General features: G+C 70.8%; 53 protein-coding genes, 2 tRNA genes, 1 other RNA gene and 1 riboswitch (1 of these 57 cut by a window edge). Of the genes, 27 read left to right on the forward strand and 29 right to left on the reverse strand.

The features are described from left to right. Nucleotides 1-448: 448 nt before the first annotated feature. The 3 genes from purD to ffs form a co-directional block, all read right to left on the reverse strand. On the reverse strand, nt 449-1702 hold the full coding sequence (gene purD, locus ACZ32T_RS13905) for a phosphoribosylamine--glycine ligase (RefSeq protein WP_467273094.1): 1254 nt from the start codon (nt 1700-1702) through the stop codon (nt 449-451). 125 nt (nt 1703-1827) lie between these two features. Beyond that, nucleotides 1828-4086, reverse strand: a complete 2259-nt coding sequence (locus ACZ32T_RS13910) for a DNA polymerase III subunit gamma and tau (RefSeq protein WP_467367008.1) — start codon at nt 4084-4086, stop codon at nt 1828-1830. Between the two features lie 79 nt (nt 4087-4165). Beyond that, nucleotides 4166-4260: signal recognition particle sRNA small type (gene ffs, locus ACZ32T_RS13915), an RNA gene on the reverse strand. 144 nt (nt 4261-4404) lie between these two features. Here ffs and ACZ32T_RS13920 point away from each other — a divergent pair. After that, nucleotides 4405-4492: transfer RNA gene (locus ACZ32T_RS13920), tRNA-Ser, on the forward strand. Between the two features lie 64 nt (nt 4493-4556). On the opposite strand, the gene ACZ32T_RS13925 is transcribed toward ACZ32T_RS13920, so the two are convergent. The 12 genes from ACZ32T_RS13925 to ACZ32T_RS13980 all read right to left on the reverse strand — a co-directional run bounded on the left by ACZ32T_RS13925 (nt 4557) and on the right by ACZ32T_RS13980 (nt 14581). Next, nucleotides 4557-5834: a tyrosine-type recombinase/integrase gene (locus tag ACZ32T_RS13925; RefSeq protein ID WP_467367010.1), complete on the reverse strand. Its 1278-nt coding sequence runs from the start codon at nt 5832-5834 to the stop codon at nt 4557-4559. 75 nt (nt 5835-5909) lie between these two features. Then, nucleotides 5910-6137, reverse strand: coding sequence for an excisionase family DNA-binding protein (locus ACZ32T_RS13930; RefSeq protein ID WP_467367012.1), 228 nt, complete (start codon nt 6135-6137; stop codon nt 5910-5912). A gap of 462 nt (nt 6138-6599) precedes the next feature. Beyond that, the gene (locus tag ACZ32T_RS13935; RefSeq protein WP_467367014.1) at nt 6600-8072 is read right to left on the reverse strand and encodes an ATP-binding protein; all 1473 of its coding nucleotides are present in this window, start codon (nt 8070-8072) and stop codon (nt 6600-6602) included. A 3-nt stretch (nt 8073-8075) separates the two neighbouring features. Next, nucleotides 8076-8936, reverse strand: coding sequence for a bifunctional DNA primase/polymerase (locus ACZ32T_RS13940; protein ID WP_467367016.1), 861 nt, complete (start codon nt 8934-8936; stop codon nt 8076-8078). Nucleotides 8937-9021: 85 nt separating this feature from the next. Further along, on the reverse strand, nt 9022-9480 hold the full coding sequence (locus ACZ32T_RS13945) for a hypothetical protein (RefSeq protein WP_467367018.1): 459 nt from the start codon (nt 9478-9480) through the stop codon (nt 9022-9024). A 206-nt stretch (nt 9481-9686) separates the two neighbouring features. Continuing rightward, nucleotides 9687-11804: an ATP-binding protein gene (locus tag ACZ32T_RS13950; protein ID WP_467367020.1), complete on the reverse strand. Its 2118-nt coding sequence runs from the start codon at nt 11802-11804 to the stop codon at nt 9687-9689. Nucleotides 11805-11871: 67 nt separating this feature from the next. After that, the gene (locus ACZ32T_RS13955; protein WP_467367021.1) at nt 11872-12426 is read right to left on the reverse strand and encodes a hypothetical protein; all 555 of its coding nucleotides are present in this window, start codon (nt 12424-12426) and stop codon (nt 11872-11874) included. A 24-nt stretch (nt 12427-12450) separates the two neighbouring features. Beyond that, nucleotides 12451-12783: an RRQRL motif-containing zinc-binding protein gene (locus ACZ32T_RS13960; RefSeq protein WP_424914783.1), complete on the reverse strand. Its 333-nt coding sequence runs from the start codon at nt 12781-12783 to the stop codon at nt 12451-12453. Beyond that, nucleotides 12783-13643, reverse strand: a complete 861-nt coding sequence (locus ACZ32T_RS13965; protein WP_467367023.1) for a protein spdB — start codon at nt 13641-13643, stop codon at nt 12783-12785. Before ACZ32T_RS13965 ends, ACZ32T_RS13960 begins: the two co-directional genes overlap by 1 nt. Beyond that, entirely contained in the window at nt 13640-13966 is a 327-nt protein-coding gene (locus ACZ32T_RS13970) for a DUF6303 family protein (RefSeq protein ID WP_467367025.1), read from the reverse strand. The genes ACZ32T_RS13965 and ACZ32T_RS13970 overlap by 4 nt, the downstream gene beginning before the upstream one ends. Further along, nucleotides 13963-14232 (reverse strand): DUF6284 family protein, encoded by a 270-nt coding sequence (locus ACZ32T_RS13975; RefSeq protein ID WP_467367027.1) that lies wholly within the window; start codon nt 14230-14232, stop codon nt 13963-13965. Before ACZ32T_RS13975 ends, ACZ32T_RS13970 begins: the two co-directional genes overlap by 4 nt. A gap of 172 nt (nt 14233-14404) precedes the next feature. Further along, on the reverse strand, nt 14405-14581 hold the full coding sequence (locus ACZ32T_RS13980) for a hypothetical protein (protein WP_467367029.1): 177 nt from the start codon (nt 14579-14581) through the stop codon (nt 14405-14407). Between the two features lie 628 nt (nt 14582-15209). Here ACZ32T_RS13980 and ACZ32T_RS13985 point away from each other — a divergent pair. Next, entirely contained in the window at nt 15210-15968 is a 759-nt protein-coding gene (locus tag ACZ32T_RS13985; RefSeq protein ID WP_432795494.1) for a helix-turn-helix domain-containing protein, read from the forward strand. 2 nt (nt 15969-15970) lie between these two features. Beyond that, nucleotides 15971-16444, forward strand: a complete 474-nt coding sequence (locus tag ACZ32T_RS13990; RefSeq protein ID WP_467367033.1) for an NUDIX domain-containing protein — start codon at nt 15971-15973, stop codon at nt 16442-16444. On the opposite strand, the gene ACZ32T_RS13995 is transcribed toward ACZ32T_RS13990, so the two are convergent. Then, nucleotides 16432-17004 carry an HD domain-containing protein gene (locus ACZ32T_RS13995; protein ID WP_467367035.1) on the reverse strand — a complete coding sequence of 191 codons (573 nt, stop codon included), beginning with the start codon at nt 17002-17004 and terminating at the stop codon, nt 16432-16434. The two genes, ACZ32T_RS13990 and ACZ32T_RS13995, sit on opposite strands and share 13 nt — an antisense overlap. Continuing rightward, nucleotides 17001-17468, reverse strand: coding sequence for a GntR family transcriptional regulator (locus ACZ32T_RS14000; protein ID WP_467367037.1), 468 nt, complete (start codon nt 17466-17468; stop codon nt 17001-17003). Before ACZ32T_RS14000 ends, ACZ32T_RS13995 begins: the two co-directional genes overlap by 4 nt. Before the next feature lie 284 nt (nt 17469-17752). Between ACZ32T_RS14000 and ACZ32T_RS14005 the strand changes: the two genes are divergently transcribed. The 4 genes from ACZ32T_RS14005 to ACZ32T_RS14020 all read left to right on the forward strand — a co-directional run bounded on the left by ACZ32T_RS14005 (nt 17753) and on the right by ACZ32T_RS14020 (nt 23918). Continuing rightward, nucleotides 17753-19234, forward strand: a complete 1482-nt coding sequence (locus ACZ32T_RS14005; protein WP_467367039.1) for a reverse transcriptase domain-containing protein — start codon at nt 17753-17755, stop codon at nt 19232-19234. Further along, on the forward strand, nt 19231-19806 hold the full coding sequence (locus ACZ32T_RS14010; protein WP_467367041.1) for a hypothetical protein: 576 nt from the start codon (nt 19231-19233) through the stop codon (nt 19804-19806). Before ACZ32T_RS14005 ends, ACZ32T_RS14010 begins: the two co-directional genes overlap by 4 nt. A 679-nt stretch (nt 19807-20485) precedes the next feature. Then, a complete protein-coding gene (locus ACZ32T_RS14015; RefSeq protein ID WP_467367576.1) occupies nt 20486-22918 on the forward strand; it encodes a helicase-associated domain-containing protein in 2433 nt (810 codons plus the stop codon). 94 nt (nt 22919-23012) lie between these two features. After that, on the forward strand, nt 23013-23918 hold the full coding sequence (locus ACZ32T_RS14020; RefSeq protein WP_467367043.1) for a phosphorothioated DNA-binding restriction endonuclease: 906 nt from the start codon (nt 23013-23015) through the stop codon (nt 23916-23918). 113 nt (nt 23919-24031) lie between these two features. On the opposite strand, the gene ACZ32T_RS14025 is transcribed toward ACZ32T_RS14020, so the two are convergent. Further along, nucleotides 24032-24238, reverse strand: a complete 207-nt coding sequence (locus ACZ32T_RS14025; RefSeq protein WP_467273097.1) for a DUF4287 domain-containing protein — start codon at nt 24236-24238, stop codon at nt 24032-24034. Nucleotides 24239-24486: 248 nt separating this feature from the next. On the opposite strand from ACZ32T_RS14025, the gene ACZ32T_RS14030 reads away from it, so the two are divergent. Continuing rightward, nucleotides 24487-28404 carry a hypothetical protein gene (locus ACZ32T_RS14030; protein WP_467367044.1) on the forward strand — a complete coding sequence of 1306 codons (3918 nt, stop codon included), beginning with the start codon at nt 24487-24489 and terminating at the stop codon, nt 28402-28404. 106 nt (nt 28405-28510) lie between these two features. On the opposite strand, the gene ACZ32T_RS14035 is transcribed toward ACZ32T_RS14030, so the two are convergent. Both ACZ32T_RS14035 and uppS read right to left on the reverse strand, forming a co-directional pair. Then, nucleotides 28511-29929: an oxygenase MpaB family protein gene (locus ACZ32T_RS14035; RefSeq protein ID WP_467367578.1), complete on the reverse strand. Its 1419-nt coding sequence runs from the start codon at nt 29927-29929 to the stop codon at nt 28511-28513. A 92-nt stretch (nt 29930-30021) separates the two neighbouring features. Continuing rightward, entirely contained in the window at nt 30022-30711 is a 690-nt protein-coding gene (gene uppS / locus ACZ32T_RS14040; protein WP_467367580.1) for a polyprenyl diphosphate synthase, read from the reverse strand. A gap of 509 nt (nt 30712-31220) precedes the next feature. Between uppS and ACZ32T_RS14045 the strand changes: the two genes are divergently transcribed. After that, the gene (locus ACZ32T_RS14045; RefSeq protein WP_467273099.1) at nt 31221-31865 is read left to right on the forward strand and encodes a dihydrofolate reductase family protein; all 645 of its coding nucleotides are present in this window, start codon (nt 31221-31223) and stop codon (nt 31863-31865) included. A gap of 33 nt (nt 31866-31898) precedes the next feature. Here ACZ32T_RS14045 and ACZ32T_RS14050 read toward each other — a convergent pair whose 3' ends face one another. The 3 genes from ACZ32T_RS14050 to ACZ32T_RS14060 all read right to left on the reverse strand — a co-directional run bounded on the left by ACZ32T_RS14050 (nt 31899) and on the right by ACZ32T_RS14060 (nt 33473). Continuing rightward, nucleotides 31899-32309, reverse strand: a complete 411-nt coding sequence (locus ACZ32T_RS14050; protein WP_467273100.1) for a VOC family protein — start codon at nt 32307-32309, stop codon at nt 31899-31901. A 10-nt stretch (nt 32310-32319) separates the two neighbouring features. Continuing rightward, on the reverse strand, nt 32320-32775 hold the full coding sequence (locus tag ACZ32T_RS14055; protein ID WP_467367045.1) for a helix-turn-helix transcriptional regulator: 456 nt from the start codon (nt 32773-32775) through the stop codon (nt 32320-32322). An 83-nt stretch (nt 32776-32858) separates the two neighbouring features. Continuing rightward, a complete protein-coding gene (locus ACZ32T_RS14060) occupies nt 32859-33473 on the reverse strand; it encodes a glyoxalase (RefSeq protein ID WP_467367047.1) in 615 nt (204 codons plus the stop codon). A gap of 256 nt (nt 33474-33729) precedes the next feature. Here ACZ32T_RS14060 and ACZ32T_RS14065 point away from each other — a divergent pair, with 256 nt between their 5' ends. Continuing rightward, entirely contained in the window at nt 33730-34770 is a 1041-nt protein-coding gene (locus ACZ32T_RS14065; protein ID WP_467367049.1) for an LAETG motif-containing sortase-dependent surface protein, read from the forward strand. Nucleotides 34771-34911: 141 nt separating this feature from the next. Beyond that, entirely contained in the window at nt 34912-35484 is a 573-nt protein-coding gene (locus ACZ32T_RS14070) for a TetR/AcrR family transcriptional regulator (RefSeq protein WP_467367051.1), read from the forward strand. A gap of 18 nt (nt 35485-35502) precedes the next feature. Here ACZ32T_RS14070 and ACZ32T_RS14075 read toward each other — a convergent pair whose 3' ends face one another. Both ACZ32T_RS14075 and cobN read right to left on the reverse strand, forming a co-directional pair. Further along, nucleotides 35503-36252, reverse strand: a complete 750-nt coding sequence (locus ACZ32T_RS14075) for an IclR family transcriptional regulator (protein ID WP_467273105.1) — start codon at nt 36250-36252, stop codon at nt 35503-35505. A 110-nt stretch (nt 36253-36362) separates the two neighbouring features. Next, a complete protein-coding gene (cobN, locus tag ACZ32T_RS14080; protein WP_467367053.1) occupies nt 36363-39962 on the reverse strand; it encodes a cobaltochelatase subunit CobN in 3600 nt (1199 codons plus the stop codon). A gap of 54 nt (nt 39963-40016) precedes the next feature. Further along, nucleotides 40017-40089, reverse strand: a riboswitch (cobalamin riboswitch). A gap of 160 nt (nt 40090-40249) precedes the next feature. Here cobN and cobG point away from each other — a divergent pair. From cobG to cobJ, 3 genes are read left to right on the forward strand one after another with little or no spacing between them, the layout of a single operon-like run. After that, nucleotides 40250-41527: a precorrin-3B synthase gene (gene cobG / locus ACZ32T_RS14085; protein ID WP_467367055.1), complete on the forward strand. Its 1278-nt coding sequence runs from the start codon at nt 40250-40252 to the stop codon at nt 41525-41527. A 58-nt stretch (nt 41528-41585) separates the two neighbouring features. Further along, nucleotides 41586-42212, forward strand: a complete 627-nt coding sequence (locus ACZ32T_RS14090; RefSeq protein WP_467367058.1) for a precorrin-8X methylmutase — start codon at nt 41586-41588, stop codon at nt 42210-42212. Next, the gene (gene cobJ, locus ACZ32T_RS14095) at nt 42209-43738 is read left to right on the forward strand and encodes a precorrin-3B C(17)-methyltransferase (protein ID WP_467273109.1); all 1530 of its coding nucleotides are present in this window, start codon (nt 42209-42211) and stop codon (nt 43736-43738) included. Before ACZ32T_RS14090 ends, cobJ begins: the two co-directional genes overlap by 4 nt. Here the strand turns inward: cobJ and ACZ32T_RS14100 are convergent. Further along, nucleotides 43650-44507, reverse strand: a complete 858-nt coding sequence (locus ACZ32T_RS14100) for a cobalt-precorrin-6A reductase (RefSeq protein WP_467367060.1) — start codon at nt 44505-44507, stop codon at nt 43650-43652. The genes cobJ and ACZ32T_RS14100 overlap by 89 nt on opposite strands. 40 nt (nt 44508-44547) lie before the next feature. On the opposite strand from ACZ32T_RS14100, the gene ACZ32T_RS14105 reads away from it, so the two are divergent. Next, on the forward strand, nt 44548-45666 hold the full coding sequence (locus ACZ32T_RS14105; protein ID WP_467273111.1) for a cobalt-precorrin-5B (C(1))-methyltransferase: 1119 nt from the start codon (nt 44548-44550) through the stop codon (nt 45664-45666). A gap of 37 nt (nt 45667-45703) precedes the next feature. Here ACZ32T_RS14105 and cobM read toward each other — a convergent pair whose 3' ends face one another. Both cobM and cbiE read right to left on the reverse strand, forming a co-directional pair. Further along, entirely contained in the window at nt 45704-46453 is a 750-nt protein-coding gene (gene cobM / locus ACZ32T_RS14110; protein ID WP_365931109.1) for a precorrin-4 C(11)-methyltransferase, read from the reverse strand. Continuing rightward, on the reverse strand, nt 46450-47721 hold the full coding sequence (gene cbiE, locus ACZ32T_RS14115; RefSeq protein WP_467367062.1) for a precorrin-6y C5,15-methyltransferase (decarboxylating) subunit CbiE: 1272 nt from the start codon (nt 47719-47721) through the stop codon (nt 46450-46452). Before cbiE ends, cobM begins: the two co-directional genes overlap by 4 nt. Before the next feature lie 184 nt (nt 47722-47905). Here cbiE and ACZ32T_RS14120 point away from each other — a divergent pair, with 184 nt between their 5' ends. From ACZ32T_RS14120 to ACZ32T_RS14145, 6 genes are all read left to right on the forward strand, one after another. Beyond that, a complete protein-coding gene (locus tag ACZ32T_RS14120) occupies nt 47906-48328 on the forward strand; it encodes a YciI family protein (protein ID WP_467273113.1) in 423 nt (140 codons plus the stop codon). Between the two features lie 27 nt (nt 48329-48355). Further along, entirely contained in the window at nt 48356-49612 is a 1257-nt protein-coding gene (locus tag ACZ32T_RS14125; RefSeq protein ID WP_467367064.1) for an RNA polymerase sigma factor, read from the forward strand. Between the two features lie 52 nt (nt 49613-49664). Next, nucleotides 49665-50273 carry an HhH-GPD-type base excision DNA repair protein gene (locus tag ACZ32T_RS14130; protein ID WP_467273115.1) on the forward strand — a complete coding sequence of 203 codons (609 nt, stop codon included), beginning with the start codon at nt 49665-49667 and terminating at the stop codon, nt 50271-50273. Nucleotides 50274-50341: 68 nt separating this feature from the next. Next, a complete protein-coding gene (locus ACZ32T_RS14135; protein WP_467367582.1) occupies nt 50342-51886 on the forward strand; it encodes a M20/M25/M40 family metallo-hydrolase in 1545 nt (514 codons plus the stop codon). 193 nt (nt 51887-52079) lie between these two features. Continuing rightward, a complete protein-coding gene (locus ACZ32T_RS14140) occupies nt 52080-52376 on the forward strand; it encodes a type II toxin-antitoxin system VapB family antitoxin (protein ID WP_365924426.1) in 297 nt (98 codons plus the stop codon). 117 nt (nt 52377-52493) lie between these two features. Then, a complete protein-coding gene (locus ACZ32T_RS14145) occupies nt 52494-53114 on the forward strand; it encodes a LytR C-terminal domain-containing protein (RefSeq protein WP_467367066.1) in 621 nt (206 codons plus the stop codon). Nucleotides 53115-53147: 33 nt separating this feature from the next. Here ACZ32T_RS14145 and upp read toward each other — a convergent pair whose 3' ends face one another. Further along, the gene (upp, locus tag ACZ32T_RS14150; protein ID WP_325748007.1) at nt 53148-53783 is read right to left on the reverse strand and encodes a uracil phosphoribosyltransferase; all 636 of its coding nucleotides are present in this window, start codon (nt 53781-53783) and stop codon (nt 53148-53150) included. A 115-nt stretch (nt 53784-53898) separates the two neighbouring features. On the opposite strand from upp, the gene ACZ32T_RS14155 reads away from it, so the two are divergent. From ACZ32T_RS14155 to ACZ32T_RS14180, 6 genes are all read left to right on the forward strand, one after another. Next, entirely contained in the window at nt 53899-54135 is a 237-nt protein-coding gene (locus tag ACZ32T_RS14155; protein ID WP_386471321.1) for a hypothetical protein, read from the forward strand. A 218-nt stretch (nt 54136-54353) separates the two neighbouring features. Next, nucleotides 54354-54923 (forward strand): tRNA adenosine deaminase-associated protein, encoded by a 570-nt coding sequence (locus ACZ32T_RS14160; RefSeq protein WP_467273130.1) that lies wholly within the window; start codon nt 54354-54356, stop codon nt 54921-54923. Between the two features lie 81 nt (nt 54924-55004). Then, on the forward strand, nt 55005-55433 hold the full coding sequence (tadA, locus tag ACZ32T_RS14165; RefSeq protein WP_467273131.1) for a tRNA adenosine(34) deaminase TadA: 429 nt from the start codon (nt 55005-55007) through the stop codon (nt 55431-55433). A 79-nt stretch (nt 55434-55512) separates the two neighbouring features. Continuing rightward, a tRNA-Ser gene (locus tag ACZ32T_RS14170) sits at nt 55513-55597 on the forward strand. 220 nt (nt 55598-55817) lie between these two features. Continuing rightward, nucleotides 55818-56465 (forward strand): TetR/AcrR family transcriptional regulator, encoded by a 648-nt coding sequence (locus ACZ32T_RS14175; RefSeq protein WP_467273117.1) that lies wholly within the window; start codon nt 55818-55820, stop codon nt 56463-56465. Nucleotides 56466-56573: 108 nt separating this feature from the next. Beyond that, nucleotides 56574-56782, forward strand: partial view of an MDR family MFS transporter gene (locus ACZ32T_RS14180; RefSeq protein WP_467367584.1) — the beginning only. It continues 1405 nt past the right edge of the window; the window shows 209 of its 1614 coding nt (coding positions 1-209); the start codon lies at nt 56574-56576; its stop codon lies off the right edge, out of view.

Consider the following 56782-nt stretch of genomic DNA (forward strand, 5'->3'; position numbering starts at 1 on the left):
CCCCCCCCCCCCCACCCCCCCCCCCCCCCCCCCCCCCCCCCCCCCCCCCCCCCCCACCCCCCGCCCCCCCCCCCCCCCCCCCCCCCCCCCCACGGCCCTGGCCCGCGCTGCGTGCGCACCCAGCTCCTCAACCGAACCGGTACCGGACACGACTGGACGTCACCCCCTCTGCCCCCGCGACGGTGTTGGTCACTCCCCCACTGTGGCACCCGTCACCGACATCGCAATGCCGGTGGGCCAAGTGCCCGAACGCTTGCGCCGCACCCTAGTTGGGGCCTCGGCGGGCGTCATCCGGATGGCCGAGCCGTCACCCGATGGAATGGCTTTGGGTAAAGCTGCTGACGTGCCGCTGCCCGGGCGTCCGGTGATACGGCGGCCTCTCCGGGAGCCCTTGACACGCCTGTGCCCGGCGCCTCCGTGAAGGGCCGGGCACAGGTACGAAGGTGCCTCAGGCCTCTTCGGCGGCCTTACGGGCGATGTCCGTGCGGTGCTGGGAGCCGTCGAGCCGGATGCGGCCCACGGCGGCGTAGGCACGCTCTCGTGCCTGCGTGAGGTCCTTGCCGGTCGCCGTCACGGACAGCACGCGCCCTCCGGCGCTGACGACCGTGTCGGCTTCCTGCCGGGTGCCGGCGTGCAGGACGAACGCGTGCGGCGCATCCTTCGCCACCACGTCGGCGAGGCCCTCGATGGGGTCTCCCGTGCGGGGCGTGCCCGGGTAGTTGTGCGAGGCGATGACCACGGTGACGGCGGCGTCGTCGTGCCACTTCAGCGCGGGTACGACGTCCAGGGTGCCGTTGGCCGAACCGAGCAGGAGCCCCGCGAGCGGCGTCTTCAGGCGGGCCAGGACCACCTGGGTCTCCGGGTCGCCGAAGCGGGCGTTGAACTCGATGACCCGCACACCGCGCGAGGTGATCGCGAGGCCCGCGTACAGCAGCCCCGAGAAGGGCGTACCGCGGCGGCGCAGCTCGTCGACGGTCGGCTGCAGGACGGTCTGCATGACCTCGTCGACCAGCTTCGGGTCGGCCCACGGAAGCGGGGAGTACGCCCCCATGCCGCCGGTGTTCGGGCCCTCGTCGCCGTCCAGGGCGCGCTTGAAGTCCTGGGCCGGCTGGAGCGGCAGCACCGTGGTGCCGTCGGTGATCGCGAAGAGGCTGACCTCCGGGCCGTCGAGGAACTCCTCGATGACCACACGGTCGCAGGCCAGGGCGTGCGCCCGCGCGGCTTCGACGTCGTCCGTGACGACCACGCCCTTGCCGGCCGCGAGACCGTCGTCCTTGACGACGTACGGGGCTCCGAAGGCGTCCAGGGCCTCGTCGATCTCGGCGGGTGTGGTGCAGACGTAGCTGCGGGCGGTCGGGACGTTGGCCCCGGCCATGACGTCCTTGGCGAACGCCTTGGAGCCCTCCAGCCGGGCAGCCTCGCCCGAGGGGCCGAAGCAGGGGATGCCGGCCGCGCGCACGGCGTCGGCGACACCGGCGACAAGCGGTGCCTCCGGACCGACGACCACCAGCTCGGCGCCCAGCTCGGTGGCGAGGCGCGCGACGGCGTCGCCGTCGAGTGCGTCGACCGGGTGCAGTTCGGCCACCTCTGCGATTCCGGCGTTGCCGGGGGCGCAGTACAGCGCGGTGACATCGGGGTCGAGGGAGAGAGAGCGGCACAGGGCGTGTTCGCGGGCGCCGCCGCCGATGACGAGGACCTTCACGGGGTGCAGCCTAGCCGCCGGGGACCGGCCGCCTCGACGGGCGCCGCTCCGTGGACGGACCGGGGGCCGAACCGTGGACGGACCGGGTGCCGACCCGTGGGGTACGCACCGGGCCGTGGGGCCGGTTACTCGTTGGTGAACTCCTCGACGACCGTGGCGCCCAGCTCGCGGACGATCAGGTCGTGCCCGGAGAGCGCCGAGTCGACCAGGTCGGGATCATCCGCCTCGGCGGTGTCGTCCTCGGGCGCGACCGACCGCGGCGGCTCGGGGGCCCCGCGGTCGTAGGAGGACTGCTCGGGGCGCCCTTGCTGCTGCGCCGGGGGCTGCTGGGCGGGCGGCGGGGCCTGCTGGACGGGTGCGGCCGGCCGGGACTCGTACGACGGAGCCGGCGGCGCGGGCGGGGGCTGGTACGGGGCGGCCGGAGGCCTGCCGCCGCCACCACCGCTCTGCGCGGGCTGGCCGCCGCCGCCCGACGGGTCGACGACCGCGTCCACCTTCCACTTGGCGTTGAACTGCTCGGCGAGCGCCTGCTTGAGCACCTCTTCGCTGCCGCTGCTCGAAAAGGTGTCGCGGGCTCCGGCGTTGAGGAAGCCGATCTGCAGGGTGGCGCCGTCGAAGCCGGTGACCTGGGCGTTCTGGCTGAGCAGGATCCAGGTGAAGCGGCGGCGGTTCTTCACGGCCTCCAGGATGTCCGGCCACATGTTCCGCACCTGGGCCGCGCCCTGCGCCATGTCCTGACCGCCGCCGGACGCGGGCGCCTGGGCCGCCGGGGCCTGGGCCGGCGCCGCGGGCGGCTGGACGGGTGCCGGGGCCTGCGTCTGCGGGACGCCGCTTCCGGGCGCGGAGGCGGTCGGCCAGCCGCCGGGCCGACGCGCCGCTTCCGCGCCTGCCCCGCCGCCGGCTCCCGCTGCCGCGGGCCAGGCGCCGGGACGCTGGCCGGGCGCGGGGGCCGGAGGCTGCTGGGCCACGGGCTGGTGGACGGGATTCTGGTGGACGGGACTCCGGGGGCCCGCAGGTGCTTCCTGCGGGGGCGCCGGAGGGGCCACGGGCGCGGCGGGCGCGGGTGCGGCCTGGGGCACCTCGACGGGGACCCCCGGAGCCTCGCCCCGGGCCGCCGCGCGGGCTGCGGCGGGGCCTCCCGCTGCGGGCATCCCGACACCGCCCCCATGGGCCTCAGGACCCGGTACGTACCCCATGGCCGGACCGGCCCCGGCCGAGGCGAAGGACGCGCCGCGCTCCAGCTTGTCCAGCCGCGCCTGGAGCGAACGCTCGTCGTCGAAGGCGGCGGGCAGCAGCACCCGGGCGCAGATCAGCTCCACCTGGAGCCGGGGCGAGGTCGCCCCGCGCATCTCGGTGAGCCCTTCGTTGACCAGGTCGGCGGCGCGGCTCAGCTCGGCGGCGCCGAAGACGGACGCCTGGGCCTGCATCCGCTCCACCACGTCGGCGGGAGCGTCGATGAGCCCCTTGTCCCCGGCATCCGGCACGGCGGCCAGGATCACCAGGTCGCGCAGCCGCTCCAGCAGGTCGGCGACGAAGCGCCGGGGGTCGTTGCCGCCCTCGATCACCTGGTCCACGACCTCGAAGGCCGCCGCCCCGTCGCCTGCGGCGAAGGCGTCCACGATCGAGTCGAGCAGGGTCCCGTCCGTGTAGCCGAGGAGTGAGGTCGCCATGGCGTATGTCACACCGTCGTCGGCGGCGGAGGCCAGCAGCTGGTCCATGACGGACATCGAGTCACGCACGGATCCCGCGCCGGCCCGCACCACGAGCGGCAGCACACCGTCCTCGACGGAGCTGTTCTCCTTGCCGCACACCTCCGCGAGGTAGCCGCGCAGCGTCCCGGGCGGCACGAGCCGGAAGGGATAGTGATGCGTACGCGACCTGATCGTGCCGATGACCTTCTCGGGCTCGGTGGTCGCGAAGATGAACTTGAGGTGCTCCGGCGGCTCCTCGACCACCTTCAGCAGGGCGTTGAACCCGGCCGGGGTGACCATGTGCGCCTCGTCGATGATGTAGATCTTGTACCGGCTCGACGCGGGCCCGAAGAACGCCTTCTCCCGCAGGTCACGGGCGTCGTCCACGCCACCGTGCGATGCGGCGTCGATCTCGATGACGTCGATCGAACCCGGCCCGTTGCGCGCGAGGTCCCGGCAGGACTGGCACTCCCCGCAGGGAGTCGGCGTAGGTCCCTGTTCGCAGTTCAGACAGCGGGCCAGGATGCGCGCGCTGGTCGTCTTCCCGCAGCCGCGCGGCCCGCTGAACAGATACGCGTGATTGACCCGGTTGTTCCTCAGGGCCTGCTGCAACGGGTCAGTGACATGCTCCTGACCGATGACCTCGGCGAAGGACTCGGGGCGATAGCGGCGGTACAGCGCAAGGGACGACACACATACGAGGTTAAGGGGACGGACCGACAACCGGTCCCGCCCTGACCGAGCGCCCGGCGGACATCACACACCCGGACACGCAAGGGCCCCCCACGCACCCGCCAGAGCCAACCTACCCTTGCTGCCTTCCGGCCCTGGGGGAGTTCAGTCAGATAGCGCCACGTGAGGGGCTGACGCCCACCTTAACCGATCCCGACCCCCCGCCGTCCACCCGCTCCCCGGCCCCACCCCTCCCGACGGACCTCCTGAGGACCGTCCGGAACGATCTCCGGGGAACGTGTTCGCGAGCACCCTCCAACGTCTTGTATTGTTTGCCGCGGAGGATTCGCCTAGTGGCCTAGGGCGCACGCTTGGAAAGCGTGTTGGGGGCAACCCCTCACGAGTTCGAATCTCGTATCCTCCGCCATTGCTCTCACCGGGCAATACGTCGAAGGGCCCCACCGCTTGCGGTGGGGCCCTTCGACGTTGGCTCAGCCCTCGTTGTTCTGGTCTTTGTCCACAGGGGCGCTCGATGCGGGCCCCCAGATGGCATCCGCGAGCTTCTGCGCCACGTCCTTCAGCATGGCGTCAGGCACGTGCAGGTACCGCGCGCGCATCCGTGAGGACGTACCCGCCTCCCATCCCATGATCTGGTCGATCACACGGTCCGGGATGCCGAGCAGCATGAGGACCGTGGCAGCGGTGTGCCGGGCGTCATGCAGGCGCCCGTCCCGTACGCCCGCGTCATCGAGCAACTTCTTCCAGTCGTGGTAGTCCGTGTTCGGGCTGAGCGGCCCCCCGAGCGGCTTCGTGAACACATAGTCCGACTCGGTCCACAGGTTGCCGGCGGTCTTGCGCTCCCGGGCCTGGGCATCCCTGTGCTTCCGCAGCATCACGACCAGGGGGCCCGGCAGGGGCACCGCACGACGGCCGGCGCGCGACTTGGTGTTCTTCGTCTCGCGCCGCACCTGCTTGCGGTCCGGGCAGTATCCAGCCTTCCGGCCGCAGGGGGCTGCTTCCTTGCACCCATGCTCGTACTTGGGGCGCAGCCGATTCCGGCGCAGCTTCAGGTACTCGTGGTCCAGGTCCACATCGACCCAGCGCAGGCCCAGCGTCTCCCCCTGCCGCAGACCGAGGGCCAAGGCCAGCATCCAACGGGCGCTGTTCCGGCGCTCGTTCACCTTGATCAGCAGGCTCTGCACCTCGTCGACGGAGTAGGGCTCGATCTCCTCCTCCGGCTCCTCCATCCGCGGCGGCTTGGCCAGGGCGGCGGCGTTCTTCGCTGCGTGGCCACGGCGCACCGCCTCGCTGAGGGCGGTACGGGCGGTGCGGTGGGCTTGGTGGGCAGTGGCCGCCTTGCTGCCGTTCTTCTGCATCCGGCGGTACAGGCTCTCCAGGTGTTCCGGCTCAAGGCGGTCGATGCGGTGCTTGCCGATGCCGGGCACGAGGTGCACACGAACCGCCACCTCGTAGCCGTCGTATGTGTTCTCGCTGACGACGTCCTTGGCGATGTTCTCGACCCAGTGCCACAGCCACTTCTCAACCGTCCACAGCTTGCCGGGCTGCTGTGCGGTTCCCTGGTCGCGCTGCTTCTCCAGTCGCTTGACCTCTGCGGCCAGAGCGTCCTCGGTCGGGCGGGTGATGTGCCTGCGGTAGGGCTCGCCGTTGTCCTTGTAGCCCATCGGTACCCGGGCGTGCCAACGGCCGTCCTTACCGAAGTAGACGGCTGTTTCACCGTTTGCCCGGCGGGTGCGCTTCTTCTCCGCCACGGGCGGACTCCTTCGAGTTCAGGTGTGAATGCGGGACGCCGCCCGGCTGGGGCGGCGTCCCGCATGTGAGGTGGTTCAGGCGGCGTGCCGCTCGGCGCGACGGCGTGCGAGGTACGCAGCCGGGGCATCGGCGGGGACACGGCGAAGGCTGCCGATCGTCAGCGACTCCAGAGCGCCCGAGCGGATCAGGGCGAAGCAGGTGGTCCGGCCAACTCGGAGACGGCGGGCGGCCTCCTCCACGGTGAGCAGGATCAGCGTCGAGTCGTCCGCCGCATGGGGTACGGCTGCATGGATCTGGTACACGGGCTCGCTCCTTGGCGGTGAGATAGCACGAGATGTGTCCGAGGCTGTGATTTCTGCGTCACCACGTCATCCGCGTCACTCGTGACCTCTGACCTGCGGTTACGTGATGACGCAGCCGGTTGGGAGTGCGTCATCGATGACGCAGGCGTGCGTCATGAGGTGGTGTGGGGTGACGCAGGTGACGCGGGGTGACGCAGCCGAAGCCGTCCTGCGTCACCCCGATCGCAGCAGTTCAGGGGCTGTTTCGGGCCTTGTGGTGACGCGGGTGACGCAGCCTTCCCTTTCTTAGGAAAAAAGAGAGGTGGTGTCTGTTGTGGTGTGGTGCTGCTCAAGGCGTGAAGTGGGGAGCCGCTTCGCGGCGCGACCCCCGGGCGGCGTTCCGCCGAACAGCAAGAGGAGCACCCACCTCGCCATGGCGCGTGGTGCTCCTCTTGCTTGTCCGAACCCGGTCGCCGGTGCGGGTCAGAGCGACTGCTGCTCGTGGGGCGGCAGGGCGGGGCGTCGGGTCATTTCGACGTACCGGCCCGCTTTGGTGCGGCCCCAGTCGACGAGAACGCCTCGGGCGGCGAGGGTGGGCTGAAGACGCTTGAGACGGTCGGAGAGGACTTTCCCGGTTGTGGGCCACCCTTTGGGCAGCGGACGGCAGTCGTCGCCGCCGTAGAGGCCGCTGAGGAGGTGCAGCCACTCCGAGGACGTCATCCGCGTCTCGGTGCCGGGGTCGAGGTCGGCGGCGTGCTTGAGGACGGTCTGCGCGAGCAGGTCCCCTTCGATGACGTCGTCGTTCAGCTCGTCCAGGCTGCTGCGGTAGGCAGGGAGCGTGCCGAACCCTGTGGCGGCGTCGATCTGTGCGCAGAGGTGGGCGAAGTCCGCCATCCTCAGGTCACTCGGGATGTCCGCCTCAGTCGCCCGGACCTTGACCGTCAGGTCGAGGAGAGAGCCGAGGATCACGGGCAGGGCTTCTTCGAACTCCCGCCACAGCTCCGCTTCGGTCCGCCGCACGCTCGGGCGTTCCAGACGCAGCGGCAGGAGACGTTCGGCGAGGTCGGGGCGGATCACGCCGACGTCGATCCCGGTCAGCAGGAGAGGGCGGCGGTAGCGGGAGCGGACGACGTCGCCGTCGCTGAACAGGGCCCTTTTGATGCTCTCGGCTCCGGTGACGATGCAGCACATGAGGTCGGAGAGGTCCGGGGCCAGGTGCGAGAGGTTGTCCAGCGCGGTGACCCATCCTGCGGCGACGGCCGTGATCAGGTTCTCTTCATCCTTCGGGGCCCGGCGCAGGTCGCCGGTCATGCCCTCGATGATCCGCACCAGCATCCGGCCGGCCGTCGACTTCCCCGCACCCTGCGGGCCGGTGAGGAACGGGGCCGGGACGGGGACGGACGGGCCCAGGCAGCCGATGAGCCAGGCCAGGGCCAGGCTCTCGGTGTCGGCGGTGGCGAAGTTCGTCAGCCGCAACAGCTGGTCGATGCCCTTGCCCTCGGTGTCCCGTGCGGGCATCGGGAGTTCTCCGGTGAGCTGGGTGCGCCGCCAGCACACCTCACGCGGGTCCGGAACCTTGACCTCCCACCCGTTGGGGTGGATGCGGACGGACTGCCCGTCGTCGCGGCCCAGGTCCAGCCACGTCGCCCCGTCGAACCCGGGGGCGACACGGATGTGCGTGGGCTGCACGTCCTGACTCAGCGCGAGTGCTTCGATCAAGTCCAACGCCTCCTTGAGCGACGTCCCGTTGAAGACGCCGACCCCGTCGTTGAAGAGGTCGACCATGAGTTCCTGCCGGTGGCTGCCGGTCGTGCCCTGGGAGCGGATCGGGCGGGCCACGGGGTGGCCGAGCCGCTGGGCGTAGACGGTGCCCTCCGTAGTGCGGAAGTACCGGAAGTGCGCCTGCGCGTACTCGGTGATCACCTCACGCGCCGGAGTCTTCTCGTCCTCGGACATGACTCACATCCCCAATGCCGTGCGTGCGTTGGACCACGCATCCGAGCAGTGCCGGACGGTCTCACCCTTGGCCTGCGCGGCAGCGAACAGCCGAGCGGCGTGGGCCTCGGTGAGGCACCCGCACCAACCGTGGGCGGACAGGACGGCGAGGAACGTCCGGTACACCGTCGCGTGCACCCCGCCGGGCGCCCCGGTGATCCGCTGCTCCGCCATCGCGATGCCCCGCTCCAGATAGGCGGGGGTGCGGTGGCGGCACTCCCCGCCCCCGGTAGGTACGGGCACGGTGACGGGCCGGACCGGCGACGGCTTCTTGACGACCAGGGCCCGCACGGCATCGGGAAGGTCGGTCATGGTGCCGGTGCCGGGGCCGAGCCACCGGGCGTAGACCATGGTCGACTTGATGTCGACGCCGTCGCGCACCGCGTTCGCGGACTGCATCGCACCCTGGTAGATCCAGTGCTCGCCCCGCGTGGTGGGCACGGTGCGGGTGGCGGGGAGCGTGCGGCGGGCCCAGGTGACGGCGTCGGCGTGGTCGAGGTCAACGACGGTCAGGCCGATGCCGCCGGGGTGGTAGGCCACGGCGGCCGCGTGCTTCCAGGCCGGTGCCCATGCGGGACCGGTGAGGGTGGCGGGGTCGGTGGTGGCGGCGGCCCACGCGTGGCAGGGGTGAGGGCAGTGGCAGGGGCCGGGGGTCTTCATGTTCGGCCGGCCGCCGCAGGTGTTGTCACGACAGGCGGGGCAGTTCCCGAACGGGACCTTCCCTGCCCGCAGGGGCAGCACGGGGATCGTGCGGGCGGCCAGGTCGAGGGCGGTAGCGAGCAGAGGCCCGTCAGGTGCTCGCCGGATCGGGACAGGTTGAGTCATGCTGGGTGTCTCCAGTTCTGTGATGAGTGCTGGCAGACGACGGCGGCCCCGGACTTTGGCGAGACGGGGGCCGCCGTCGGCGTAGCTAGCCGTGGAAGTGGTTGCGCTTGAAGACGGCCTTACGGATGTTGACCGTCGTAGTGCCACGCTCCCTTCCGGCGGTGAGGACCTGGACGGCGATCCAGCCGCCGAAGATGACGGCGGCCAGGATGATGAGCTGCTGGACCAGAGCGGCGAGTGCGGCAATGAACGTGGTCAACAGGACCAGCCCACCGCAGACCGCGGCGAACCCGATCCCACCGAGCGCGATGTTCACCGCCGTACGCGACACGAGCGGCTTGGCCCTGACCGGCTCAGGCCGGGTGTGGTCGATGGCGTATCCGGTAATGACCCGCCCGTCCGGCAGCACGATCGACGTCACCGACGGCACGCCGCCGGGCTGCACCGGGACGACCGGAGCGGCCGGGTACGGCGCGAGGGGGGTGGGCTGGTAGATGGTCACGGCCCGTTCGGCGGGGCGGTGGCCGGTGTTCTCGGGGAACATGCGGAATCCCTTCCTCTGCTGGGCCAGGGAGGCGGAAGCACCCCCTGCGGGGGGCGCCGCGAGGGGGCTTTGGGGGTGTTGAGCTGGGGTGACTCCCTGCCTCCCTGAACATCATTTGTGCAGGTCAGGTCCAGGGAGGCGGGTCAGGGAGGCGTTCAGGGAGTTCTCCCTGCCTCCCTGACCCGTCCCGGGCCGGCTCCCTGTGATCAGGAAGCGGAAGCGGAACCGTCGGTGTCCCGGTTCGCGAGTGCGCGGGCGATGCGCTCACGGCCCACGACCATCCGGCCGTCCGACTTGTACGGCTCGGCGGCGGTGCCGTCGAGGACCCGCTTGAGGTCGGCGTGCGTCCAGCTCCCGTAGCTGTCCTCGGACAGCACCGCGAGGCGCTGCAGCACGTCCTGGGTCAGGACCCGGTTCGTGTCCCCGATGACTGTGGCGATGTCGGCGAGCGGGTCCCGCTCCTCGTCGCGCTCGATGACGTGAAGGGTGGTGACCCCGTCCCGCATGGCTCGGGCGCGGGCGGTGATGAGGGCGGCTTCGTCGGTGTCGATGAAGTGGGTCCGCACCGTGATGGACGCCTGGCCGGCCGGGATCGCGATGCCATCGGAAGCGACGACCAGCGTGCCCTTGTCCAGCCCCGGGCGGAGCAGGTTCGGGGCGGCCCCGCCATCGACAGCCTTGTCACCCAGGGCCATGCGAGCCTGCGACTCGGTGCCCAGCGCGAGCGAGGCACGGGTGTGGGCACCCTCGCGGACCAGCTTGGGAAGGTTCTGGTCCGTGGGGTCCTGCGTGCCCTGCCACAGCGTCACGTTCACGGCCCGGCCCTGGTTGTGAATCTTCCGGGCTGCCATGAAGTAGCGGGAGGTGGCCTTGGACCCGCCGTAGGGGCGCTTCTCGCTGTCGACGACCGGGCACATGAACGCCACCTGCGCCTCGTCGACCAGCAGCACGAGCGGCGGGAACACGGTCCCGGGCGCGGCCTGCAACCGGCGCTCCATCTCGCTCACGCCGCCTTCCAGCATCTCGGTTGCCTGGACGACGTGGTCGTCGGTCGGGCCCTGGATGAGCACGGTGGCCAGGCCGTCGAACATGGCCCAGTCCCCGGCGCCCTTGAGGTCGGCGAGCCGGAACTCCACCGTCTTGTCGAGCGCGAGCCACAACGCGAGGGCGCGGAGTGCGGCGGTCTTGCCTTGGTTGGACAGGCCGGTGATGAGGAGGTGGCGCTGGTAGAGGCTGAGGGCGGCTGCGTCGCCGCGCAGGTCCTGGCCCCACGGGGCGCGGCCGGTCTTGTAGTTCGCGGTGAGGTCCTGGTCGGTGGTCAGCGGGGACGGGCCGATCGGCTCGTCCAGCGCACCACTGTCCGCGACCCAGAGCCGGACGGTGCGCGCGGCCTGCGGGATGGTGATGAACACTTCGTGCTCGTGCCGGGACAGGTTCTCGGCGAGCTTGCGGCGCCGGTTCTGTACTTCGTTGGTGGAGACACCGGAGGGCAGGGTGACATCCACTTCGACCCCGCATCCGGCGATCCGGATCGGGCCCAGCATGGATGCGCCGGCGTCGCCCATCTCCTTGATGGCGGTCCGCAGCGGAGCGACACCGAGGTTCCGGAGCGCGAGGACGACGATGGACGGGGTGATCGGCTCACCGTCACCGGAGCGGACGTTCGCGGGGAGGGCCCATTGGGGTGCTGCCTGCTGGTTCTTGCCCACGGCCCAGAGGCCGAGCAGGACGGCCCACGGGCCGATGGTAACGAGGGGGCCCCAGGTCACGGTGATGATGAAGACGATCCAGCGGACCAGCTCGATGAGCGCCATGGTGGGGGCGCCGATGTCGGTCCAGTCCTTGTTGGCGACGGCGAGCATGATGCCGAGGAGCAAGAGGCCACCGGCCCCGATGCCAGCACCGGCCGCGATGCCCTTGGCGGCATCCATGGGGGCGGTGAGCAGGTCCATGCGGCGCCGGTGGCGTTCCTGGCGGAAGCGCTGCCCGCGCTCTTCCCACTCGGTGGCGGCCTCCATGTTCCCTGCGGCTTCCGCCGCACGGAGCATCCGCTCATACCTCGAGGCGGTGCGGCCCTCCCACGTGCGGCGGGCCACGATCCTGGTTCCGCCCAGCACGTAGAGCCCATGGCGGGCGGTGGCCCGGCACGCGGTCTTGGTGGTCTCGTGGGTGGCCACCGTGCGGATACCGCGTGCGGAGCGCACCCACAGGGGCACAGACGGCTTTTCAGCGCCCGGAGTTGCTACAGCAGCCGTCTCGGCCGGAGCGGGCGCCACGGGGGCGGGGGTGGTCTTTTCGAAGAGGGGAACGACGTTGTCGCTCATGACGGAACGACTCCTGACTGCCCGGGGATGCCAGGGCGAGGAAGGTGGAAGGTGCTGGGGGTGGGGGTCAGGCTGCGGCGGCGGGGACGAGGCGGCCGGCGAGGTACTCGGAGCCGTACGCCTCCTTCTCGTCGGCTTCCAACGCCCGGTCGATCTCACGGCTCTGCCGGCGCGACAGGCGCTCGACACCGAGGTCGTGCCGCAGACCGGCAACGAGCCGGTCACGGACGCCCTTGCGGCTGGTCTGCATCGCGTGGACCAGTTCGTGCACGAGGGTGATGGCGAACGTGGCTTCGTTGGGATGCTGGTCGACGTTGATGACGACCAGGACCCCGCCGTCGGCGAGCGGGATGGACCGCCCGGCGATGTCACGGGCGTACCGCTTCGCGTCCCGCAGCGCCCTGGCCTGCATCCTCTTGTCGGTGCATCCGGCGGTCTCCCACTCGGCAGCCGTGCTCACCTCGGCCAAGTTCCGCTCCGAGGTGAGGACGACCTGCACGTCGGGCATCCGGCCGGCAACCGCCCGGCCCACGATCCGCACGGCCTCTTCGCTCAGGCGCTTGGCGGTGCGCAGGGTGGATCCGTAGCCGAAGAGCTTGTGTGTGCTGACGTCCAGCTTCACTGCAACTCCGTCTCTTGCCGCAGTTCAGGCGGCGGATTCGATGTCTGAGCAGGGCACGCACATGCCGAGCGAGAGCGGGATGCAGTACCCGGCGTCACGTCGGCAGTTCGGGCATGTCCGCCGGGCCGTCATCGCCTTGGCGAGAGCGGCCCGGCGGCCCGGGGTCATCGGCCGGACGGGCTTGGCCCGGTCGACGCGGTAGAGGTAGGCGACCAGCGGGCCCCGACGGCGGCGGGGCCGCTCCAGCTGCGCGGCCACGTCCTGCCCGCCGGGCCGCAGTCCGAGGGCGCGGAGCTGTCGGCGGGTGGCGTAGCCGTCCGGGGCCAGGCGCCACCGATAGACCGGCAGCGTTGCCATCACGCCGCCACGCGCTTCCACGCGGCCCGCAGCCGGACCTCTGAGGCAGAGTGACCGGCGGTCCGGAAACGTGACGCCATCTCCCGGTAGGACAGGGCCGGGGTCTCGCTGTGGCGGATCTGGTCGACGAGCTTGTCCAGAGCGTCATCGGTGAGGGCGCCGGCCGACTCCAGCGCGAACGCCGAAACAGGCTCCGTGGGGCCCCAGACGGGGAGTTCCCATCGGGGCGTGACGCCAGGTGTGACGCGAGTCGTCACGCTGGTCAGCGCCCGTCCGGTGTCCTCACCCTCCCGCGCCGACTCCAGCGTCGACCATGCCCGGGACAGGGTGTCAGCGGTCTTGGCCTGTACGTGTGCGACGCGGGCACCGGCCTGCGTCACGGCCGTCAGCCGCGTCTCCTCCGTCGCTGCTTCGGCCCGGAGGCGGGCGCGGGCAACCGCGGCTTCGTCGCGCGCTTCCTGCTGGATGCCCTGGATCGCGTCCAGGGCCTCACCGGTGAGCGCGGTGCGCTCCCACAGTCCGTGCACCAGCCAGAGTGCTTTGGCGGCGATGGGGAGCCAGGCGACGGCCAGCCACGCGCCAGCCGATACCTCGGTGAGAGCGTGGGCGACCAGGACCCCGGTCGCGATCAGCCCGAACGACCAGCCCACCGCAGTGACCGGGGTGGAGTGGTCGCCCTGTGCTGCGAGGCGGCGTTCGTAGGCGAGGGTGGCGAGCCATCCGCCGTCGATCCCGAGACCGACGACCAGCGCGACCGGCCACGGCATTGCCGTACCCAGCCACATCACCACCACGGCCAAGGTGAGGACCATGGATACTGCCGTCATGCCGACGGCGGGCAGTACGGTCTTGGCGTTCATGCCGCACTCCCGTCCAGCGACCGGACCTTGACCGCGCCCAGCAGCGCGACGCGCACCGGGTGCGGGTGGTACTCCGGCCCGGTGTCCTCCGTCCACTCCCATTCAGCGCCCTCGGCGAGGGCGAACCCGAGTTCCGACAGCGCTTCCAGGCGCTGGTCAGGGGTCGGGACGTCGCTGGACGTCGGCCACGTGTAGGCGGGCCACTCACTGACCCGTCCGGACATGGCCACGAACACCTGCCAGCACGGACCGGCCGTCACTTCCGGCGTGGCGGTCCCGCAGCAGCGCAACGACATCTGCGCTCCGAAGATCTGCTTGCTCATGCCGCGCCCCCGGACGCCGCCGTGCCGGAAACGCGGTTGGCGAGGTCCCGCCGCACCACCAGGACCCGGTTACGGGCCCGGCGGACCCGGCGGGTGTCCAGCTCGTTCGCCGGGCGGTCGATGGTCATGATCTGCGCATCCAGCAGCTCGACCTCCGCCCGAATGAGCGGCATCTCCTGCTCGATGGCGTCCAGCTCAGCGGCCGACGGCTCGATGTCGAGCGAGGCGGCCGTAACAAGGGTCTGAAGTGCAGCGATGGTCTTCATGGGTCGTTTTTCTCCTCGCGGTGGAACGGCCCGAACAGCGGCCCCGGTGTTCCAGCACCGGGGCCGCGCGCCGTTCTGGTGGAAGCCGCCCGTATGGGGTGGCAGTGCCCCGGGCCCGATTCGATCGGGCGCCCTCGCGGCTGAGTACCGGGGCTGTGGGTGGCGCAGGTGACTACTTCGGCGTGACCGTGATGTCTTCGGTCGGCTCATAGCCCCTGGACCGCAGGCTGGTCTCGACCGTCTTCCTGGCGGCTTCCGGCGAGGGTGCGCTCAGCGTGCCGCGAGCGCTGGTGGTCTCCCCGGGGGACAGGGTGTCGGTGGCTTCGGCGATGAAGCTGTACTTCGGCATGAAGCTCTCCCAGTGGTCATGGGTCCGGACAGTCCGGCTCCCCTCTGCCCTGCCCGTACGACCGGAAGGCCGGACGGGCAGGGGAGGCAACCGGCCGCAGCGGTCATGGGCGCTGCGAAGCGGTGAGCGGTACAGGTTCGGTTCTCCTGATCTCGCACGGCGCTGCTCGTTCCGGGGAGATCCGAGATCCCGGAAGTCGTCGCAGTTTCGAAGGTGTGACGTGCGGTTCTTAAGAGCCGATGGCGTTCCCCGGCCAGGGGGCGTGGGCCCCGGTGTGAAGGGGGCCGGTTCTCGGTCGGCTGGTCTCCACTCGCCTCGGCCGGAACGGTCACGGCCGTACTGACGCGGTGGATCACGCTATGGAGTTGTCTGGTCATGCAGATCGAGGAACCCCAAAACAGATGCCTCGTACCGCTTCCGCCTCACGACTGATGCGATACCTGTATTACAGGTCCTGCATTGAGCTCCGTCAAGCTGACTGTCGGAACTTCTTGACTTTGCGCCGTGGACTTCTTGGCGCACCATCAGCATCGGTGCAGGCCAGGGGCGTTCGTTACCCCGTCCGTGGACAGCTCAGATTCATCTCGCTACCTTCAAGAGGTCCCAAGACGTCCCACCGGGGGTTGCGATGTCCAACGAGCGCTTACGGTCGGCCCTGCTCGCGCAGGGCATGACTGTGCAGGACCTAGCCGACTCGATCGAGGTCAACCCGAAGACGGTCGAACGCTGGATTACTCAGGGCAAGGTTCCGTATCGGCGCCATCAGTACGCCACGGCCTCATTGCTCAAAGTGGATGTGACAACCCTGTGGGACGACTCCCGAGCAGTCGACACCGCAGCTGACCTGAGCAAGGCAGAGATCGTCACGATCTACCCGCACCGCCACATGGTGCCAAACACCTTGTGGCGTGACATCTACGAACGGGCAGAGTCACGCATCGATGTTCTCGTCTACTCCGGCCTGTGGCTGTCGGAGGACCCGCTCTTCCACGATCTGCTGAAGAGGAAGGTGCAGGGGACGACTCAGGTCAGGATTCTGCTGGGAGATCCTGGCTGTGCGGCTGTGCGACAACGCGGCATAGATGAGGGGCACCGCATCATGGACGGCAAGATTCGCAACGCTCTCGTGAACTACCGCCCGCTCTTCGCCAGCCATCCTGACATCGGCTTCCGCCTGCACGATGGGACGCTGTACAACTCCCTCTTCCGGTCCGATGACGAGATACTCGTGAACACTCACGTCTACGGGATTGGGGCGTACATGGCGCCGGTCCTGCACTTGCGACGGCTCCCCGGAGGCGGGCTCTTCGACACCTACGCCAATAGCATCGAACAGACCTGGGGCAGTGCACGCCCGGTCGAGGATCACGACATCACGGGAGCTTGAGCATGGGACGCATCGACTACCTTCACGATCCTGCCGCCCCGCCGGCCAACTCGGTCGTTCCCTCCGTCGTGGCCTTTGTGCAGAACGATGTCGGTGCCATCCTGCTGATCCAGCGTTCAGACAACGGCCGTTGGGCTTTGCCGGGAGGCGGCCACGATGTGGGCGAGTCCATCAGCGACACCGTCGTGCGTGAGGTATGGGAAGAAACAGGGATCAAAGCCGAGGTCGTCAACATGTCGGGGATCTACACCGATCCTGGACACGTGATGCTGTACGACGACGGCGAGGCTCGGCAGCAATTCAGCATCTGCTTCCGCGCACGGCCGGTCGGTGGCGATGTCCGTACGAGCGACGAAACGACTCAGGTCCGCTGGGTCCCCCCAGCGGACCTGAACGATTTTGATGTCCATCCCACCATGCGTCTTAGGATCGAGCACGCGATGGATCAGGGGCGGACAGCGCCCTACATCGGTTGACGCTTGGCCGTGGCAAGCCGCTCGATGACCCGCGCGGTACTGGCGAGGATCTCCGGCTCGGCACGACGAATGAATGTACCGATCAGACTGTCCGGCCCGTAGCGCCCGGCGATCTCGTTCACCCGGTCCACCGGATTCGTCGGGGTGCCGTCTGGGGTTGTGTTCATGTCGCAGTAGCAGAGCGCATCTGCAAGGTGGGAGTGCGTCCGCGGGAACTCTTCTTCCAGTTCCTCGCGTAGCCCACGAGCCTCAGCTTCCATCCACGCGCATGAGTGGTGAGCAACGAGACGCACCACCCGTTCGTCGGCGTGGGCCACGCCCCGGAGGTACCGCGCGCCGTCCAGGGGATGAAAACCGGTCTTGGCCAGGTCAGGCGCGTAGCCAACGTCGTGCAGCACCGCCGCGGCCTCCATCAGGTCAGCATCCTTCCCCAGGATCGAGGCGATCGTGCGTGCCCTCTCTGCGACCCCCTGGGAGTGGGCCCAGCGGCGAGGCAAGGGCTCGGCAAGCAATGACTCCGCGAGGGGGTAGGCCCACTCGGTCAGTTCCGTAGTGCTCAAGGCTTGGAACCCTCCTCTTGGTTCGGCAGGGCCAACACGGTCCGTTGCTTCCCCTGCTTCCCTTCCGAAAGCAATCCAACGGCTTGCAGCTTGTCGAGCGCCTTGCTGATGGTCGGCCGCGAAACATCGAAGCGCGCGCTCAGCGTTGCCGCACTCGGGAAGGCTTCCCCGACGGAAAGTTCGTCGTCCGCGATCACGTCAGCGAGGCGTTCGGCCAACGGCCGGCGGTCGATCGACTCGCCCCGCCGAATCACCCGCCAACGCCCACCAGGCACCGGCTCCGCGATGCCCTCCTCCTGGAGTACGCCGAACACACGGAGCGCGACGCCACGGGAGACCCCGTGGTCGCGCATAACCTCCGCAGCCGACGGCAGCTCGGTCATTTCGTGGTCGGCTTCGATCTGCCCCCGAACAACATCAGCGATCTTCAGGAAGGTTCCCCGAGGGCTGGCCTGCTGCGACACCCGCACTCCCTCTCTCCGTCGTAGTGGCCTCAAGCCTGCCATGCTCCTCTCGTCGGCGGCCCTGCCCGCCAGATTTGCAGTCGGTCCTCGCATGGGCCAAAAGCGCGGGCAGGTGGGCCATACGCGGGTCAGCAGCGCGCGATCGGCGGCCAAACCCCGCTCCTCCGACCATCGCCAGCAGGCCGGAAACCGTAGGCGTCCGACGACATGGCCTGCCATCATGTAGCCCTGGCGATCTGGGACTCGCGAACGGAACTAACGTGGCTGACACATCCCTACGGAACATGGATACACGCAAGGCCGCTGAAAAAGCACTCTCCATCCCACTGGATGGGCTTCCGATACTCATTTCAGACCGTGCGCTGGAAAACTCAAAGAGTGCTCTCTCTCGCTTGGCAGATCTGACCGCGAGACCGTCTCAAAAGATTTCGTTCGAGACTATCACAATGCCGAAAAGCAAGTTCGGACATCGACCAATTCTGATTCCGGACGCGCCGGCCAGAGTCTTTTATTCTGCCTTGGTAGAGTCAATCGAGAAAGACCTAGAACCCGACAGCAGGGGCCCTTGGGCATGGGCAGCGCATGTAAACTTCGCCACGAATTCGCCGAGCGAGTACATTGTCGATATTGATATTGCCGCCTGCTACGAGTTCATTGACCATGAGCGTCTTCATGAAGAGCTCCTGATGCGAACCATGGACGCCAGCAAAGCAGATGCTATCGCTTCTTTCCTCGGTCGATGCTCGTTCAAGGGACGTGGAATACCACAGCTCTCATCGCCAAGCGATAGGCTGGCAGACCTTTACTTGAGCATCCTCCAGCGGCAGTTGATGCGACACGCTCTAGAGGTATCTCGGTATGCCGACGACTTTCAGGTCCGGGCGAACGACTGGGATTCAGCTAACGAGGTGATCGAGTTCGCTGCAGAGTACGCGCGAGAGCTCGGCCTCATCCTCTCCTCCGATAAAACAAAGATTACTCGGACCGAAAATTATCGAGCCCAGGTTCAGGCGCAAAAGAATCTGCGCGACAAATATCTCGACAGTGCTAGGGCGAGCCTCACCGTAGTCGAGTTGGTAAGTCGCAAATACGACGATCTCGGCGTTGTCGAGATTCCTCCCGATGATCACGAGGCTGACGCCGCCTCTATGCGGCAGATAATCACGGATTGGCATGGGATTGCGGCAGGCGCATCTCCGGAGTCTGAGAGCGGCTCGGAGGTCGTGCTGCGGAAAATGGTGCCCACAGCGATCGCACTCCTGAAGAAGGAGAAGGAGCGGATAGCGGAGGGTGTCTTCACCTATCTTGTATACCGTGAACCGATTCGTCTCGCAAGCGTGTGCAATTACATTCTAGGGCGGCTGAGCTCGTTCGATGAGGCGAAGGAGAATTGGTCACTACTGCGGAAGATTATCGAATCCGGCCGCATCGGCCCTTGGGCGCGAATCTGGCTCCTGCATGTGGTGGGTGCACTTGAGGATCTTCCTTCAGATGACGCAAATTGGGTAATAACCTGGGCAGGCAATCAGTGCAACGATCGTCACGAGACAGTGAGGGCGGAAGCAGCCTGGGCGTGCGCGAAATTCGGCAGGCTTACCAATGAAATGGTGACAACACTCCTCAAAGCATCGACCACCCTAACTCAGCACGGAATTTCGGCGGCCATGGGTCGACAAGGTAACCTCAATGCGGCTCTTGTGAAATCCGTGGTACAAGAACGCGCACCCATCAACCGTGAAGCCCACGATTGGGGGACAGTCAATTGAGCAAGTGGAACATCACTGCGGCCGGAGAGGGAGCAATGCGCCGCATTAGCATTATGGGGGCCCGGAGATATGATGAAAAGGATACCGGCGGGATAGGGGCTGTAGTCATTTCATGCGCCACATTGATAGAGGCGCACGTCGACAGAGTGATCAAGACCCTCTTCGCTCTCGACCCGGCAATGCAGCATCCATTGACCAGAGCTCTCCATGAGGAAGTTGAGGACTCTGTCTATCGATCCTGGGATTCGAGGCGAAAGTGGCTCGTGTCGGCATTCGACATTCGAATTGCTGGGGATAAGCCATCACAAGACTTCGAGGCTGTTGTTGCGCTCAGGAATGCATTGGTTCACGGAGATGGGCGCTTGACTGATTTGCAGACATCGAAACCCAAGGATCTGTTCGCGCTATCTGAAAAGCTGACGCGAGTCCTTGGTGTGCAGATGGATGGACGGATGGTGCATCTTTCTAGTGGGGTTGCGTTGAAGTCGGCGGCCGTATCCAGGGATTACCTACTTCACTTTGATGGCGCTTTACTTGGTGCGCACCCCGATTTTACGGCCGCGCACAGTTGATTGCGCTGGCCGTCTCCGGGCTAAGTGTGCCCGATCGGGCAGATAATGGAACTTCCGGGCGTGACATCCACCGGTGTGATCGATCTGCCAGCTAAGCGTAAGGGGCAGTCGGTGGCCGCCGTATCGGCATGGGTGCTCTACACGCAGACCATGCCCACCGCCACGGACTGGGGTTGAGCGCAGCAGCCTTGTGATGCAGCGGGACGGAACCGAGCTGCCGACTGCTGCGTTGTCCTGTTCTTTGTTCAGTTCGCTTCTGCCCGCCGTGGTTCAACGCCGTTCGCCGACCCGCGCTGAGCTGCCGAGTGGCCGCACATGAACGCTCACGAACGGGCACTCGCACAGTTGGAAAGCGTGTTGGGGGCAACCCCTCACGAGTTCGAATCTCGTATCCTCCGCCATTGCTCTCACCGGGCAATACGTCGAAGGCCCCCGCAGCTTGCTGCGGGGGCCTTCGACGTTGATGGTCTCAGTTCTGGTCTCATCCATTTCCGACATAAGAGACATTTCATTCCGCCGACTTGCCGTCGCCGGGTCGAGTCACAGGACATCGCCTTCACTCAGAAGCGGGTTTCTGCCGACTCAGGACGCAAGCGTCCCCCGCAATCCGCCATTCTGGGTCTGTGCAGGACCGATTCCGGTCGGAGACCACCGGCACTCGTCTTTGTGAGGTGTCACCATCGGCAAGCCCAGTGGATCAACTCTGGCCGCGTGGCTGAGTGATCTGGAAGTCGACCGGCTTGAGCGGGTCCTTGCAGCTCGCCCGGATGCCGTGTCCCCGCCGGAACCACGATCGTTCGGCGAACTCGCGGACCGCCTTCAGCGCCCCGCGTCGGTGGCCCCGGTGCTGACCGGACTCTCGCTGCCACACCTGCAGGTAGCCGAGACACTGGCGGCATTGGGGCCCGTTCCATGTGCCGCCCTGGCCGATCTGGTGGATGTGACCGGAACGGAGAGCGCTCGCGGGCTGGGCGTGGCTTTGGAGGCGCTGGCCGACCGCGCACTCGTCTGGCCGGACGGCGAAGGGCTGCTGCGCATGGCGGCGCCGTTGCAGCAGGCGTGGGACTCGCCGCTGGGGCTGGACGCCCCGCTCACCCGGCTACTGGCGGACACGACCTCCGAGGAACTGCGCCGCATGCTGGTGGCCCTGGGCATCCCGTCACCCGGCACCACCAAGAAGCATCGGCTGACGGCCCTCCTGGAACACCACAGCGATCCGGAGCGGGTGGTCGCGGTGATCGCTTCGGCACCTTCGTCCACCCGGGATCTGCTTGAGCGGCGAGCCTCTCACCGGGGTGAACAGGCTCAATCACAGGCGCATTTCCTCATGTTCAGGACCCCGCCGACCGACTCCGAGCCGAATGTGCGATGGGCACTGGAGCGGGGACTGCTGGTCCAGGACCGGCACTCCGGGTACGGATCCACACGCATGCCCGCCGAGGTGGCGCTCGCACTGCGCGGAGCCGGCTGGCGGGCCCCCTTCGAGCCCGTCCCGCCCGTCGTGCGGACGGTGTCCGTCACCTCGGCGGAAGTGGACCGGGAGGCGGCGGCCGCCGCCACGGCGTTCGCCGCACATGCCGCGTCGGTTCTGGCGACGTGCTCCGCGGCTCCGCCGGTCCTGCTGAAGTCCGGCGGGGTCGGAGCACGTGAGTTGTCCCGGATCAGCAAGGCGGCACAGTGCGACGACATCGTCGTACGCCTTGTTCTGGAGACGGCGTACGACGCCGGGCTGCTGGCCCGGGACGGCGACCAGGTCGCGGCAACGGACGGATACGACACCTGGGCGGAACGAGAACCGGCGGAGCAGTTCACCGCGCTTCTCCACGCCTGGCGGACGCTTCCGCTGACTCCGGCCCAGGCGCGCGGCGAGGATGGCAAGGCGCTGCCCGCGCTCGCCGGAACACCGCCCTGCGGCGGCTGTCTACAGGCCCGGGAGGGGCTCCTCGCCGCCGCGGCGCAGCTCCCGCCGGACCGGGGAGTGCACAGCCCCGCGGAACTGGGGCCGCTGGTCGCCTGGCATCGCTCGCTCGCCGAGCAGCTCCCCCAGGACACCACGCCTTTCGCGACCGCGATCCGGGAAGCGGAACTGCTCGGGGTCGTCGCCCGCGGCGCCCTGTCCCCCATCGGTGCCGCTCTGCGGACCGACGCCGAAGCGCTGTCCGCCGCCTGTGAGCGGCTGCTGCCGACGGCCACCAGGGCAGCCCGTTTCGGCGCGGACCTCACCGCCGTCGTCACCGGCACACCGTCCGCCCACCTCGCCGCACTACTGGACACCGTCGCTGACAAGGAAGCCGGTGGCACGGCATCGGTGTGGCGGTTCAGCCCCACAACCGTTCGCCGTGCCCTGGACACGGGCCGCACGGCGGATGCCATCGCGGCAGACCTGAGCGCCGTCGCGGTCGGCGCCCTCCCCCAGTCTCTGTCGTACCTGATCAACGACTCCGCACGCACTCACGGCCGTGTGCGCATCACCCCCGCTGCCTGTGTGATCCACAGCGAAGAACCCTCTCTCCTCGCCGAGCTCGTCACGCACAGAAAGCTCGCCGCCCTCGGCCTGCGATTGCTGGCACCGACCGTGCTGGTCAGCCGAACCCCACTCGACAAGACCCTCGCCACGCTCCGGGCCGCCGGCTACGCCCCCGTTGCCGAGAGGGCCGACGGAACCGTACGCGTCGAAAAGACCCGGCGCCGACGTGCCGCCGCACCGGTCCCGCCCCCTCCCCCGCTCCCAGGCCAGCGGCGGCGTTCCGTGCCGACGGTGACTCCGGTGACAGTCGACCTGAGCACGCTGGCCGCCAGGCTGCGGGCCGCCCCGCCGATACTTCCGGCTCCCGACCCGTTCGGCACCGGGGTCCCGTACGGCACGGACACCGAGGAGATCGTCGCCGGATGCGCGAAGAACCTGGCGTACAGCGATGTCCGCCAGCTCGCCCATGCCATCGACGCCGGCACAGCCATCACGGTCGAGTACGTCGCCGCCTCGGGCAACCGGACCGTACGTACCCTCAGCGAGCTCGTGCTCGACCCGCCCTACTTGTATGCGTGGTGCCACCTGCGCGACGACGAACGGGTCTTCACCCTCTCCCGCATCCACGGCGTCATGCCCGGGTAGCCGGGATCCGCGTCGTGGCTCGGTGTTCGGCCGGCCACTGCGGCGATGCCCCACGACCAAGCGCTGCGACGAGCCGCCACTACGATCGCCGACCATGGACTGGGTCGAGCGCACCGCACAGTTGAGGCAGTGGACGAGGAGCGGGACGCGGGCTCCGCACAAGCCGTTGCTGTTCCTGTACGCGCTCAGCCGGTTCCAGCAGGACGCCGATGACGAGCTGCGGTACAGCGCCGTGGAGGAGGACCTGCGGGGGCTGCTCGCCGAATACGGTCCTGGTAACCGGACGACGCCCGCCTATCCCTTCCATCACTTGGTGGGTGACGGCGTGTGGGAGGTGCGCACCGAGCGCGGGCCGGGCAGCCCCGGGACCGGGGTCAGGGAACTGCGCGCAACCGGCGCCGCTGGGCGGCTGACGCCGGAGCTGAGGGCGGCGCTGCGGCGGGAGCCGTCTCTTCTCGGCCGGATGACACGGGTGCTGCTCGATCTGAACTTCCCGCCCTCCCTCCACGGCGAGCTGTGCGAAGCCGTCGGCCTGGAGCTGGAGGAGGCCGAGACCGCACTGCTCTCGGCCGCGCGCAGGCAGCGGGACCGGCGGATGCGGGAGATCATCCTGACGGCGTACGAGTACCAGTGCGCCTTCTGCGGATACGACGACAGGATCGGCGCCGTGCCGGTCGGGCTCGAGGCCGCCCATGTGCGCTGGTGGGCGTTCGAGGGACCGGACGACGTCGAGAACGGGCTGTGCCTGTGCTCGCTGCACCACAAGCTGTTCGACAAAGGCGTACTCGGTCTCGGCGAAGGCCATGGCAAGGGCCACCGCATCCTGGTCTCGCAGAGCTTCGTCGGCCACAGCACCGCCGCCCGCCAGCACGTCATCACGCTCGCCGGCCGTCCGCTCATCGGCCCCCAGCCGGGCATCCGCTCCGTCGCCGCCGCCCACCGTTCCTGGCATACCAGCCAGGTCTTCCACGGCAGCCCACGTCTCGGCACGACCGCTTGACCGACGACCGCGGGTTGGGAGCAGCCACTCGCGAGTCCGAATCTCGCATCCTCCGCAGCTGGAAGGCCCGGACCGCGCCAGCGGTCCGGGTTTCTGCTTTCACCGGCCGAGCTTCACCGGTCCCCGGCGAGCGTGTCGGCGACCAGAGCGTTGGCGTGGCCGTGGCCCAGGCCGTGTTCCGTCCTGAGCCAGGTGACCAGTTCCATGTGCTTGGTCAGGGGCGAGGCGCGGATGAGGTCCTTCCACTCCGCGATCGGTCGGCCGTACTTCTTCTCGATCGAGGGGAAGTAGCTCGCGGGGCCCTTCACGGGTTCGGTCATGGCTGCGTTTCCGTTCGTCTGCGGCGTGGTGGTGCTGCCTGTACGACCCGGACCGAGGCGCTAACGCATCGGCCGGGAAGCGTGACCCACGCCACATTAAAGATCGAACGTCCGTCCATGCCCGTCGTTAGAATCCACTCGCCCCAAGAGCCCTCGTGAGCACCACAGGGCCGGGGCCCGCGCTTTCCAGGGGGGAACGCATGCTTCCACCGTCCATCAGGGAACAACACCGAAGACGACACGCCTCCATGGGGGCCGCTTCGCTTCTCGCGCTGATCGTCGCCGTCCTGGCCTCGTTCACCGCACAGACCGGCACGGCTTCCGCCGTGGCCGTGCCGACCCCGAAGACCACGGCCGCGGCCTCCGGGCCCGCGACACCGGAGTCGCCCAAGTCGCCGAAGTCCACGGAGAAGAAGGCGGCCGCCGAGGCGCTGCACGCCACCGCCGCGCGCGAGATCGGCCGTAGCGACGCGGCCGACACCTGCTCCGGGGCGATCGAGTCGGGAACGGTCTACACCTGCTCCGCCGGGCCCGAGGGCGGCGCGAGCTTCACCTTCGCCCTGCCGAACCCCGACGACCTGGTGTTCCTCCAGGTCGTCTCCACGGACGACCAGCCCCAGTATCCGACGCTCACCGCACCGGACGGTTCGACGGTCACCTGCGACCGGCCCGACGGCGCGTACGGGGCGGCACGGTGTCCGACGAGCCAGGCCGGTACGTACACCGTGCGGGCCGGGGCCACGTCGAGTGGCTTCTCGGTGTCGCACACGGCTCTGCTGTCCGGTACTTCCTGCATCGCGGTCTCCAAGGACGACACCGCCCTCGGGGCGCCGAAGTCCCTCGCCGACACGCTTGCCGCCGGGTCCGCCGGCCACTGCTTCGGCCTGCCGTCCGCCGCCGGGGACGTTCTGCGCAGCCATCTGTCCGCGTGGCAGGTGACCGGGACCGTCTACGACGCCACCGGCACGGAGGTCTGCACGACCCGTGAGAACAACGCCACGGACTTCGACTGCACTCTCAAGGGCAACGCACCGTTCCGTGTGCTGACGAACCAGTCGTACGCGGCGAGCATGGACTACAGCCTCACGTCGGCCCGCCTCTCCGCTCCCGCCGGCTGCCCCACCGTCCAGCCGCTGGCCTACGGCACGGTCCCGGACGCCACGTCCACCGCGCGCTGCCGCGTCCTGCGCGTACCCGCCTCCGGGCCCTATCTCTTCGACACCGTCGGCGACAGCGTCTCCGGGAGCCTCTACGCCACCGACGGCACGTCCCGCTGCACCCCCACGCTGCTCGCCCCCTGCACCCTGACCGCAGGTGATTACACCTGGGCGCGCGACGGGCGCAGCAGCGAGCCGGCCGCCTTCGGGGTCCGGCTGTACGCGACGAACCTGACGCAGGGCTGCACCGCTGTACGCGACGACGGCTTCGCCTCCGGCACGGTGAAGGGCACATTCGGCGGACCGGGCGAGCAGCAGTGCCTGTCCCTCCCGACGGCCACCGGCCACGGCCTCTACCTGATCGACCGGACACCGGACGGCGGGGTCCACCCGAGCTACCGGGTGTTCGACGCCAAGGGCGTCGCGCAGTGCGACGACGACGACTCCCCGGTGGTCTGCAAGCTGACCGGGACCGCCCCGTTCCACGCCGTACTCTCGGGCTCCGCCGCAGGTGCGTACCAGCTCGCCGTCCAGGACACCGGGAAGACCGCGGGCTGCACGGCCTGGCCGCAGTCGGCGTTCGACGGCACCTGGGGCGTGTCGGTTCCGCTCACCGCCACGACCCAGGCCGTGTGTCTGGGCATCGCCCCCGGCCAGCACTCCACCGCCGAGATGTTCGACTACACGAACAACACCAACAGGGTCAACGCCGCGGTGCGGGTGTTCGACGGCGCCGGCAACGAGCTGTGCACCACTGTTGGCGGCTCCACGACCACCTGCCGGTTCACGGCCGGTGTCGGCTACACGGCCCTGTTGACGGGCACCGGCGCCTCGGACACGTACAAGCTGGTCCGCCGGGACATCTCTTCGACGGCGAAGTGCGCCGCTCCGGCCTCGCTCACCGTCGGTGGAGTCTCCACGTCCTTCACCCTCGACTCCGCACTGGACAGCCGGTGTCTGCGGGTCACGGCGGCGGCCACGGACAAGCTCTGGATGTCCGCGCGGACCCCGACGGCCGCCCGGAACACGGGCGCGGTGTTGAAGGTGGTCGACGCCTCGGGCACGACCGTGTGCCGGCAGGGGGGCGTCTCCTGCCGCGTCACCGGCTCGACCTCGTACGTCGTCATCGTCCTGGCCTCGGGGTACGACGAGACCCCCATTTCCGCACACGTCGACACCTGGCGCGTCGGCACGGCCTCGGGCTGGGCCCCGGAGTGCACGGCGAACGAGGTGTCCCCGCAGGGCTTCCCCGTGCGCAGCGGCACGTTCACCGAGTCCGCGACCGCGTACTGCGCCGTGATCCCCATGCAGCCGTCGCAGCGCTTCCACGTGTACGGCACCCAGAGCAGCAGCACGGGCACCCCGTGGGTGAGCCTGCTGAGCACCACCCGCTTCGCCGGCACGAGCACCGACTACGCCTACCAGTGCTTCGGTGACAACGCCGGTGACTTCGGCTACTCCTGCCTCACCACGTCCAGCGCCCCCGCGGGCGACTACCTGCTGCTGGTGAGCCCCCACCAGGCGGACACTCCGGTCGAGTACTCCATGCAGGGTGTCTGCGACAGCGGCTGCACCACTCAGCCGAAGTCGGCCGACGTCACCTCGCTGGGCCCGACGAGCGGACCTGCCGGGACGTCCAACCAGGTTGTGCTGCACGGCACGAACCTGACCCTCGGCACCCAGGTGGTACTCCGGTCCGACAACCACGAATCCCGCACGGCCGGGCCGGTCTCCGTCAGCGCCGACGGCACCACGCTCACCGTGCGGCTCAGTACGCACGACCTCCCTCCGGGCGCGTACGACCTGGTGATCGGCAGCGTCGGGTACACATCCGGCATTCCGTCACCCGGCTACCTGCCGGGCGCCTACACCGTCACCGCCGCACCGGCGGCGACCCACAACCGCCTCGTCCCGGTCTCGCCGACGCGCTTCCTGGACACCCGTAACGGCACCGGGGCCCCCAAGGCACGGGTCGGCGCGGGCGGAACCGTCAAGCTCAAGGTCGCCGGGACGCACGGCATCCCCGCCACCGGGGTCACCGCCGTCGTCATGAACGTCACCGCCGTCCGGCCCACCGGCAACGGCCACGTCGACGTGTACCCCGACGGTCAGCCGCTGCCGACCGTCTCCAGCGTCAACTACACGGCGCCGCAGACCATCGCCAACCTGGTGACGGTTCCCGTACGGAACGGATCGGTGAACCTGCGCAACAGCGTGGGCTCCGTCGACCTCCTCGCCGACGTCACGGGCTACTACTCGGAGGCGAGTTCAGGTTCGGCCTTGACGCCGGTCCCGCCGACGCGCTTCCTGGACACCCGCAACGGCACCGGGGCCCCCAAGGCACGGGTCGGCGCGGGCGGAACCGTCAAGCTCAAGGTCGCCGGGACGCACGGTATCCCCGCCACCGGGGTCACCGCCGTCGCCATGAACGTCACCGCCGTCCGGCCCACCACCGGGGGCTACATCACCGTGTACCCCGACGGCCAGTCGCTGCCGTCCGTGTCCAACATCAACTTCGCCGCCGGCCGTACGATCCCCAACATGGTCGTCGTCCCGGTCGTGAACGGATCGGTGAACCTGCGCAACAGCGCGGGCTCCGTCGACCTCCTCGCCGATGTCACGGGGTACTTCTCCGCCACCGGTTCGACGTTCACCCCGGCGGGCCCGCTGCGGCTGCTGGACACACGCAGCGGGCTGGGTGCCCGGTCCGGAGCCGTCGCCCCGGGCGGTCTGGTCAGCCTCCCGGTCACCGGTACGGCCGGCGTCCCCTCCTCCGGGGTCACGGCAGTGGTCCTCAACGTGACGGTCACGGCGCCCTCGGCCGGGGGATATCTGACGGTCCACCCGCACGGTCTGCCGGAGCCCGGGGTCTCGAACCTCAACTTCGGTGCTGGGCAGACCATTTCCAACATGGTCGTGGTTCCGGTGGTTGACGGACGGGTCACCTTCGCCAACCACACCGGCTCGGTCCAGGTCATCGCCGACCTGGCCGGGTACTACAGCAGCTGACCACCAGGTCGGGGGCGGGCTCGCACCGCCCCCGACCGCGCCCCGTACACACCGCGCCCTGTACACGCCCGGCCGCGGAGCGCCCGGGCGGCGCCCTGACGCCTTCCTACGCGTCGGAGAGCAGCGGGTCGTAGGGGGTCGAGCGTCGGCGGCCTGACATGAAGGACAGGAAGTCCCGCACGAACGCGCTCCGGGAGTAGCGTCCCTCGGCATCCACGACCGTTCGCCCGAAGCCTCTCCTGAACAGGGCCCGGTACTCCTCCGCGTCGACGAACTGATCGCCGTCCGCGTCCGTGACGTCGAACAGGACCTCCGCCACCCTGATCAGCGCCGGTCCTGCCAAGGACGGGGACGCGGCCGTGTACTCCTCCTGGCTCACCCGGCCGTCCCCGTCGCTGTCCAGGGCCGCCTGGAGCTCCCTCCACCACGCGGCGAACGCGTCGTACAGGCGGGTCTCCTCCGGCTCGTCCAGGTCGAGACGGGAGCAGAGCTCCCTCGCCATGGCGGCGAGATCGGGCCAGTCCAGGATCCCGTCCCCGGTCTGGTCCAGTACCTCGCTGAAGAACTCGCGGGCATCGCGCCGGTTCTCGTCCCCGCCCGGGCCCTGCGGAGCGCCCGGTTGTGCCGGGACCGGTGTGATCAGCCGGAGCAGTGCGCCGGCCCGTTTCGTCCGGGTGCGCAGCGTGGTGAGCGTCTCGGCCCAGGGGCCGTCGCTGTCGGGCGACAGGTTGAGCAGGCTGACGACGTTCTCCGTCTGGACCCAGTTGTCGGGCAGCGCGCGGGCCAGACGGGCAGCCATGTACGCGCTCTGCATGAGAGTCTGCGCGCCGGGGACTTCCGGCAGCCCCGCCCGCCGACGGAAGACCTCGGGGAGGGACGCCACGGTGACGGTGCCGATGACCGGTCCCGCCAGCGCACGACCGGTCGCCCAGAGCGTGGGCACTCCCGCGAACAGCGGTGGTGCCGGCAGATGCTCGAAGAGCCGGTAGAGGATGATGCGCAGCGCCTCCGTGTTCTGCAGCTCCTCCGCGACCATCCGGTCGTAGTACTGCCAGAACGCGGGCAGCGTGGGCGGAAGGTGGCCCGCCTCGTCCCCCAGGGCCGCCAGGAAGGCCTGGAATTCGGCGTAGAGCCGTTCCATCGTGTCCTGGTCCAGAGGCTGTCCGCTCAGCCGGCACATGGTGACGGAGCTCTCGAAGAGCGTCGCGACCACCCACGCCCGCACCTCGGGGTCCATCGCGTCGTAGGGCTGGTTCCTGGCATCCGTGCCGCTCAGCCGTGTGTGCAGACGGTTGAGCCGCGCCGCCTCCCGCTGCCTGGTGTGTTCGTCGGCTCCGAACATGCGCTGCAGGCTCACGAGGGTGTTGCGCAGCCGTCGCCAGGGGTGCACCACGAAGGACGAGTTGTCGGCCAGTGCCGCGCCGATCTGCGGGTGGGCGGCTTCCAGCACCGTCGCTCTGACGACGGCCAGAGCCCAGCGAGGATCGTTGAAGAAGCGGTGGAACTGCGACCCGGGGCCGAACAGGGAGTCGTCCGGTGACCCGTTGGCCTCCCGGACCGGGCCCTCGTACGGTTCACCGGCGCCGGGCGGCGCGAAGTGGCTGCTGTCCGTGTCCTTCACCGTTCAGATCCTCCATTCGCTTGCGGCGCCACGCCCCCGAAGCGGCGGTCGCGTCGCCGGTATTCGTGCAGGCACTCCAGAAGGTGCGGCGCACGGAAGTCGGGCCAGAGCACCGGAGGGAAGACCCACTCGGCGTAGGCCACCTGCCAGAGCATGAAGTTGGAGATGCGCTGTTCGCCGGAGGTACGGATGACGAGGTCCACGTCCGGCATGTCGGGGACAGGCAGATGGGCGGCGAAGCGGGCCTGGTCGACGGCATCGGCGGGCACCCCGGCGCGGATGAGTGACCGCGCCGCGGCGACGATGTCCTGGCGCCCGCCGTGATCGAACGCCACGGTCAGCGTCATGCCCCGGTTGCCCTCGGTGAGTGTCATCAGGTCGGCGAAGTCCTGGGTCAGAGGGGCGGGAATCCTCGGATCCTCGGATCCCAGGACCCGGCACCGGATGCCGCGCGCGTGCAGCAGCAGCGCGTGTTTGCGCACCACGCGGCGTACCAGGCGCATGAGGAAGTCGACCTCCTCGCCCGGGCGCCGCCAGTTCTCGGTGGAGAAGGCGTACAGGCTGAGCCATTCGACGCCCGCCGAGCGCGCCGCCTCGATCACGTCGATCACCGTCGCCTCGGCGGCCCTGTGCCCGGACGTACGCGGCAGGGAGCGCTGCTGCGCCCACCGGCCGTTCCCGTCCATCACGCACGCCACGTGGCGAGGCACGGGGCGCCGGCGTTCCTCGCCCGGCGGGCCGCACGGCTGCACCGGAACCGCCGGCACCGCGGAGGCCTCCGGCCGCACACCGACACCCTCGGCCGGCCCGCCCGCGCCACGCGCTCCGCCGGGTGGTGGCCCTGCTGCGCCGAACGTCACTGAAGCGCCCCCTTCGACTCGCGTACGCCGGGCTTCGCCGGGACCGTCATGCCGTTCCGGAGGGCGGAGACAGCGGCCACCGGCCTGCGTGTCCCCCGCCTCTCCGCACTCAGCAGAGTGCCGGTGCCCGGCCCCCGGCGTACGGCGATGCCCGCATGTTCACCCGTAGCACGTCAGTCGGAGGGCGCTACGGATTCCCTGCCCGCGCGGGTGTCACGGCGCCGCCCCGTCCCCTGCGGTTACGGTGCCTCTCACGCACCGCGGTGGCACGTCGGCCGATGAGTTCTCCCGGTGTGTGCGGTCTCATCACTGACACCCGACTCAGGAGGAAGCACGTGGGACAGCTGCTGCGGGTCCAGAACTTCACCGTCTCGAGCGACGGATTCGGTGCCGGTGAGCACCAGAGCCTCGACAAGCCGTTCGGTGACGCCGATCCCGGGGCCCTGATGTCCTGGGCGGGCGCCACGGCGAGCTGGCCCAATCGCACCGACCCCGGGGGCAGTCGGGGCCTGGACGACTACTTCACCCGGGACTTCGCGCACGGCATCGGCGCCGAGATCATGGGCCGCAACAAGTTCGGGCCTCAGCGCGGGCCCTGGGAGAACGAGGAGTGGCGTGGCTGGTGGGGTGACGAACCCCCCTTCCACACCCCGGTGTTCGTCATGACCCACCACCCGCGGCCCTCGTTCACCCTCTCCGACACCACGTTCCACTTCGTCGACGGCGACCCCGCCCACGTCCTCGAACAGGCGCGGGAGGCCGCGCGGGGCCAGGACGTCCGGCTCGGCGGCGGGGCCACCACCGTCAGGCAGTTCCTCGACGCGGGCCTCGTCGACACCCTGCACGTGGTGGTCGCCCCGGTGAAGATCGGTGCCGGGGTACGCCTCTGGGAGTCACCCGACGAGCTGGTCGACCGGTACCACCTCGAGGTCGTCCCGAGCCCGAGCGGTGTGACGCACCACCTCTTCTGGCGGAGGTGACACGAGGCGGTCACCGCTGCGGGCAGCCGGGGATCAGCGCACTTCCTGGATGCGGATCTGGTTGCCCGCGGGGTCACGGAAGGCGCAGTCGCGGACGCCGTACGGCTGCTCGGTCGGCTCCTGGATGACCTCGGCGTCGCCGGCCTGCAGCTTCTCGAAGGTGGCGTCGAGGTCCTCGGTGGCCAGAAGGATCCAGCCGTAGGTGCCCTTGGCCATCATCTCGGCGACGGTGCGGCGCTCGTCCTCCGTGATACCCGGGTCGGCGGCCGGAGGTGCCAGCAGGACGGACGTGTCGGGCCGGCCGACGGGGCCTACGGTGATCCAGCGCATCGTGCCGGTCCCGACATCGCTGCGCACCTCGAAACCGAGGGTGTCGCGGTAGAAGGCCAGGGCAGCCTCCGGGTCGTCGTGCGGGAGGACGCTCGTGCGAATGGTGATGTCCATGGCAGTCACGCTAGCGGGGGCCCGGGGATGCGGGCTTCTCGATTCCTGACCGGTTCCTGATCGGCCTGGTCACCTGCTTCGCCACGCACGGCGGCACTCCCGCCGCGTCGCTCTCCGCCTGGCGGCGGTAGACGCTGGGCGGCATGCCGACCAGTTCCGTGAAGCGCGTGCTGAAGGTGCCCAGCGACGAGCAGCCGACCTCGAAGCAGACCTCGGTGACGCTGAGGTCCCCGCGACGCAGCAGCGCCATCGCCCGCTCGATACGCCGCGTCATCAGATAGCCGTACGGCGATTCGCCGTACGCCCGCCGGAACTGACGGCTGAGGTGACCGGCCGACATGTTCACACCCCGGGCGAGCGCCTCGACGTCCAGCGGCTGCGCGTACTCCCGGTCCATCCGGTCGCGGACCCGGCGCAGCAGTGCCAGGTCACGCAGGTACTGCGCCTCGGTGGGTCTGCTCGTCACGTATGTGATCGTGCCACGCCCGGCCGCCGCCGCGCATCGCGTTCGGCGCGACAGGCGGGCGGGGCCCGGTGGCCGGACCTGGCTCAGTGGGACTCCTTCTCCCACTCGAAGCCGTCCGGGTCGGTGAAGGGGCCGAGGTCACCGCCGAGCGCGAGCCGGTGCGATCCGGTGCCGTCCGGCGTGACGCCGGCGTCCTTGGCCAGGGCCCGGCGCCCGTAGAGGGCAAGCGTGACGGGGCTCGTGGGGGTGTCGAACTCGACGTACTTGCGGCCGAAGCTCTTTCCCACGGTGAGGCCGTGGCCGGCGTAGAACCGTTTGCTCGCGAGCACGTCCTCGGCTCCCAGCAGCAGTACGAAGCGGTCGATCTGCCGGGTGGCCGGGCCCTTGTCCTTCTTCGCGGAGGTGGCGACCTTCCAGAGCGTCCCGTCGGGTGCCCGTACGACGCCGCCGTAGCCCCAGAGAGACTTCGTGGCCGGCTTCACCACGGAGGCGCCGGCGTCGAGTGCGGAGCCGACCAGGCTGTCGACGGTGGAGGGCTGGGAGACCGTGAGCGACAGCGTGAAGCCGCGGAAGCCGGCGGTCGGCGCCTCGGAGGACCGCAGGCGCAGCTCAGGGCCGAGGCCGAAGGCGGCGGAGTAGAAGTGTCCGGCGGCGGTGGGGTCGGCCACCTCGAGGGTGACGGATGCGATGGAAGCCATGGAACGAAGCTATGGCCGCTCCCGCGCCGCGCGCTTCTCGATTCCTGACCGGTCCGGACGGGGGCCGGCGGGGGTCCGGGGGCCGCTGCACAGCTCTCCTTCGGCCTCCGCGCCGCCGTGGGAGAGATCACAGAGCAGAACTCTTCCGTCGCGCAACTTTTCGACGGTGCTACTGATCACATACGTGTACACCCGCACGGCCGGCCGTCCGCCCCGCATCGGACGGCGACGCGCCGCGTTCCGACGAAGGGGTCTCATGAAGCAGTTCCACCGCGCCCTGGCCATCGCAGCCGTGACGGCTGTCATCGGCCCAGTAGCACTGTTCACAGCGCAGGGCGCGTACGCGACCGGGGAGGGCCCGGCAGACGCCTCCCCCTCCGTGTCGTCCTCTCCCACCACGGAGCCGGAACCGTCCGCCTCCGCCACCGCCACCGCCTCCGCCACCGCCAGTGCGAGTGCGAGTGTCGCCGAGCAGCCGACCGCCGGCACGATGGCGGATCCGACCGCCACCACGTCGGCCACGCCGGGCGCTGCCGCCCCGTCGCCGTCGTACACGCGTCCGGCTTTCTGCTCGGGCATCCCGGACGAGGAGCGCGGCAAGACGTCGCTGCGAGGACTCCCGAGCAAGATCGTCGCCGGGTCCGGCTGGCACGACTTCACGTACCGCGTGACCAACGTGTCCACCACCAAGGTCATGGAGACCGACGTCTCGCTCTACCTCGGTACCGCCGACCCGGACCTCGATGACATCGCCGAACTGGCGGTCACGGTCGAGTGGTTCGACCCGGCCACCGACGCGTGGAAGCCCATCGAGGGTGAGGGCGCCGGTGTCCTCGACAACGACGAGTTCGCCACCGTGAAGACCCTCGGTCCCGGCGAGTACGCGGACGCCAGGATGCGCATCAAGGTCGGGGAGACCGCCAAGGCGGGGACCGGCTACTTCTTCACCATCGGCCACTCGTACGGCGAGGACGGCCAGTGCGGGTTCGACGACATCAGCCAGTTCGACTTCACGGTCCTCGCCCCCGGCAGTGAGCCCGGCGCGGTGGAGGACTCCGAGGCCGGGCCCGGCCCGGTGGATGGCGCCGGAACCGGGGTGCCCGCCGGTACGCACGGCGGGAACAAGCCCGCGGCCCAGGGCGAGCTGAGCGAGATACCGGTCAGCGGCAAGCTCGCTGAGACCGGCTCGTCGAGCGCGGTGCCGGTCACCGCCGCTCTCGGTGCGGCCGCTGTCGCCCTGGGTGCCGGTGCCGTCTTCGTCGTACGCCGGCGCAGGACGGCCGGGTCCGCCTCCTAGGGATGCGCTGCGGCGCCCGTGCGGGAGCGGGCGCCGCAAGCAGGTGGCTGCCGGAGCGTGGAGCGGGGGCGCAACGCGAGGGCTTCGACCGACATCGGCGCGCAGCCGACGGCAGTCACTGCCATCGCGTAGGATCGGCCCATGGGCAGATGGGAGCCGAACGCGCGCGGGCGCCTGGCGGAAGCGGCGTTGGAGCTCTACAGCGAGCGAGGCTTCGAGCAGACCACGGTGGCGGAGATCGCCAAGCGGGCCGGCCTCACGGAGCGGACCTACTTCAGGCACTACGCCGACAAGCGCGAGGTGCTGTTCGGTGGTACGGAGCTGCGCGACATGCTGGTCGAGGTGGTCTCCGGCGTTCCGGAGTCCACGGCGCCGATCGGCGTGCTGAGCGTGGTCCTCGACACGTTCTCGGAGGTCTTCGACGACCGCCGCGAGCACGCGCGGAAGCGGCAGGCCGTGATCGCGGCGAACGCGGAACTCCAGGAGCGCGAGCTGATCAAGCTCGCCTCGCTGTCGGCGGCGCTCGCCGACGCCCTGCGCGGACGCGGCGTCCCGGAGCCGGCCGCGAGCCTGACCGCCGAGGCGGGGATCGCCGTGTTCAAGGTCGGCTTCGAGCGGTGGATCGCGGCTTCCGAGGACCGTGCCATGGCACCGGTGATGCGGGAGCTGCTGGACGAGTTCAAGGCCGTCGCGGCGGGCGGACACGGCTCGTAGGAAGGCCGCAGCGATGGATCAGGCGCCGAAGGTGACGTCCCGGGTCACCCGGTCCGCCGACGCCAGCAGGCTCTGGCGGACCTGACTGGTGCGGTACATCCGGTCCGCCCGGAAGGAGACGCCGAGCGAGCCGACCGTGCCGCCGCCGTACACCGGTACCGCGATGCACACCGTGCCGAGGTCGTACTCCTCCCGGTCCATCACCGCCGGTGCGGAACGCGACGTTTCGAGCTGCCGGATCAGCTCCTCCCGGTGCGTGATCGTGCGGGGAGTGAGGTCGGCGAGCGTGTGCCGCGTGAGGTATTCGACCCGGGCCTCGGCGTCCAGCTCACGCAGGACGCACTTGCCGAGTGCCGTGGCGTGCCCGGCGTCCTGGAAGCCCACCCAGAGGTTGACCCTGGGGGTCTGCGGGCTGTCGACGATCTCGGCGATCCTGATCTCGCCCTCCTCGTAGAAGGTGAGATAGGCGGCGGCCGACAGATCGTCCCGCAACGAGGCGAGGGCGGGGCGGACCAGGCCGGCCAGGTCGTGCGCGAAGTGGTCACCGTGGGGCATGTCGCCCAGGACGAAGGAGCCGTCGCCGAGCCTGCGGAGGTAACCGTCCTGCGTGAGGTCCCGCAGCAGCTCCAGGGCGGTGTCCGGGGCGATCTCCGCCCGCCGCGCCAGCTCGTTCGCGGGCGCCCCGCCGTCGTGTGCCGCCACGGCTTCCATCAAGCGGAACGCGCGCTGGACAGAAACGATCGGTGTGTGGCCCGCTCGGTCACCCATCCCCCCAGCGTGGACCCGCGGACGGGAGGCAGCAAGGCAGGACGTGGCTCGCCGGCCGGGGGTGACCCACCGGCCGGTGGGCCGCTCAGGCTCGCCGGCCGGTGGGCCGCTCAGTCCTCACCCTCCAGGTCGCCCTCGGTCTCCAGGAACACCTGGCGCAGCGCTTCGAGGACCGCCGGGTCGGGCTTCGCCCACATGCCGCGGGACTCCGCCTCCAGAAGACGCTCCGCGATCCCGTGGAGCGCCCACGGGTTGGCCTGCTGGAGGAACTCGCGGTTCGTCTGGTCCAGGACGTACGTCTCGGTCAGCTTGTCGTACATCCAGTCCGCGACCACGCCCGTCGTGGCGTCGTAGCCGAAGAGGTAGTCGACCGTCGCGGCGAGCTCGAAGGCGCCCTTGTAGCCGTGACGGCGCATCGCCTCGATCCACTTCGGGTTGACCACCCGGGCGCGGAACACCCGGGACGTCTCCTCGACCAGCGTGCGGGTGCGGACCGTCTCGGGGCGGGTCGAGTCGCCGATGTACGCCTCGGGGGCGGTGCCCTTCAGCGCGCGTACGGTCGCGACCATGCCGCCGTGGTACTGGAAGTAGTCGTCCGAGTCCGCGATGTCGTGCTCACGGGTGTCGGTGTTCTTCGCGGCGACGGCGATCCGCTTGTACGCGGTCTCCATTTCGTCCCGGGCCGGGCGTCCGTCCAGCTCACGGCCGTAGGCGTAGCCGCCCCACACCGTGTAGACCTCGGCGAGGTCGGCGTCCGTACGCCAGTCCCGGGAGTCGATGAGCTGGAGCAGCCCGGCGCCGTACGTCCCCGGCCGGGAGCCGAAGATACGGGTGGTGGCCCGCCGCTCGTCGCCGTGTTCGGCCAGGTCGGACTGGGTGTGGGCGCGTACGAAGTTCTGCTCGGCGGGCTCGTCGAGGGAGGCGGCCAGGCGCACGGCGTCGTCGAGGAGGCCGATGGTGTGCGGGAACGCGTCGCGGAAGAAGCCGGAGATGCGCAGCGTGACGTCGATGCGCGGGCGGCCCAGCTCCTCGTACGGGATCGGCTCCAGGCCGGTCACGCGGCGTGAGGCGTCGTCCCAGACGGGGCGGACGCCGAGCAGGGCGAACGCCTCCGCGATGTCGTCGCCCGCAGTGCGCATCGCGCTGGTGCCCCACAGGGAGAGGCCGACCGAGGTGGGCCAGTCGCCGTTGTCGGCGCGGTAGCGCTCCAGGAGGGAGTCGGCGAGGGCCTGGCCGGTCTCCCAGGCGAGGCGGGAGGGGACGGCCTTCGGGTCGACGGAGTAGAAGTTGCGGCCGGTCGGCAGGACGTTGACCAGGCCCCGGAGCGGGGAGCCCGACGGGCCGGCGGGGACGAAGCCGCCGTTCAGCGCGTGCACCGCGTGGTCGAGCTCGTCGGTCGTCGCGGCGAGGCGGGGCACGACCTCCCGGGCGGCGAAGTCCAGGATGTCGGCGACGGCCTGGGGATGCCCGGCGGCCACACCGGCGACGGCGGCCGGGTCCCAGTCCGCGTCGTCCATGGCCTGGACGAGCGCGCGGGCCTGCTCCTCGGTCTCGTCGGCGGCGGTGCGGGTGGCCGCCGACTCGTCCAGGCCGAGCGCCTCGCGCAGGCCGGGCAGGGACGCCGTACCGCCCCAGATCTGGCGGGCGCGCAGGACGGCGAGCACGAGGTTGACGCGGTCCTTGCCGGCCGGGGCGGCGCCCAGGACGTGCAGGCCGTCGCGGATCTGGACGTCCTTGATCTCACAGAGCCAGCCGTCGAGATGCATGATGAACTCGTCGAAGCCCTCGTCCTCGGGCCGGTCCTCCAGGCCCAGGTCGTGGTCGAGCTTCGCGGCCTGGATGAGGGTCCAGATCTGGGCGCGGACGGCCGGCAGCTTGGCCGGGTCCATCGCGGCGATCTGGGCGTGCTCGTCCAGGAGCTGTTCGAGGCGGGCGATGTCGCCGTAGCTGTCGGCGCGGGCCATCGGCGGCACGAGGTGGTCGACCAGGGTGGCGTGCACGCGGCGCTTGGCCTGGGTGCCCTCGCCGGGGTCGTTGACCAGGAACGGGTAGACCAGCGGAAGATCGCCCAGCGCGGCGTCGGGGCCGCAGGCGGCGGACAGGCCGGCGTTCTTGCCGGGCAGCCACTCCAGGTTGCCGTGCTTGCCGAGGTGGATCATCGCGTCGGCGCCGAAGCCGTTGTCGTCGGCGGCCGCGGCGATCCAGCGGTACGCGGCCAGGTAGTGGTGCGAGGGCGGAAGATCGGGGTCGTGGTAGATCGCGATCGGGTTCTCGCCGAAGCCGCGCGGCGGCTGGATGAGGATCAGCAGATTGCCGCGGCGCAGGGCCGCGAGCACGATGTCGCCCTCGGGGTTGCGGGACCGGTCGAGGAACATCTCGCCGGGCGCCGGGCCCCAGTGCTCCTCCACCGCCTCGCGGAGCTCGGCGGGCAGCGTGGCGAACCAGCGGCGGTAGTCGGCGGCGGGGATCCGGACCGGGTTGCGGGCCAGCTGCTCCTCGGTGAGCCACTCCTGGTCGTGGCCGCCGGCCTCGATGAGCGCGTAGATCAGCTCGTCGCCGTCGCCGGACACCAGGCCCGGGATCTCCTCCTCGGGGCCGAAGTCGTAGCCCTCGGCGCGCAGCCGGCGCAGCAGGGCGACGGCGCTCGCGGGGGTGTCGAGGCCGACGGCGTTGCCGATGCGGGAGTGCTTCGTCGGGTACGCGGACAGGACGAGCGCGATCCGCTTCTCGGCGGCCGGGATGTGCCGGAGCCTGGCGTGCCGTACGGCGATCCCGGCGACGCGGGCGGCACGCTCGGGGTCGGCGACGTAGGCGGGCAGACCGTCCTCGTCGATCTCCTTGAAGGAGAACGGCACGGTGATCAGGCGGCCGTCGAACTCGGGCACCGCGATCTGGGTCGCGGCGTCCAGCGGGGAGACGCCCTCGTCGTTCTCCTCCCAGGCCGCACGCGGGCTGGTGAGGCAGAGCGCCTGGAGGACGGGTACGTCGAGGCCGGTGAGGGCGCCCGCGTCCCAGGACTCGTCGTCGCCGCCCGCCGAAGCGGTCGCCGGCTTGGTGCCGCCCGCGGCGAGAACCGTCGTCACGATGGCGTCGGCGGCGCGGAGTTCGTCGATGAGCTCGGGCTCCGGCGTGCGCAGCGAGGCGACGTACAGCGGGAGGGGGCGGGCGCCCGCGTCCTCCACGGCGGTGCAGAGCGCCTCGATGAACGCGGTGTTCCCGCTCATGTGGTGGGCGCGGTAGTAGAGCACCGCGACGGTCGGTCCCGTGACGTCCCGGGCGGTCCGCTCCAGCGGGCCCCACGCGGGTGCCGGGGCGGGCGGCTCGAAGCCGTGACCGGTGAGCAGCACGGTGTCGGAGAGGAAGCGGGCCAGCTGCTCCAGGTTGGCGGGGCCGCCGTGCGCGAGGTAGGCGTGCGCCTCGGCGGCGATGCCGATGGGCACGGTGGAGGCGGCCATCAGCTGGGCGTCGGGGGCCTGTTCACCGGTCAGCACGACGACGGGGCGGCCGGTGGCGAGCACCTGGTCGAGCCCGTCCTGCCAGGCGCGTACGCCGCCGAGGAGGCGTACGACGACGAGGTCGGTGCCCTCCAGCAGCTGCGGCAGGTCGTCGACGGAGAGCCGGGAAGGGTTGGCGTAGCGGTAGCTGACCGGGCCCTGGGAGGCGCGGGCGCTCAGCAGGTCGGTGTCGGACGTCGACAGGAGCAGGATCATGCGGCGTCAGCCCTTCCTCGGGGTGTCCACGCCCCGGGCGGTGTCGGACGGCAGGAGTTCCTGACTCGCGCGGCCGGGGCCGGGCTCACAGTGGCGGGACCGCGCCGGAATCTCACCGGGCTTCCTCCGTGTCGCCGTCTGGCGATGGCGGGCCGAACGGACCGCCGCTAGGCATAGTAGGCGGCGGGTGGGGGGTCCTGACCAGACGGCCCCCATCCTCACCAGGACCGTGGCGGGTGTCCCGTAGGTCACAGTGACCGTAGGGGTGCGTCACGGTCACGGTCGGTATGCTCGCCGCCATGTCCGCCTCCCCCCCTACGACCTCGTCCCCGGGCGACGCCTGCCCCGGCGCGCTGCGTCTGCACCGGGCGGACGACGGTGCGCTGGCGCGGATCCGGATACCCGGCGGGGTGCTGACACCCCGCCAGGCGGAGGCGCTGGGGCAGGCCGCCGAGCGCTTCGGCGACGGTGAGCTGCATCTCACCTCCCGCGGAAACGTCCAGCTGCGCGGGCTCGCCCCGGACTGCGGCGCGGAGCTGGCCGGGCTGCTGGACGCGGCCGGACTGCTGCCCTCCGCACGCCACGAGCGCGTGCGCAATGTGGTCGCCTCCCCGCTCTCCGGGCTCGACGGCCTCGGTGTCGCCGACGTACGCCCCTGGCTGACCGGGCTCGACCACCTTCTGTGCGGGAGCGACCGCGCGACGGCGCTCTCCGGACGATTCCTGTTCGCGCTCGACGACGGCCGCGGCGACGTGGACGCCCTCGGCGCGGACCTGACCCTGCGGGCCCACGACGACGGCAGCGCGCTGCTGCGCGTCGGGGACGGTGACGCCGTCCTCCGCGTGCCCTCCGCCGACGGCCCCCGGGCCGCGCTGACCGCGGCCGAGGCCTTCCTCGACTCCGCCCGGGCCGGCGGTGCCTGGCGGATCAAGGACCTGCCGGACGCCACGGCCGCCGCGCTGCCCGCCGAGGTCGTACGACGGCTCGGGGCGGCCGGCATCGCCGTCACCCCGGGGGCCTTTCCCCGCCCCCTCGAAGCCCTGCCCCCGGCCCCCGGCCCGGTCCCGGGTGACCGCCCCGAGGCCGCGCTCTCCGTCGGCGTACCGCTGGGGCGGCTGGGCCTGGACCGGTGGCGGCTGCTGTCGAGCGCCGGGGAACTGCGCCTCACCCCGTGGCGCGGGGCCGTCGTCACCGGCATCGCCCCCGGCCGCGCCGACAGCCTGCGGGAGGGTCTCGCCGGGGCCGGTCTGATCACCGGGCCCGGTTCCCCGTGGGCCGGTGTCGGGGCCTGTATCGGGCAGCCCGGCTGCGCGAAGTCGCTGGCCGACGTGCGGGCCGACGCGGGGGCCGCCGTCGGAGCGCCCGGGCGGCTCCCTGTGTACTGGTCCGGGTGCGAACGCCGCTGCGGCCATCCGCGGGGGGAGTGGATCGACGTGGTCGCCACCCCCGGCGGACACCGGATCTCCCATGTGCGGGGGGACCGGGCCACCGAGGCGGCGACGGTGCGGGACGACCCGGACGCGCTCGCCGACGCCGTGGCGGCGGCCCGGGGCACGCACACCTGATCACCAGCCCCTGTTTTTCGACCTGTTCGACCTGTTCGATGAAGAAAGCGACAGCACTGTGCATCAGTACGAGAAGGACGGACCGGCGATCTACCGCCAGTCCTTCGCCACCATCCGCTCGGAGGCGGATCTGGCAGGGCTGCCCGCCGATGTGAGCCAGGTCGCCGTCCGGATGATCCACGCGTGCGGCATGGTCGACCTCGTACGCGACATCGCCTTCTCACCGAACGCGGTGGCCGACGCCCGCGCGGCCCTGCGCTCAGGGGCGCCGATCCTGTGCGACGTGGCCATGGTCGCCAGCGGTGTCACCCGCAAGCGCCTGCCCGCGGACAACGAGGTCATCTGCACCTTGTCCGACCCCGCCGTCCCCGCGTTGGCCGCGAAGCTCGGCACCACGCGCAGCGCCGCCGCCCTGGAGCTGTGGCGGGACCGGATGGAGGGCGCGGTCGTCGCCGTCGGCAACGCGCCCACCGCGCTCTTCCGGCTGCTGGAGATGATCGAGGAGGGCGCCCCGCGCCCCGCCGCCGTCATCGGTGTGCCCGTCGGATTCATCGGGGCAGCCGAGTCCAAGGAGGCCCTGGCCGCCCACCCCTCGCGCCTCGAGCACCTCGTCGTGCGCGGCAGGCGTGGTGGCAGCGCCATCGCCGCCGCCGCCCTCAACGCGATCGCCAGCGAGGAGGAGTGACCGTGCCCGAGCAGCAGCGGACGGCCGGCACAGGGCGGCTCTACGGCGTCGGGCTCGGCCCGGGCGACCCGGCCCTGATGACCGTGAAGGCCGTGCAGATCATCGGCGCGGCCGACGTCGTCGCGTACCACTCCGCCCGGCACGGCCGGTCCATCGCCCGCTCGATCGCGGCGCAGCACATCCGCGCCGACCACATCGAGGAGGCGCTGGTCTACCCCGTCACGACGGAGACCACGGACCACCCGGGCGGCTACCGGGGCGCGTTGGACGAGTTCTACACCGAGGCCGCGGCCCGCCTCGCGGCGCATCTGGACGCCGGGCGCACCGTGGCCGTGCTCGCCGAGGGCGACCCGCTCTTCTACGGCTCGTACCAGCACATGCACAAGCGGCTCGCGGACCGTTACGACACCGAGGTCATCCCGGGCGTCACCTCGGTCAGCGCAGCCGCCGCCCGTCTCGGCACCCCGCTCGTGGAGGCCGAGGAGGTGCTGACGATCCTGCCGGGCACCCTGCCCGAGGAGGAGCTGACGGCACGTCTGGCCGCCACGGACTCCGCCGTGGTGATGAAGCTCGGCCGGACGTTCCCCGCCGTGCGCCGCGCCTTCGAGGCGTCCGGCCGGCTGCCCGAGGCGCGGTACGTCGAGCGCGCCACCATGGCCGGGGAGCGGACCGGTGACCTGGCGGACACCGACGCGGACTCCGTGCCGTACTTCGCCGTCGCCGTGCTGCCCAGCCGGATCGACGCGCCCCGGCCCTCACCGGCAGCGGGCCCGGACAGCGGCGAGGTCGTCGTCGTGGGCACCGGGCCGGCCGGACCGCTGTGGCTGACGCCCGAGACGCGCGGCGCGCTGGCCGCCGCCGACGACCTGGTCGGCTACACCACGTATCTGGACAGGGTGCCGGTGCGGCCGGGCCAGCAGCGCCACGGCTCCGACAACAAGGTCGAGTCCGAGCGGGCCGAATTCGCCCTGGACCTGGCCCGCCGCGGGCGCCGCGTCGCGGTGGTCTCCGGGGGCGACCCGGGGGTCTTCGCCATGGCGACGGCCGTACTGGAAGTGGCCTCGCAGGACGCGTACACGGACATCGCCGTGCGGGTGCTCCCCGGGGTGACCGCGGCCAACGCCGCCGCCGCCAGGGCGGGCGCGCCGCTGGGCCACGACTACGCCACCATCTCCCTCTCGGACCGGCTCAAGCCGTGGGAGGTCATCGCCGGACGACTGCGCGCGGCGGCCACGGCCGACCTCGTCATGGCGCTGTACAACCCCGGCTCCCGCAGCCGGACATGGCAGGTCGGCAAGGCCCGGGACCTGTTGCTGGAGCACCGCTCCCCGGACACACCCGTCGTGCTCGGCCGCGATGTCGGGGGCCCGGCGGAGAGCGTACGGACGGTGCGGCTGGCCGATCTGGACCCGGACGAGGTGGACATGCGGACGATCCTCATCGTCGGTTCCTCGCAGACGCGCTGGGTGCGCCGGGGCGACGGGCGGCAGATCGTCTGGACGCCGCGCCGCTACCCGGAGGACTGACCGGGCAGACGCCTCGGACCCCTGGGCCCGCGAGCTGCCGCAGCAGGGCGAGCGCCTCCTCGGGTGTCCCGGCCACCGGCACACCCGGGGGGACCGGCGGCCGTCCCACGACCACCACCGGAATTCCGGCCTCGCGGGCGGCGGCGAGCTTGGGAGCGGTGGCGTCACCGCCGCTGTCCTTGGTGACGAGGACGTCGACGCGATGGCGCCGGATCAGCTCCCGCTCGCCCTCCAGGGTGAACGGCCCCCGGTCCAGCAGCACCTCCATCCGCGCCGGGTACGGAGGGTCGGGGGCGTCCACCGAGCGCATCAGGAACCACAGCGCGTCCAGCCCCGCGAAAGCGGCAAGGCCCATGCGGCCCGTGGTGAGGAATACGCGTGACCCGAGGTCCGGCAGCAGCTCGGCCGCGCCCGCGAGGGAGTCGGTGACATGCCATCGGTCGCCCTCCACCGGCACCCAGCCGGGCCGCCGGAGTGCCAGCAGGGGAACATGGACAGCGGCGGCGGCCGAGGCCGCGTTGAAACTGATCGTGCCTGCGAAGGGATGGGTGGCGTCGATGACCGCATCCACATGGTGTGCCCGGAGCCACTCCGCCAGGCCTTCGGCCCCGCCGAAACCGCCGACGCGTACCTCACCGGGCGGCAGCCTCGGCCGGGCGACCCGCCCCGCGAGTGAGCTTGTCACCCGGATCCCGTCCGCCGCCACCAGGGACTCCGCGAGCCGGCGGGCCTCCGTGGTGCCGCCGAGTACGAGTACGTGCAAGGGCATCGGATCGGTCCGTCCATGAGCAGTGAGGCGCACGTCATTCATGAGCAGTGAGGCGCAGGGCGGGCGCACCGCCCAACTCAAGCACACCGGTCTCCGGCCCGGATGGACGACCGGGGCCTGCGCCACGGCGGCGGCCACGGCCGCGTACACGGCCCTGCTGACCGGCGAGTTCCCCGACCCGGTGACCATCACCCTGCCCAGGGGCCAGAACCCCGCCTTCGCGCTCGCGGTGGAGGAACTCGCCGACGGGCAGGCCACGGCAGGCGTGGTGAAGGACGCGGGCGACGACCCGGACGTCACCCACGGCGCGCTGGTGCGGTCCACCGTCCGGCTGCTGCCCGCCGGGTCCGGAGTGGTGTTCCGGGCCGGGCCTGGCGTGGGGACGGTGACCCTCCCCGGGCTGCCGCTCGACGTCGGGGAGCCCGCGATCAACCCCGTCCCCCGCCAGATGATGCGCGACCACGTCGCGCGGGTGGCGGCGGAGCACGGGGGCACCGGCGACGTCGAGATCACGGTGTCGGTGGACGACGGCGAGGAGATCGCACGTTTCACGTGGAACATTCGCCTGGGCATCCTGGGCGGGATCTCGATCCTGGGCACGACCGGCATCGTGGTGCCCTACTCCTGCTCGGCCTGGATCGACTCGATCCGCCGCGGGGTGGACGTGGCACGCGCGGCCGGCCTCCGGCACGTCGCGGGGTGCACGGGCTCGACCTCGGAGAAGACGGTGGTGGCCGAGTACGGGCTGCCGGAGATCGCCCTGCTGGACATGGGGGACTTCGCGGGCGCGGTGCTGAAGTACGTACGCCGGCATCCGGTGGAGCGGCTGACCATCTGCGGCGGGTTCGCCAAGCTCTCCAAGCTCGCCGCCGGGCATCTGGACCTCCACTCGGGCCGCTCGCAGGTCGACAAGCCCTTCCTGGCGCGGCTGGCGCGGCAGGGCGGAGCGAGCGAGGAGCTGGCGGCGGAGATCGAGACCGCCAACACCGGCCTCGCGGCGCTCCAGCTGTGCACGGCCGCCGGGGTGCCGCTGGGCGACCTGGTCGCGGTGGCCGCCCGTGACGAGGCGCTGTCGGTGCTCCGGGGAGCGCCGGTGGCGGTGGACGTGATCTGCATCGACCGGGCCGGGGCCGTCGTGGGGCGCAGCGAGGGCCGGTGAGCGGAGGACGGGGACGTCCGCCGCCCCCGCCCGCGCGTCAGCAGGTGTGGCGGTCCCGCGCAGGGGAGTACAGGTGGCTGTCGCGGAACTGCTCCGCGCCCAGGGTCCGGCCGACCATGATCACTGCTGTACGGATCACTCCGGCCTCCTTCACCTGCTCCGCGATGGAGTCCAGTGTGCCGCGCAGGATGATCTCGTCCGGGCGCGAGGCCATGGCGACCACGGCTGTGGGGCAGTCCGCGCCGTAGTGCGGCAGCAGTTCGTCGACCACCCGGTCCACGTACCGCGCCGCGAGATGCAGCACGATCAGCGCGCCGCTGCGGCCCAGTGTGGCCAGGTCCTCGCCCTCGGGCATCGCGGTCGCCCGCTGGGCGATCCGGGTGAGGATCACGGTCTGGCCGACCGTGGGCACCGTGAGCTCCCGCTTGAGCGCCGCCGCGGCCGCGGCGAACGCGGGCACGCCGGGCACCACCTCGTACGGCACGCCCGCCTCGTCCAGCCGTCGCATCTGCTCGTTCACGGCGCTGAAGACCGACGGGTCCCCGGAGTGCAGCCGGGCCACGTCGTGGCCCTCCTCGTGGGCCCGCACCAGCTCGGCGGTGATCTGGTCGATGTCGAGCTGGGCGGTGTCCACCAGCCGGGCGTCCGCCGGGCATTCGGCGAGGAGTTCACGCGGCACCAGGCTGCCGGCGTACAGGCAGACCGGGCTCGCGGCGAGGACACGGGCGCCGCGCACCGTGATCAGGTCGGCGGCGCCGGGGCCCGCTCCGATGAAGTACACGGTCATCTGTCGTCTCCTGGGGCGTGCGAGGTTTTCTGTACGGACCACTGCGTGACGGGCATGGCCTGACGCCAGCCGGTGAACCCGCCGACCGGTACGGCATGGGCCACCGCGAGCCGGACCAGGTCGCCGCCGAGCCGCCGGTACCACTCGGCGAGCAGCGCCTCCGACTCCAGCGTGACCGTGTTGGCGACCAGCCGGCCGCCCGTGGGCAGCGCGTCCCAGCAGGCGTCGAGCAGCCCCGGCGCGGTGAGCCCGCCGCCGATGAACACGGCGTGGGGTGCGGGCAGTCCGGCCAGGGCGTCCGGCGCGCGGCCGGTGACCACGCGCAGCCCGGGGACGCCGAGCCGGTCGGCGTTACGGGCGATGCGCCCCGCCCGGACCGGGTCGCGTTCCACGGTGACGGCACGGCAGGACGGATGGGTGCGCATCCACTCCGCGGCGATCGAGCCCGAGCCGCCGCCGATGTCCCACAGGAGCTCACCGGGGGCGGGCGCGAGGACGCCGAGGGTGGCCGCCCGCACATGGCGCTTGGTGAGCTGGCCGTCGTGCTCGTACGCCTCGTCGGGCAGCCCGGGCACGGCGCCGAGGCGCAGCGTGTCCGGGGTGCTCCGGCACTCCACCGCGATCACGTTGAGCGGGTCCCCGGGCGGGTGCTCCCACATGTCGGCGACGCCGTCCAGGCAGTCCTCGGCGGGGGAGCCGAGCTGTTCGAGCACCCTCATGCGGCTGGGTCCGAAGCCGTGGTCCCGCAGCAGGGCGGCCACGGCGGCGGGCGTGGCCGCGTCCGCGGAGAGCACCAGCAGCCGGCGCCCGTCGTACAGCGCACCGGCCAGCCGGGCCGCGGGGCGGCCGACGAGAGTGACCGTCTCGGTGTCCTCCACGGGCCAGCCGAGCCGGGCACAGGCGTACGACACGGAGGACGGGTGCGGCAGCACCCGGAGCGACCCGGCGCCCAGCTCCTCGGTGAGGGCCCGGCCGATGCCGTAGAACATGGGGTCGCCGCTGGCGAGGACGGCTGTCCTGCTCCCCGTGTGCGCGGCGAGCAGACCCCGCACGGCGGGCCGCAGAGGCGACGGCCAGACCACCCTCCGGCCCCCGCACTCCGGCGGGAGCAGACCCAGTTGGCGCTCACCGCCGATCAGCACCTCCGCGTCCAGGAGCACCGCGCGGGCGCTCTCCGGAAGGCCGGTCCAGCCGTCGGCGCCGATCCCCACGACGCTCACGGCGGACGCGGGGGCCTGGACGGCGGGCGGGGGCGACACGGGTGACACAGCCGGTACCTCGGAGTTGGTGGGACGACGCAGCCGAACTCTACGGGGGCGGCTTCCGGACCCGCGCGGCGGAGTGATTCCGGAAAAACTTCCCGCGTGGTGTCGAGAACCGGTCGCCGGCCCCGACGTCCCCTGTGAGAGTTGCCCACAAGGGGCGGCGACCGAGAAGCCGAGGAGCGACACCATGAAGTACCTCGTGATGGTTCAGGGCTCGCAGGCCGACTACGACGCCATGAACGGCAAGCCGTCGGCCGTGAGCCCGGCCTGGAGCAAGGAGGACATGCAGGCGATGTTCGCCTTCATGGGAAACCTCAACAACGACCTGGCCGAGTCCGGCGAGATGGTCGACGGCCAGGGCCTGACCGAACCCGCCAGGACCCGCGCCGTGCTGCCGGGCGCGGACGGCCGGCCGGTGATCACGGACGGCCCCTACGGGGAGACGAAGGAGCAGCTCGCCGGGTACTGGGTGCTCGACTGCGCGAGCCTGGACAGGGTCACCGAGATCGCCGCGCGCATCCAGGAGTGCCCACAGCCGGAGGGCGCGCCCGTCTACCCGGTGCTGATCCGTCCCATCGACGAAGGCGGGGACCCGGGCCCTGCTGAGTAGGACGCCCGTGCCCCGGGCGGGAGCCGTGTGAACGAGAGGCCGACCGGCGTCGAGGACCTGCTGCGCCACCACGCGCCGCAGGTCCTCGGCGCGCTCGTACGCCGCTACGGCCACTTCGACACGGCGGAGGACGCCGTGCAGGAAGCGATGTTCGCCGCCTCCCGGCAGTGGCCGGCCCACGGGCTGCCCGACAATCCGCGCGGCTGGCTGATCAGGGTCGCCGCACGGCGGCTGACGGACCAGCTGCGGGCGGACTCCGCGCGGCAGCGACGTGAGGAGAGGGCCGCCGCGCTCACCCCCCGCGACGCGTTCACGGCCCCGCCGCCCGGGGAGAGCCGCGCTCCGGCCGCCGACGACACCCTCACCCTGCTGTTCCTCTGCTGCCACCCCGAGCTGTCCCCCGCCGCCCAGATCGCGCTGACCCTGCGCGCCGTGGGCGGCCTGACGACGGCCGAGATCGCCCGGGCGCATCTGGTGCCCGAGGCGACCATGGCCCAGAGGATCAGCCGGGCCAAGCAGAAGGTGCGGGGGGTGCCGTTCCGGCAGCCGGGCCCCGCCGACCACGACCTCCGCCTGGCCGCCGTGCTCCAGGTGCTCTACCTGATCTTCAACGAGGGGTACACGGCGACGTCCGGCCGCGAGCTCCACCGCCCCGACCTGGCGCGGGAGGCGATCCGGCTGACCCGTGCCGTGCGCGGGCTGCTGCCCCACGACGGACGGGTGACCGGACTGCTGGCCCTGATGCTGCTCACCGAGGCCCGCAGCGCCGCCCGCACCGGGCCCCACGGTGAGCTGATCCCGCTCGACGAGCAGGACCGCACCCGCTGGGACGGAGAGGCCGTCGGCGAGGGCACCGCCCTGGTGGAGGAGGCCCTGTCCCAGGCCCCGGCCGGGGCGTACCAGCTGCAGGCGGCGATCGCGGCGCTGCACGACGAGGCGACCCGTGCCGCGGACACCGACTGGCCCCAGATCCTCGCCCTGTACGACCTGCTCGTGCAGGGCGCCCCCGACCCGATGGCGGAGCTCGGCCGGGCGGTGGCGCTCGCCATGGTCAGGGGACCCCGGGCCGGACTGGCGGCTCTGACCGCCCTGGAGGACCGGTTGGCGGGCCACCACCGGCTGGACGCCGTACGGGCGCACCTGCTGGAGAGGGCCGGTGACCCGGAGGCGGCACGCGCCGCCTACCTGAGGGCGGCCGACCGCACGCTCAGCGCACCCGAGGCCCGCTATCTCCGGCTGCGGGCGGCCCGGCTCCTGCCGCCGGCCGACGGTGGTGCCGGTTAGGAACCACCGCACCGAGTCGCCGATCCCGGTCACTCTCGCGATCATCGGATACATGACCAAGAGCGACAGCGGCAACGCCCGCACCGTGCGGATCGCCCAGGAGCCCGAGGCGGACGAGCTGTTGGGCCGCAGTCCGCTGGCCGCCCTGGTGGGCATGCTGCTGGACCAGCAGGTACCGATGGAATGGGCGTTCACCGGCCCGTTCACGCTGGCCCGGCGCATGGGGTCGGACGATCTGGACGCCCGGACGATCGCCGCGTACGACCCGGACGCCTTCACCGAGCTGTTCACCTCGAAACCCGCGCTGCACCGCTATCCGGGCTCCATGGCCAAGCGGGTCCAGCAGCTCTGCCAGTACCTGGTGACCGAGTACGACGGACGGGCGGACGCGGTCTGGACGGACGCCGCCACCGGCGCCGAGCTGCTGAAACGGCTCAACGCGCTGCCCGGGTTCGGCACCCAGAAGGCGCAGATCTTCCTGGCGCTGCTGGGCAAGCAGTTCGACGTACGTCCGACGGGCTGGCGGGAGGCCGCCGGGGCGTACGGCGAGGAGGGCTCGCACCGCTCGGTGGCCGACATCACCGGCCCCGAATCGCTCGCCGAGGTGCGGGCGCACAAGCAGCAGGCGAAGGCGGCGGCCAGGGCGGGCCGGTCCCGGTGACCGCGGAAGCCCGCCCCACGACCGTCCACCCCGGAAGGACTCCCGTGCGCACCACACGTCGCAGAGCCATGGCGGCCGTGGCCGCCGCCGCCCTGACCACACCGCTTCTCCTGGCCGCGTCACCGGACCACGGGCAGACGGCCCGGCCCTCCGCGTCCGCGTCGCGGGACCCGGCCGAGGAGGCGGCGGAGCTCTCGCGGCGGCTGGTCCGGGACGCGTCCGCCGACGACGCCCACCGCCACCTGGAGCGCTTCCAGGCCGTGGCCGACGCGACGGACGGCCACCGCGCCGCCGGCTCCCCCGGTTACGACGCCTCCGCCGCCTACGTCCACCGACTGCTCCGGAAGGCCGGCTACGAGGTCGGCTACCAGGCGTTCGACTTCGTCTACACCGAGACGCTCGCCGAGAAGCTCTCCGTGGTCTCCCCCACACCGCGTGACCTCTCGGTCAGCGCGATGACGTACACCGCCTCCACCGCGGAGGGCGGCATCACGGCGGCCCTCGCCACCGTCCCCACCGACGCCACCACCGGCTGCGAGGCGGCCGACTACGCGTCGGGGGGCTTCGACGGCAGGATCGCCCTCATCGAGCGGGGCGGCTGCTCCTTCGCGGAGAAGCAGGCGGCGGCCGCGGCGGCGGGCGCGGCCGGCGCGGTGATCTACAACAACACCGAAGGCGCCCTCTCCGGCACCCTGGGCGGTGCGGAGGCGGGGAAGATCCCCACCGGCGGAATCACCCAGGCCGAGGGGAAGAAGCTGGTCGCGGAGGTCGCGAAGGGCGAGGTGAAGGTCTCCCTGGAGATCCGCGAGTTCCGGGAGGACCGGGTCACCCGCAACGTCGTCGCCGAGACCCCCGGCGGGAACGCGTCGAAGACGGTCATGCTCGGCGCCCACCTCGACTCGGTCACCGACGGCCCCGGCATCAACGACAACGCGTCCGGATCGGCGGGACTCCTCGAAGTCGCCCTGACACTGGCCCAGTCGCACCGGCCGCCCGCCAACAAGGTGCGGTTCGCCTGGTGGTCGGCGGAGGAAAACGGCCTGCTGGGCTCGGAGGCTTACGTCGCGGAGCTCTCCGAGGCACAGCGCGACAAGATCGCGCTCTACCTCAACTTCGACATGATCGCCTCGCCCAACGGCGCGCAGTTCGTCTTCGACGGCGACGACTCCGACGGGGCGGGCGCCGGACCGGGCCCCGAGGGTTCCGCCCAACTGGAGCGCGACATCAACGCGTTCCTGGACAGCGAGGGCAAGCCGCACACCGGCACGGACTTCAGCGGGCGCTCCGACTACGGGCCGTTCATCGAGGTCGGCATCCCGTCCGGCGGTACGGACACGGGCGCCGAGGGCATCAAGACGGCCGCCCAGGCCGAGACGTACGGCGGTGAGGCAGGCGTCGCGTACGACCCCTGCTACCACAAGGCCTGCGACGGCCTGGGGAACATCGACATGAAGCACTTCGACACCAACATCGATGTGATCGCCCACGCGGTCGGCACCTACGCCCACGATCTGAGCTCCCTGGACCGCCCGGCCCCGGCCGCGTCCGCCACCGGAGAGGAGCGCGGCGGTGGCGGCCTGCGTAAGGGACACGCCCACGGCGTCACCGAGTAGCGCGCCACACGCCCCCGCCCGCCCCGGTGCGTCATCAGGCCGTCACCGCCCGGCCACCGGGGCACGCTCACGAACATGCCCCGCAAACATCACAGGCACCGCGCCGCTATGCCGTCCTTCCTCCCGCTTTGACCGGCATTGCAGTCCCGTTCCCCGGCTGCGCCCGGAGCCCCTTGCCCGGTAGGCTTTCCGTGTGATCTTCAAGCGCATCGGAAATGGGCGGCCATATCCCGACCACGGCCGGGAAACAACCCGACAGTGGGCGGATGTCGCGCCGCGCCCGGTCCGCCTGGACCAGCTGGTCACCACCAAGGGCCAGCTGGACCTCGAGACCCTGCTCGCCGAGGACTCCACGTTCTACGGCGACCTGTTCGCCCACGTAGTGAAGTGGCAGGGCGACCTCTACCTCGAGGACGGGCTGCACCGCGCCGTGCGCGCCGCCCTGCAGCAGCGCCAGGTGCTCCACGCCCGCGTGCTCGAAATGGGCTGATCCCGCCACTCCCACCCATGGCGCATTTCGGGCCTTTCGGGTGCTTTTATGCTCGTACGGGTGCCATAGGTTGATCGTTTAGTAGGCATCATCACCAGGTCGCACTACGCTGCGCCCATGAGCATGCTGACCCCTCCCGGCATGGGCGGAAAGTACCGCATCACGGGTAACACCTACCCCCGCATGCGCCGCCCCCGTCATCGCCGCAAGCTGGTCCTCTCGGTGACCGCCGCCGTGGTGGCCCTCGGCCTCGCCGGCTGGGGAACGCTCCAGGTCATCGACGTCTTCACCGGCGGCGACGGACAGGCCAACGCCGCCGCCCCGCCGAAGACCTGCCCCACCCCCAGCGCTTCGACGTCCGCGAGGGTGCTCCCGAAGCCGGCCGCCATCAAGGTCAACATCTACAACGCGACGCCCCGCAGCGGACTGGCCAAGGCCGCCGCCGACGAGCTCAAGAAGCGCGGCTTCGCCATCGGCAAGGTGGACAACGCACCGGCCGCGTACGACAAGAAGGTGCCCGGCACCGGAATGCTGCTCGGCGGCCCGAAGGCGATGAACGACTCGTTCCCGGTGCTCGCCACACAGCTGCCCGGGGCCGAGCGGAAGACCGACACCCGCACGACGGCGGACATCGACCTGATCATCGGCACGAAGTTCAAGGCGTTCAGCACGCCCGCGGCGGCGGCGACGGCCCTCACGGCCCTCACCGCGCCGTCCCCGGCGCCGTCCTCCTGCTGAGGCGTCCGGGACCGGCCGCCGGGGCCGGCAGGGTCAGCCGGCGGTGCCGTACATCCGGTCCCCGGCGTCGCCGAGGCCGGGCACGATGTAGCCGTGCTCGTTGAGCCGCTCGTCGACCGAGGCCGTGACCACGGTGACCGGCGTGCCGGCCAGCTCGCGCTCCATCACCTCGACGCCCTCGGGCGCCGCGAGCAGCACGACGGCGGTGACGTCGTCCGCACCGCGCTTGATCAGCTCCCGGATGGCCGCGACGAGGGTGCCGCCGGTGGCCAGCATCGGGTCCAGGACGTAGACCTGACGGCCGGAGAGGTCCTCGGGCATCCGCGTGGCGTACGTCTCCGCCTGGAGCGTCTCCTCGTTGCGGATCATGCCCAGGAAGCCGACCTCGGCCGTCGGGAGCAGCCGCACCATGCCGTCCAGCATGCCGAGACCGGCACGCAGGATCGGGACGACCAGGGGGCGCGGATGCGACAGCTTCACACCGGTCGTGGGCGTCACCGGGGTCTCGATGTCGACCTGCTCGGTCCGCACATCCCTGGTGGCCTCGTACGCGAGGAGGGTGACCAGCTCGTCGGCGAGCCGCCGGAAGGTCGGGGAGTCGGTGCGCTTGTCGCGCAGCGTGGTGAGTTTGTGCGCCACCAGCGGGTGGTCGACGACGTGGATCCGCATGCCGTCAACAGTAACCGGGCCCCGCAGCGGCTTCTCGCCAGTCCGCGCTGGCATCAAGCACCTGTTCGGGGGGAAGGTGGGGGCATACGGACCCAGGCTTGGGGTGGTGTGTCGATTGCCCGACGGGGAGCAGCGGAATCAGCGGCAGGCCGGACGCGACGCGCGCGACCTGCCCGACGCGCGGGAGAACGTGCCGGACGCGCAGGAGAGTGACGCGGCACGCCGGAGGCGCAGGGCGCAGTTCCTCCGCGAGCTCCACGAGGCGAAGCAGCTCCGCGACCGGGTCCAGCCGCGCCGCGCCCGTGCGGCCCGTATGCGCCAACAGATGCGGATGCGTACGTTCCGCTGGTGAGGGCGGCCGCCGGAGCAGCCGGACCGTCCCCGCAGGAGCCCCGGGAGCACGGCCGGCGGGCGCGCACCCGGAACAACTGATGGCCGACGCAACGGTCGAAGAGGTCTCGCATCGCGCTCGTTTCTGCCACGATGCCGATTGGGCGGGGCCCAGAGCAGCCGGATGACCGTCTGCCCTCCCGTCGGACCGATTCACCTATGACCAGTGGGAGAGTCACGGTGTACTTCGCCGCACTGCTCGCGCGCACCGAAGACGGGTGGGAAGCGAGCGATACAGAGCTCGACGATGTGGAAACCCTGTCCGACCTGACGGATCTGGCCCGGGAGGCCTCGGTGGACGAGGACACGGTCCTGGTCTACATCGAGCAGGAGGACGCCTGGTTCGGCGTCGTCCGGGTGGACGGTGAGGAGGACCCCCGAATCTACGTCTCGGACGCGTCCGCCGCCGCCCGCTCCTCGTACGGGGAGATCCTGCTCACCGATGAACTGCTCGGCCGCGAACCGGGGGCCGAGGACGAGATCGCCGCACTCGAGGAGCTCGTCGACCTCGACGGTACGGAGGACGGCGAGCCGGATGACCCCCTGCCCGACGCCGGCGGCGCCGCCGTCACCGGACCCGACCTGGACCAGGAGGACCCCGACGCCGTACCGGCGGGGCCGCTCGGCGAGCTCGGGGTCCTCGCCGACCTCGGCATGTCCGAGAAGGATCTGCTGACCCTGCGCACCGACGCGCTGGCGGAGATCGCCGACGCGCTGGGAGCGGCCGACGTCCTGGAGGCCGTCCGTTAGGGTCCGCGGGTGAACGCACCACCATCCACCCCCTCCTCACCGCCTCCCACCGATCCCGTGAGGGACCCGTGGCAGGCACCCATGCGACAGGCCCTGGACGAGGCCGCGCAGGCGGCGTCGGCCGGCGATGTGCCGGTCGGCGCCGTTCTTCTGGGTCCGGACGGCGCACTGCTCGCCACCGGCCACAACGAGCGCGAGGTGACCGGCGACCCGACGGCGCACGCCGAGGTGCTCGCCTTGCGCCGGGGCGCCGCCGCTCTCGGCTCCTGGCGGCTGACCGGCTGCACGCTGGTCGTCACGCTGGAGCCCTGCACGATGTGCGCGGGCGCACTCGTCCAGTCCAGGATCGCCCGGCTGGTCTACGGGGCGCGGGACGAGAAGGCCGGTGCCGTGGGTTCGCTCTGGGACGTCGTACGCGACCGCAGGCTCAACCACCGCCCCGAGGTGATCCACGGGGTCCTGGAGGACCGCTGCGCGGACCTGCTGACGGCGTTCTTCCGGGAGCGCTGAGGCCGCCTCCCGGGCGCCGCGGACCGTCGCCGGGAATCCGATTTCGAACCAGGCCCCGGCATGGTCTAAGCTCTCTCTCGGTAGCGTGTCCGAGCGGCCGAAGGAGCTCGCCTCGAAAGCGAGTGTGGGGAAACTCACCGAGGGTTCAAATCCCTCCGCTACCGCAGCGAGATGAAGGGACCGACCCGTCAGGGTCGGTCCCTTCACTGCGTTCCGTCCCGGTTCTCGCTCCGGTCGGCCGCGCGTCCTGACCCCGCCCGCCTCGAAGTCGTAGACGTCCTGGTTGACGCGGAGGCCGTCGACCGCGGCGATCCACATGTGGTCGCGCCCCCTCGAAGTCACGCCCCGTCAAATAATTTTGCAGGATGTGCATCTTTGCCTACTATGCACGTTGTGCCGAAAACGACGACCTCCGGCCCCGGGCTGCGGGAGCGCAAGAAGCAGGCCACGCGCAGGGCCATCGCCGAGGCGGCCGTGCGGCTCGCCGCGGAACACGGCGTCGAGCACGTCACCGTCGAGGCCATCAGTGAGGCCGCAGGCGTCTCACCCAGGACGTTCTTCAACTACTTCCCCAGCCACGACGACGCGTTCGTCCTGGTCGACGACGAGGTGGGCGAGCGCATCAGGGAGTCCGTACGCCGCGCCCCCGCCGAACGCCCCCCGCTCGACGTCGTACGCGACGCCCTCCTCGCCGAACTCGACGGATTCGAGGCGCGCCAGGAGTTGTGGGCCCTCCAGTCCAAGGTGCTCCAGCGGTCGCCCCACCTCGTCCACCGCGGGCTGAAGGCACACGTGGCGGAGGAGAAGGCCCTCGCCGTCGCCATCGCGGACTGGCTCGACGCCACCCGGGGCGGCACGGACGGGCCGTCCGGTGCCGCCGTCTTCCCCCGGCTCCTCGCGGCCGCCTCCCAGACCGCCTTGCGGGTCGCCGTCGAGCACTGGTGCGACCACCCCGGCGAGACCCCACTCGTGGAGATCTTCCAGGACGTCTTCGGCCAGCTGGCGCAGGGCCTCCCGCGGCCCTCTGCGTAACTCCGCCCGCCACGCCCGGAGTCCCGCACACCACCGACCTGTTCTGCTCAAGTACCGAAGAAGGACACCGTGACCGCAACCGAGGCGCCCGAGCAGGCGCCCACCTCCATGACCAACAAACAGATACTGCAGGCGATGTCCGGCCTGATGGCAGGCATGTTCGTCGCCATCCTCGCGGGCACGGTAGTCGCCAACGCCCTGCCTCGGATCATCGCCGACCTCGGTGCGAGCCAGTCCTCGTACACCTGGGTCGTGACCTCCGAGCTGCTCGCCATGACGGCCACCGTGCCGCTGTGGGGCAAGCTCGCCGACCTGTT

The organism is Streptomyces sp. NPDC023573 (genome assembly GCF_055559735.1).

Bases quoted from the DNA above. Each gene is read 5' to 3' on its own strand.
- ACZ32T_RS13935 (WP_467367014.1), bottom strand. From the start codon at position 8,072: ATGTCCGAGGACGAGAAGACTCCGGCGCGTGAGGTGATCACCGAGTAC.
- ACZ32T_RS13940 (WP_467367016.1), bottom strand. From the start codon at position 8,936: ATGACTCAACCTGTCCCGATCCGGCGAGCACCTGACGGGCCTCTGCTC.
- ACZ32T_RS13945 (WP_467367018.1), bottom strand. From the start codon at position 9,480: ATGTTCCCCGAGAACACCGGCCACCGCCCCGCCGAACGGGCCGTGACC.
- ACZ32T_RS13950 (WP_467367020.1), bottom strand. From the start codon at position 11,804: ATGAGCGACAACGTCGTTCCCCTCTTCGAAAAGACCACCCCCGCCCCC.
- ACZ32T_RS13960 (WP_424914783.1), bottom strand. From the start codon at position 12,783: ATGGCAACGCTGCCGGTCTATCGGTGGCGCCTGGCCCCGGACGGCTAC.
- ACZ32T_RS13965 (WP_467367023.1), bottom strand. From the start codon at position 13,643: ATGAACGCCAAGACCGTACTGCCCGCCGTCGGCATGACGGCAGTATCC.
- ACZ32T_RS13970 (WP_467367025.1), bottom strand. From the start codon at position 13,966: ATGAGCAAGCAGATCTTCGGAGCGCAGATGTCGTTGCGCTGCTGCGGG.
- ACZ32T_RS13975 (WP_467367027.1), bottom strand. From the start codon at position 14,232: ATGAAGACCATCGCTGCACTTCAGACCCTTGTTACGGCCGCCTCGCTC.
- ACZ32T_RS13980 (WP_467367029.1), bottom strand. From the start codon at position 14,581: ATGCCGAAGTACAGCTTCATCGCCGAAGCCACCGACACCCTGTCCCCC.
- ACZ32T_RS13985 (WP_432795494.1), top strand. From the start codon at position 15,210: ATGTCCAACGAGCGCTTACGGTCGGCCCTGCTCGCGCAGGGCATGACT.
- ACZ32T_RS13990 (WP_467367033.1), top strand. From the start codon at position 15,971: ATGGGACGCATCGACTACCTTCACGATCCTGCCGCCCCGCCGGCCAAC.
- ACZ32T_RS14005 (WP_467367039.1), top strand. From the start codon at position 17,753: ATGGATACACGCAAGGCCGCTGAAAAAGCACTCTCCATCCCACTGGAT.
- ACZ32T_RS14020 (WP_467367043.1), top strand. From the start codon at position 23,013: ATGGACTGGGTCGAGCGCACCGCACAGTTGAGGCAGTGGACGAGGAGC.
- ACZ32T_RS14025 (WP_467273097.1), bottom strand. From the start codon at position 24,238: ATGACCGAACCCGTGAAGGGCCCCGCGAGCTACTTCCCCTCGATCGAG.
- ACZ32T_RS14030 (WP_467367044.1), top strand. From the start codon at position 24,487: ATGGGGGCCGCTTCGCTTCTCGCGCTGATCGTCGCCGTCCTGGCCTCG.
- uppS (WP_467367580.1), bottom strand. From the start codon at position 30,711: ATGGACGGGAACGGCCGGTGGGCGCAGCAGCGCTCCCTGCCGCGTACG.
- ACZ32T_RS14050 (WP_467273100.1), bottom strand. From the start codon at position 32,309: ATGGACATCACCATTCGCACGAGCGTCCTCCCGCACGACGACCCGGAG.
- ACZ32T_RS14060 (WP_467367047.1), bottom strand. From the start codon at position 33,473: ATGGCTTCCATCGCATCCGTCACCCTCGAGGTGGCCGACCCCACCGCC.
- ACZ32T_RS14065 (WP_467367049.1), top strand. From the start codon at position 33,730: ATGAAGCAGTTCCACCGCGCCCTGGCCATCGCAGCCGTGACGGCTGTC.
- ACZ32T_RS14070 (WP_467367051.1), top strand. From the start codon at position 34,912: ATGGGCAGATGGGAGCCGAACGCGCGCGGGCGCCTGGCGGAAGCGGCG.
- ACZ32T_RS14075 (WP_467273105.1), bottom strand. From the start codon at position 36,252: ATGGGTGACCGAGCGGGCCACACACCGATCGTTTCTGTCCAGCGCGCG.
- cobN (WP_467367053.1), bottom strand. From the start codon at position 39,962: ATGATCCTGCTCCTGTCGACGTCCGACACCGACCTGCTGAGCGCCCGC.
- cobG (WP_467367055.1), top strand. From the start codon at position 40,250: ATGCTCGCCGCCATGTCCGCCTCCCCCCCTACGACCTCGTCCCCGGGC.
- ACZ32T_RS14100 (WP_467367060.1), bottom strand. From the start codon at position 44,507: ATGCCCTTGCACGTACTCGTACTCGGCGGCACCACGGAGGCCCGCCGG.
- ACZ32T_RS14105 (WP_467273111.1), top strand. From the start codon at position 44,548: ATGAGCAGTGAGGCGCAGGGCGGGCGCACCGCCCAACTCAAGCACACC.
- cobM (WP_365931109.1), bottom strand. From the start codon at position 46,453: ATGACCGTGTACTTCATCGGAGCGGGCCCCGGCGCCGCCGACCTGATC.
- ACZ32T_RS14120 (WP_467273113.1), top strand. From the start codon at position 47,906: ATGAAGTACCTCGTGATGGTTCAGGGCTCGCAGGCCGACTACGACGCC.
- ACZ32T_RS14130 (WP_467273115.1), top strand. From the start codon at position 49,665: ATGACCAAGAGCGACAGCGGCAACGCCCGCACCGTGCGGATCGCCCAG.
- ACZ32T_RS14135 (WP_467367582.1), top strand. From the start codon at position 50,342: ATGGCGGCCGTGGCCGCCGCCGCCCTGACCACACCGCTTCTCCTGGCC.
- ACZ32T_RS14145 (WP_467367066.1), top strand. From the start codon at position 52,494: ATGAGCATGCTGACCCCTCCCGGCATGGGCGGAAAGTACCGCATCACG.
- upp (WP_325748007.1), bottom strand. From the start codon at position 53,783: ATGCGGATCCACGTCGTCGACCACCCGCTGGTGGCGCACAAACTCACC.
- tadA (WP_467273131.1), top strand. From the start codon at position 55,005: ATGCGACAGGCCCTGGACGAGGCCGCGCAGGCGGCGTCGGCCGGCGAT.
- ACZ32T_RS14175 (WP_467273117.1), top strand. From the start codon at position 55,818: ATGCACGTTGTGCCGAAAACGACGACCTCCGGCCCCGGGCTGCGGGAG.